Annotated in this window: 50 protein-coding genes, 2 pseudogenes and 1 riboswitch (2 of these 53 cut by a window edge); of the genes and pseudogenes, 30 read left to right on the plus strand and 22 right to left on the minus strand. The window is 55.1% G+C overall.

Annotated elements, in window-relative coordinates; genetic code table 11:
- The 3 genes from ACR0DL_RS17510 to ACR0DL_RS17520 form a co-directional block, all read left to right on the plus strand.
- On the plus strand, positions 1 to 579 hold the 3' portion of the coding sequence (locus ACR0DL_RS17510; RefSeq protein WP_480690492.1) for a hypothetical protein. Its footprint begins 42 nt before the window's first position; the window shows 579 of its 621 coding nt (coding positions 43-621); the start codon falls outside the window, past its left edge; the stop codon is at positions 577 to 579.
- Positions 580 to 943: 364 nt separating this feature from the next.
- On the plus strand, positions 944 to 1864 hold the full coding sequence (locus ACR0DL_RS17515) for a cyclic nucleotide-binding domain-containing protein (RefSeq protein ID WP_480690494.1): 921 nt from the start codon (positions 944 to 946) through the stop codon (positions 1862 to 1864).
- A gap of 359 nt (positions 1865 to 2223) precedes the next feature.
- Complete coding sequence (locus tag ACR0DL_RS17520; RefSeq protein ID WP_480690496.1) at positions 2224 to 3078, plus strand: Rossmann-like and DUF2520 domain-containing protein; 855 nt, start codon at positions 2224 to 2226, stop codon at positions 3076 to 3078.
- Between the two features lie 438 nt (positions 3079 to 3516).
- On the opposite strand, the gene ACR0DL_RS17525 is transcribed toward ACR0DL_RS17520, so the two are convergent.
- From ACR0DL_RS17525 to ACR0DL_RS17535, 3 genes are all read right to left on the minus strand, one after another.
- Positions 3517 to 6579 (minus strand): class I adenylate-forming enzyme family protein, encoded by a 3063-nt coding sequence (locus ACR0DL_RS17525; protein ID WP_480690498.1) that lies wholly within the window; start codon positions 6577 to 6579, stop codon positions 3517 to 3519.
- 876 nt (positions 6580 to 7455) lie between these two features.
- The gene (locus ACR0DL_RS17530; protein ID WP_480690500.1) at positions 7456 to 8541 is read right to left on the minus strand and encodes a polyamine ABC transporter substrate-binding protein; all 1086 of its coding nucleotides are present in this window, start codon (positions 8539 to 8541) and stop codon (positions 7456 to 7458) included.
- 232 nt (positions 8542 to 8773) lie between these two features.
- The gene (locus ACR0DL_RS17535) at positions 8774 to 9178 is read right to left on the minus strand and encodes an RrF2 family transcriptional regulator (protein ID WP_170351190.1); all 405 of its coding nucleotides are present in this window, start codon (positions 9176 to 9178) and stop codon (positions 8774 to 8776) included.
- Positions 9179 to 9282: 104 nt separating this feature from the next.
- On the opposite strand from ACR0DL_RS17535, the gene ACR0DL_RS17540 reads away from it, so the two are divergent.
- From ACR0DL_RS17540 to ACR0DL_RS17585, 10 genes are all read left to right on the plus strand, one after another.
- A complete protein-coding gene (locus tag ACR0DL_RS17540) occupies positions 9283 to 10494 on the plus strand; it encodes a GTP-binding protein (RefSeq protein WP_480690502.1) in 1212 nt (403 codons plus the stop codon).
- Positions 10491 to 11126, plus strand: coding sequence for a DUF1826 domain-containing protein (locus ACR0DL_RS17545; RefSeq protein WP_480690504.1), 636 nt, complete (start codon positions 10491 to 10493; stop codon positions 11124 to 11126). Before ACR0DL_RS17540 ends, ACR0DL_RS17545 begins: the two co-directional genes overlap by 4 nt.
- Positions 11123 to 11395, plus strand: coding sequence for a DUF6525 family protein (locus ACR0DL_RS17550; RefSeq protein WP_170362608.1), 273 nt, complete (start codon positions 11123 to 11125; stop codon positions 11393 to 11395). Before ACR0DL_RS17545 ends, ACR0DL_RS17550 begins: the two co-directional genes overlap by 4 nt.
- A gap of 165 nt (positions 11396 to 11560) precedes the next feature.
- Positions 11561 to 11767, plus strand: a riboswitch (cobalamin riboswitch).
- A 102-nt stretch (positions 11768 to 11869) separates the two neighbouring features.
- Positions 11870 to 12226: a DUF1636 family protein gene (locus tag ACR0DL_RS17555; RefSeq protein ID WP_425082576.1), complete on the plus strand. Its 357-nt coding sequence runs from the start codon at positions 11870 to 11872 to the stop codon at positions 12224 to 12226.
- Positions 12223 to 13008 carry an ABC transporter ATP-binding protein gene (locus ACR0DL_RS17560; protein WP_425082577.1) on the plus strand — a complete coding sequence of 262 codons (786 nt, stop codon included), beginning with the start codon at positions 12223 to 12225 and terminating at the stop codon, positions 13006 to 13008. The genes ACR0DL_RS17555 and ACR0DL_RS17560 overlap by 4 nt, the downstream gene beginning before the upstream one ends.
- Positions 13009 to 13026: 18 nt before the next feature.
- On the plus strand, positions 13027 to 13974 hold the full coding sequence (locus tag ACR0DL_RS17565; RefSeq protein ID WP_170413295.1) for an ABC transporter substrate-binding protein: 948 nt from the start codon (positions 13027 to 13029) through the stop codon (positions 13972 to 13974).
- A gap of 1 nt (position 13975) precedes the next feature.
- Entirely contained in the window at positions 13976 to 14989 is a 1014-nt protein-coding gene (locus tag ACR0DL_RS17570; RefSeq protein ID WP_480690506.1) for a FecCD family ABC transporter permease, read from the plus strand.
- A 279-nt stretch (positions 14990 to 15268) separates the two neighbouring features.
- A complete protein-coding gene (locus ACR0DL_RS17575) occupies positions 15269 to 16777 on the plus strand; it encodes an FMN-binding glutamate synthase family protein (protein ID WP_226689587.1) in 1509 nt (502 codons plus the stop codon).
- A gap of 53 nt (positions 16778 to 16830) precedes the next feature.
- Positions 16831 to 18492 carry an acetolactate synthase large subunit gene (locus tag ACR0DL_RS17580; protein WP_480690508.1) on the plus strand — a complete coding sequence of 554 codons (1662 nt, stop codon included), beginning with the start codon at positions 16831 to 16833 and terminating at the stop codon, positions 18490 to 18492.
- Positions 18489 to 19886, plus strand: coding sequence for an aldehyde dehydrogenase family protein (locus ACR0DL_RS17585; RefSeq protein ID WP_480690510.1), 1398 nt, complete (start codon positions 18489 to 18491; stop codon positions 19884 to 19886). Before ACR0DL_RS17580 ends, ACR0DL_RS17585 begins: the two co-directional genes overlap by 4 nt.
- Before the next feature lie 191 nt (positions 19887 to 20077).
- On the opposite strand, the gene ACR0DL_RS17590 is transcribed toward ACR0DL_RS17585, so the two are convergent.
- Genes ACR0DL_RS17590 through ACR0DL_RS17605 form a run of 4 tightly spaced genes read right to left on the minus strand, consistent with a single transcriptional unit; the run spans position 20078 to position 25143 of the window.
- Complete coding sequence (locus ACR0DL_RS17590) at positions 20078 to 21880, minus strand: metallophosphoesterase family protein (RefSeq protein ID WP_480690512.1); 1803 nt, start codon at positions 21878 to 21880, stop codon at positions 20078 to 20080.
- A gap of 23 nt (positions 21881 to 21903) precedes the next feature.
- On the minus strand, positions 21904 to 23412 hold the full coding sequence (locus tag ACR0DL_RS17595; RefSeq protein WP_170379504.1) for a tripartite tricarboxylate transporter permease: 1509 nt from the start codon (positions 23410 to 23412) through the stop codon (positions 21904 to 21906).
- A 13-nt stretch (positions 23413 to 23425) separates the two neighbouring features.
- Positions 23426 to 23941: a tripartite tricarboxylate transporter TctB family protein gene (locus tag ACR0DL_RS17600; RefSeq protein ID WP_480690514.1), complete on the minus strand. Its 516-nt coding sequence runs from the start codon at positions 23939 to 23941 to the stop codon at positions 23426 to 23428.
- A 2-nt stretch (positions 23942 to 23943) separates the two neighbouring features.
- The gene (locus tag ACR0DL_RS17605) at positions 23944 to 25143 is read right to left on the minus strand and encodes an ROK family transcriptional regulator (protein ID WP_480690516.1); all 1200 of its coding nucleotides are present in this window, start codon (positions 25141 to 25143) and stop codon (positions 23944 to 23946) included.
- Positions 25144 to 25235: 92 nt separating this feature from the next.
- Between ACR0DL_RS17605 and ACR0DL_RS17610 the strand changes: the two genes are divergently transcribed.
- The 4 genes from ACR0DL_RS17610 to ACR0DL_RS17625 all read left to right on the plus strand — a co-directional run bounded on the left by ACR0DL_RS17610 (position 25236) and on the right by ACR0DL_RS17625 (position 29113).
- Positions 25236 to 26219: a Bug family tripartite tricarboxylate transporter substrate binding protein gene (locus ACR0DL_RS17610; RefSeq protein WP_480690518.1), complete on the plus strand. Its 984-nt coding sequence runs from the start codon at positions 25236 to 25238 to the stop codon at positions 26217 to 26219.
- A gap of 76 nt (positions 26220 to 26295) precedes the next feature.
- Positions 26296 to 27831, plus strand: a complete 1536-nt coding sequence (gene betC / locus ACR0DL_RS17615) for a choline-sulfatase (RefSeq protein WP_480690519.1) — start codon at positions 26296 to 26298, stop codon at positions 27829 to 27831.
- A gap of 614 nt (positions 27832 to 28445) precedes the next feature.
- Positions 28446 to 28655: a hypothetical protein gene (locus ACR0DL_RS17620; RefSeq protein ID WP_480690521.1), complete on the plus strand. Its 210-nt coding sequence runs from the start codon at positions 28446 to 28448 to the stop codon at positions 28653 to 28655.
- Between the two features lie 239 nt (positions 28656 to 28894).
- Positions 28895 to 29113 carry a hypothetical protein gene (locus ACR0DL_RS17625; protein WP_480690523.1) on the plus strand — a complete coding sequence of 73 codons (219 nt, stop codon included), beginning with the start codon at positions 28895 to 28897 and terminating at the stop codon, positions 29111 to 29113.
- 65 nt (positions 29114 to 29178) lie between these two features.
- Here ACR0DL_RS17625 and ACR0DL_RS17630 read toward each other — a convergent pair whose 3' ends face one another.
- Together ACR0DL_RS17630 and ACR0DL_RS17635 are read right to left on the minus strand one after the other, a co-directional pair.
- Complete coding sequence (locus ACR0DL_RS17630) at positions 29179 to 30285, minus strand: ParB/RepB/Spo0J family partition protein (protein ID WP_480690525.1); 1107 nt, start codon at positions 30283 to 30285, stop codon at positions 29179 to 29181.
- Positions 30282 to 31589 carry an AAA family ATPase gene (locus ACR0DL_RS17635; protein ID WP_170362595.1) on the minus strand — a complete coding sequence of 436 codons (1308 nt, stop codon included), beginning with the start codon at positions 31587 to 31589 and terminating at the stop codon, positions 30282 to 30284. The genes ACR0DL_RS17630 and ACR0DL_RS17635 overlap by 4 nt, the downstream gene beginning before the upstream one ends.
- Before the next feature lie 466 nt (positions 31590 to 32055).
- Between ACR0DL_RS17635 and ACR0DL_RS17640 the strand changes: the two genes are divergently transcribed.
- The 5 genes and pseudogenes from ACR0DL_RS17640 (at position 32056) to ACR0DL_RS17660 (ending at position 34300) form a co-directional block, all read left to right on the plus strand.
- Positions 32056 to 32739, plus strand: a complete 684-nt coding sequence (locus tag ACR0DL_RS17640) for a DnaA N-terminal domain-containing protein (RefSeq protein ID WP_170362594.1) — start codon at positions 32056 to 32058, stop codon at positions 32737 to 32739.
- A 50-nt stretch (positions 32740 to 32789) separates the two neighbouring features.
- On the plus strand, positions 32790 to 32975 hold the full coding sequence (locus ACR0DL_RS17645; RefSeq protein ID WP_170413316.1) for a hypothetical protein: 186 nt from the start codon (positions 32790 to 32792) through the stop codon (positions 32973 to 32975).
- Between the two features lie 21 nt (positions 32976 to 32996).
- The gene (locus tag ACR0DL_RS17650; protein ID WP_367647951.1) at positions 32997 to 33365 is read left to right on the plus strand and encodes a DUF4178 domain-containing protein; all 369 of its coding nucleotides are present in this window, start codon (positions 32997 to 32999) and stop codon (positions 33363 to 33365) included.
- 32 nt (positions 33366 to 33397) lie between these two features.
- Positions 33398 to 33586 (plus strand): hypothetical protein, encoded by a 189-nt coding sequence (locus ACR0DL_RS17655; protein WP_174818681.1) that lies wholly within the window; start codon positions 33398 to 33400, stop codon positions 33584 to 33586.
- Positions 33587 to 33612: 26 nt separating this feature from the next.
- Positions 33613 to 34300: pseudogene (locus ACR0DL_RS17660) on the plus strand (IS6 family transposase).
- Positions 34301 to 34521: 221 nt separating this feature from the next.
- Here the strand turns inward: ACR0DL_RS17660 and ACR0DL_RS17665 are convergent.
- On the minus strand, positions 34522 to 35523 hold the full coding sequence (locus tag ACR0DL_RS17665) for a LysR family transcriptional regulator (RefSeq protein ID WP_480690528.1): 1002 nt from the start codon (positions 35521 to 35523) through the stop codon (positions 34522 to 34524).
- Between ACR0DL_RS17665 and acdA the strand changes: the two genes are divergently transcribed.
- Positions 35505 to 36710, plus strand: a complete 1206-nt coding sequence (gene acdA, locus ACR0DL_RS17670) for a 3-sulfinopropanoyl-CoA desulfinase (RefSeq protein ID WP_480664025.1) — start codon at positions 35505 to 35507, stop codon at positions 36708 to 36710. The two genes, ACR0DL_RS17665 and acdA, sit on opposite strands and share 19 nt — an antisense overlap.
- Positions 36711 to 36715: 5 nt before the next feature.
- On the opposite strand, the gene ACR0DL_RS17675 is transcribed toward acdA, so the two are convergent.
- The 6 genes from ACR0DL_RS17675 to ugpB form a co-directional block, all read right to left on the minus strand.
- Complete coding sequence (locus tag ACR0DL_RS17675; RefSeq protein WP_480690530.1) at positions 36716 to 37066, minus strand: NUDIX hydrolase; 351 nt, start codon at positions 37064 to 37066, stop codon at positions 36716 to 36718.
- Between the two features lie 207 nt (positions 37067 to 37273).
- Positions 37274 to 38221 carry a glycerophosphodiester phosphodiesterase family protein gene (locus ACR0DL_RS17680; RefSeq protein WP_170413328.1) on the minus strand — a complete coding sequence of 316 codons (948 nt, stop codon included), beginning with the start codon at positions 38219 to 38221 and terminating at the stop codon, positions 37274 to 37276.
- Positions 38221 to 39276: a sn-glycerol-3-phosphate ABC transporter ATP-binding protein UgpC gene (gene ugpC / locus ACR0DL_RS17685; protein WP_480690532.1), complete on the minus strand. Its 1056-nt coding sequence runs from the start codon at positions 39274 to 39276 to the stop codon at positions 38221 to 38223. The genes ACR0DL_RS17680 and ugpC overlap by 1 nt, the downstream gene beginning before the upstream one ends.
- Positions 39277 to 39279: 3 nt before the next feature.
- Positions 39280 to 40116, minus strand: coding sequence for a sn-glycerol-3-phosphate ABC transporter permease UgpE (ugpE, locus tag ACR0DL_RS17690; RefSeq protein ID WP_170395270.1), 837 nt, complete (start codon positions 40114 to 40116; stop codon positions 39280 to 39282).
- Positions 40117 to 40136: 20 nt separating this feature from the next.
- Positions 40137 to 41018 carry a sn-glycerol-3-phosphate ABC transporter permease UgpA gene (ugpA, locus tag ACR0DL_RS17695; RefSeq protein WP_170351215.1) on the minus strand — a complete coding sequence of 294 codons (882 nt, stop codon included), beginning with the start codon at positions 41016 to 41018 and terminating at the stop codon, positions 40137 to 40139.
- Between the two features lie 61 nt (positions 41019 to 41079).
- Entirely contained in the window at positions 41080 to 42390 is a 1311-nt protein-coding gene (ugpB, locus tag ACR0DL_RS17700) for a sn-glycerol-3-phosphate ABC transporter substrate-binding protein UgpB (RefSeq protein WP_170351216.1), read from the minus strand.
- Between the two features lie 180 nt (positions 42391 to 42570).
- Here ugpB and ACR0DL_RS17705 point away from each other — a divergent pair, with 180 nt between their 5' ends.
- Positions 42571 to 43485 (plus strand): LysR substrate-binding domain-containing protein, encoded by a 915-nt coding sequence (locus ACR0DL_RS17705; RefSeq protein ID WP_480690534.1) that lies wholly within the window; start codon positions 42571 to 42573, stop codon positions 43483 to 43485.
- A 410-nt stretch (positions 43486 to 43895) separates the two neighbouring features.
- Here the strand turns inward: ACR0DL_RS17705 and ACR0DL_RS17710 are convergent, their stop codons facing one another.
- Entirely contained in the window at positions 43896 to 44897 is a 1002-nt protein-coding gene (locus tag ACR0DL_RS17710) for a hypothetical protein (protein WP_480690536.1), read from the minus strand.
- 402 nt (positions 44898 to 45299) lie between these two features.
- Entirely contained in the window at positions 45300 to 45536 is a 237-nt protein-coding gene (locus tag ACR0DL_RS17715) for a hypothetical protein (RefSeq protein ID WP_480690538.1), read from the minus strand.
- Between the two features lie 235 nt (positions 45537 to 45771).
- Here ACR0DL_RS17715 and ACR0DL_RS17720 point away from each other — a divergent pair.
- From ACR0DL_RS17720 to ACR0DL_RS17730, 3 genes and pseudogenes are all read left to right on the plus strand, one after another.
- Positions 45772 to 45975, plus strand: a pseudogene (locus tag ACR0DL_RS17720) (DDE-type integrase/transposase/recombinase); the annotation flags it as partial.
- A gap of 72 nt (positions 45976 to 46047) precedes the next feature.
- Positions 46048 to 46245 carry a hypothetical protein gene (locus ACR0DL_RS17725; RefSeq protein WP_480690540.1) on the plus strand — a complete coding sequence of 66 codons (198 nt, stop codon included), beginning with the start codon at positions 46048 to 46050 and terminating at the stop codon, positions 46243 to 46245.
- Positions 46246 to 46404: 159 nt separating this feature from the next.
- Positions 46405 to 49191 (plus strand): bifunctional aconitate hydratase 2/2-methylisocitrate dehydratase, encoded by a 2787-nt coding sequence (locus tag ACR0DL_RS17730; RefSeq protein ID WP_480690542.1) that lies wholly within the window; start codon positions 46405 to 46407, stop codon positions 49189 to 49191.
- 151 nt (positions 49192 to 49342) lie between these two features.
- On the opposite strand, the gene ubiV is transcribed toward ACR0DL_RS17730, so the two are convergent.
- From ubiV to ubiT, 3 genes are read right to left on the minus strand one after another with little or no spacing between them, the layout of a single operon-like run.
- Entirely contained in the window at positions 49343 to 50239 is an 897-nt protein-coding gene (gene ubiV / locus ACR0DL_RS17735; protein ID WP_480690544.1) for a ubiquinone anaerobic biosynthesis protein UbiV, read from the minus strand.
- 4 nt (positions 50240 to 50243) lie between these two features.
- A complete protein-coding gene (gene ubiU / locus ACR0DL_RS17740; protein ID WP_170362716.1) occupies positions 50244 to 51221 on the minus strand; it encodes a ubiquinone anaerobic biosynthesis protein UbiU in 978 nt (325 codons plus the stop codon).
- Positions 51221 to 51763 carry a ubiquinone anaerobic biosynthesis accessory factor UbiT gene (gene ubiT, locus ACR0DL_RS17745; RefSeq protein WP_170351223.1) on the minus strand — a complete coding sequence of 181 codons (543 nt, stop codon included), beginning with the start codon at positions 51761 to 51763 and terminating at the stop codon, positions 51221 to 51223. The genes ubiU and ubiT overlap by 1 nt, the downstream gene beginning before the upstream one ends.
- A 126-nt stretch (positions 51764 to 51889) precedes the next feature.
- On the opposite strand from ubiT, the gene ACR0DL_RS17750 reads away from it, so the two are divergent.
- The 3 genes from ACR0DL_RS17750 (at position 51890) to ACR0DL_RS17760 (ending at position 57421) form a co-directional block, all read left to right on the plus strand.
- Complete coding sequence (locus tag ACR0DL_RS17750) at positions 51890 to 53398, plus strand: UbiD family decarboxylase (RefSeq protein ID WP_170379734.1); 1509 nt, start codon at positions 51890 to 51892, stop codon at positions 53396 to 53398.
- Entirely contained in the window at positions 53395 to 53967 is a 573-nt protein-coding gene (locus ACR0DL_RS17755; RefSeq protein ID WP_170379650.1) for a UbiX family flavin prenyltransferase, read from the plus strand. The genes ACR0DL_RS17750 and ACR0DL_RS17755 overlap by 4 nt, the downstream gene beginning before the upstream one ends.
- Before the next feature lie 91 nt (positions 53968 to 54058).
- Positions 54059 to 57421 carry a DUF3857 domain-containing transglutaminase family protein gene (locus tag ACR0DL_RS17760; protein ID WP_480690547.1) on the plus strand — a complete coding sequence of 1121 codons (3363 nt, stop codon included), beginning with the start codon at positions 54059 to 54061 and terminating at the stop codon, positions 57419 to 57421.
- A gap of 17 nt (positions 57422 to 57438) precedes the next feature.
- Here ACR0DL_RS17760 and ACR0DL_RS17765 read toward each other — a convergent pair whose 3' ends face one another.
- Positions 57439 to 57671: the 3' end of a LysR substrate-binding domain-containing protein gene (locus ACR0DL_RS17765; protein WP_480648347.1), read on the minus strand. It continues 676 nt past the right edge of the window; the window shows 233 of its 909 coding nt (coding positions 677-909); its start codon lies beyond the right edge, outside the window; it ends in the stop codon at positions 57439 to 57441.

A 57671-nucleotide genomic window follows, 5' to 3' on the forward strand; every position in this document is an offset into this window, starting at 1 on the left:
GATCCCAGTGCAGGATCGGCCCTGGCGAATCTCATTGCGCGAGAATTGCTGCCAACAATCGGCAGCATCAGGATTGGTGATCAAAACTTACTGAGCCTGCATCAGGCTGCAATTTCAGGCCGGATCGGGTATTCGGAACCGGATTCTTTCTTGTTCGAAGGAACGTTGGGCGACAACTTGATGCTGCCGTTCAAAAGATACCCCGAGAACTCAAGTGGCCCTGACGGCCAAGGGGAGACGTCCAATCCAACCGATAAACCTCTGGACGCAAACTGGATACGCCCCGAAATCGCCGGATTTGAAACCGAAGAGGAAATTCGCGACTGGTGGTACAAGCTGGTCGAAGCGATGGGCATCGGGGACTTCAGAGTCCGCCGAATTCTTCGATCCACCATATCAGAACGGACGCAATCCGAGCTGATCGGCGCAGTTTTGTCCCTCCGGGCAGAGGTCGAACAGGCCCTGAAGCAGGCCAAGCTGGACACCTTTATTCATCGATTTGATGCCTCGGATTACAACCCGGCCATTCCGCTAGGCATCAACCTGTTTTCCGGTTTGGCGACGGCGTCGACCACATGAAAATCTCTGGCTGCAGATCCTGTTTTCCTTGAGACGATAAAAAATTTTATCTGGTCGATGCGCAGATAGATATTTCGCTAGAGGCCTTGGGCAATTTCCACGCGACCTTTGGCTCGACATCCACGTTCACCCCCTGTTCAAAAAACTTGGGATCACGGATGATACGTATCAACTGCTGTTGGCTGCGTCGTATAATGATTTCTCGGGCAGTGCGAAAGTCCAGCTCTCGCACGAAGATAAGGTAACATTGATATCGCTTCCCTTTGTACTATCAGAGGATCAGATGGGTTTTGCCTTTGTCAGATCGTTCCAGCTGAGGTCGCTTGAAATTCGCGAGAATTCGGGCCCCGAAATTCTGAAAGCGTTGAACACATACTTCATTCCGGTTGGAATAGATCGCTTCCTGCCCACCAGAACGGTGCTGGAAAATACGATTTATGGCGCAATATCGGTCTTTTCCGGTGCAAAAGAAAAAGAGATCGAAGAAATCGTGCTGGCTACGTTGCGATCAAATGGGCTTTGCAGAAAATCAGCCCAGGCGATTTTCGACCTGGATATTGCATCCGGTGGCAGCAACATTCCGACCGACTTCCAAGAGCGCGTCGCGCTCAGCCGTGCGGGGATCAAGAGGCCGGACGTTCTGATCCTAGAAAACGCACTTGCCAGCCAAAGCTCCGAAACTCGGCAGCATACACGCGATGAGCTGGCCAAATTGATGCCGCGGGCAACGCAGATTTATATCGAGCGCTCCTTTGGCAATCCGGATGCATATTCTCAGTTTGTATCAATCGAGAATGGCGTTGTCGGGGACAGCAGGCAAATTACCCCGGAAAGTGAGTCGGATCTTGATATCAAACTGCGAGCCCTAAGGCAGGCAAAGGTCTTTGCGCGTCTCGACCGAAAAAGCCCACGCCTTTTGGCCTTCGGGTCGCGTTGGTTTCACGCAAATGCGGGTCAGGAGGTTTTCTCCAAAGGGGACGAAGCCGACGCGGCTTACCTGTGTGTGAAAGGTCACGCTTCGCTGTTTTGGCAAAAAACGACTGACGAGAAAGACGAGGTGGTTGATGTGCATCTAGGGCGAATGGTTGGGGATCTGTCGATAATTCTGAACGAAAAGCGGCTTTTGAACTTGGAAGCGCTGGAAGAAACCGAACTCTTGCGATTGGGTGCAAAAGAGTTGCGTTCGATAATTGCCAACGATCATCAGGTGTCGAAAAATCTGATAATTACAATTGCCGAACATCTGGCTCGGGCCAGAGCAAAACTGCGCGATAACAAAGTCTAGTGGATCAGCGAATTTGTCGACCGTTGTATAAAGATTGCCCTGCGCGCTTTTTAGCTTGGGGCTAGTCGCATCTAGCCACCGGCGACATTCGCACTGTTCAAGTAGAAGCCAAGTATTTTCATAGCTGTTCCCATATTTCGCAATTGATGGATGTCGATCAGGGTTTTGCAAATTTTTACAATCGCAAAAATCATCTGTGACATGTCTGATCCTTTCTGACGGATGATCGATTGCGGCAACCACCATCTGAAGCTGCAAGCCCTGAATGTAAAACTGCGCGGTCCCAAAATCTTTGAGGCGGACCGGGAAGCCACGTGGCATATTGCACCTATCGAATTTTCGCATTGGACCGAGTGGATATGGACCAGATCAAAGCAAACCTGATCGGCGCGGGCCGGGTCGGCCAGACCTTCCTGAGCCTGTTGAACTCATTACCATATTGCCAAATTCAAGACGTCCTGAGCGCGCGTTTCGCTTCCGCTCAGGAAGCCGTTGAGAGGGCAAACGCCGGTCATGCCGTGCAAAGCATTTCCGATTTACGCCCCGCCGATCTTTGGGTCATCGCTGTCCCTGATACTCAGATAGCAGCGGTTGCCTCTGATCTGGCAACAAAGCTTTCCGCGACAGATGGCACACAAAAACCACCCATCGCCTTTCACTGCAGCGGGTATTTTGCGGCCGATGAAATGGCTCGGCTGCGCGGATTGACCTGGCGTCTGGCAAGTGTCCATCCGGTTCTGTCATTTGCAGATCCCGACAAGGCAAAGGATCAGTTCAAGGGTGCGCTATGTGGGCTGGAAGGAGACGCCGACGCCCTTGAATTCCTTCGGCCCTTGTTGGGCAATCTTGGCGCTGAATGTTTTTCGATCCGTTCCGACGCCAAAAGTCTTTATCACGCCGGGGCTGTGATTTCGAACAATTTTGCCGTGGTATTACAAGCAATTGCGCAAGAAGCATGGACGGTGGCCGGCGTTTCGGAAGATGTTATCGCGCCATTGAACGCCAAACTGATGGAAAGCACTGCTCAGAACGTCATTGCCCTGGGCCCCCGACGCGCGTTGACCGGTCCAGCAGCCAGAGGAGACGATGAAGTTGTCACCTCGCAGGGCGAAGATGTTGCGGACTGGCACCCTGATGCTGGGGAGGTTTACCGAATTTTGAGCGACATGGCCCGGTCACTCAAAACGAGTGGCGTAACCAAATCTGATCGTTGAGTTTCGATAGTCAGTTTTCGAGAGATCGCCTAGTCCCAGCAAGAACCAAAAGAAGATGGTGGAGCAGCGCGTGATCTAAAGGCCTGTTTCAAACTGCACAGGTTTTCAGTGGTTCATCGTCGACCTGGTCAAAATTCAGTGGTGTTTTCTAACTCAGCTATGTCGGAGTGTTCCGATCGGGGAACCGTTCTCTCGGGGCAACTTTACTGTTGACCTCCAGTACCTCTGTCGAGCGGACATTGAAAACTTTGCGGAATGTAGCGGAAAAGGCGCTGGTACTGCCGTATCCAAAATCCTGTGTCACAACACCGACGGGCGTGTTTTTGGCAAACGCCTCCAAAACACTCCTCTGGGCCGGAACCTTCCAACATTCCTGGCAGGCTATTGACGCTCAAATTGTTTCAGGCGCGGCGTCAACAAAGTCCGACCCTAGGAACATCAGCTTTCAGACCGCGAGTTAACACAGGCTTTCGGTCCAAGAGTTTCTGCAAGCTCGCGCCAGGTTGCTGATCCCTGACGATCAAAGACGTTTGCGGGTGGGATATTTCCAAACTTCTCTTCAATGCTCAGCATGAGTATCAGGCTAAGGATGGAATCGAGAAACGGGTGTGTGTTGTCGGGATCAAAACCTGCGCGCGGGACCAACCCCTCGTGATCTGCGAAGTTTCGCAACACCTCAAGCATAGGGGACAGAGGTGACTCAGACACAGTAGCAGCCTTCAGTTGCCGCGTTGGCAAACCAGATGTGTCTGTCCCCCCATTTTCCAATATTGATCGAAGCTTTTTACGATCCAATTTCCCACTGGGAAGACGCGGCAGTTCCTCTGTGTGTACAAATCTCAATGGCGCGGCGGCGGGAAAGAAATTTTCGGTAATGGCCTGCCGCAATTCCTTTTCCAGAATGTCGACATCCTTGCGTTTGGTTTCAATGGCAATGGCAACCGCATCTGCCTCGCGAATTTGCGCGACGGTGACAAAGGCCCGCTCGATCCCTGCTACGTTTTCTGCGATTTCGGTAACGGCATTCAGCGACAGTCTACGCCCCCGGATGTTAACCACATCGTCCACTCTTCCCAATACATCTAAACTCCCGTCAGGCAGAATGGTCACCCAATCATCAAGAAGAATGGGATCCTTGAGTGGATCAAAAACCGGCTCACCTGCCTGCAAATTCTTGAAATTGCCCAGGGTCCGGTCGTAGCCAACGGCCTTGACCCGGCCAATTTCGCCGGGTTGCAAGTCGTGACCGTCTGCATTGACTGCTTTTGCACCAGCCAAGAACATTCCACCCGGAGATCCCTGATACTTGGCAAAACCTTCGGCGGGAAGCTTTCCATGTGAAACTTCAATAAACTCCGAAGCGCCGTAGGTCGCGTTTAGTTCAGCTTTGGGAAAACGCTTCACTATATCCCCGATGAGACGCGCGCGACTCGGTTCCCCCCAGGGGTAAAAGACGAACAATCCGGGCAAAAACTCGGGTGAGAAATCGGGGTTTTGCAACATACCGTGCAATACGCTGCACGGAGCGGACAAAGCTGTGGTGGACGTTGCGACCATAAGATCACAAAGCTGCTTTAGATCGGAGAACCCGGTGATTGGAGGCAGAACAATCGTGTGCCCCCCCACAAAAGCAGGCAGTGTTTCCAGCGCAGTTGCCGTGTCCCAACGCACAACTGTTAGCAAAGTTTGCGGCCGATCATAATCGAACACCCGCATCCGCGAGGCCATGCCCGCTGCCAGGACAACGCCTTTGGGCTCGCCCGAGCTGCCAGACGTGTAAACAACATAGGCGGGACACCGAAGATCAAGGGGTGGTAAAGCCGGGGCTTCGGCAAAACTGTCTAAAAGAAAGTCCAGAGCAGCTGCGTCGCAATCCTCGCCGATGATCACAGCGTTCACATTCTCAAGCTTTGGGTTTGAAGCTATCAAACGACTCCAAAGTGAAAACGTGACAAGAACCAAATCAGGGTCAAACGCTTTCAGGCGATCGACAAGCTGTTCGTTTGAATCCTCTGGCAGACCAACGCAAAGCAGACTTCCGGTTGCCGTCGAGGCCAGTTGCGTCACAATTGCCGCAGGGCTGGCCGGTAGCAGGCACAAAACCCGGTGTTGGCACCCAAATTTACGCTCGGGGTCTGAGTGATTGGGGGCAGTATCCTGAAAATGCAACAACATGCTGGACATGCGCAAACACAGGCTTGCCAAAACCCCATAGGTGATAAACCCAGACGCGGTTCGAATAGCGACATGGTCCGGGGCATGATTGGATAGCCAACACAACTTACTACGGCGCACCGTGTCGCTGCGCGTCCAGGTTTCCAGATCAACCAGTTCGCGCCCTGGCATTGCTCCACCGTAAGCGGCGATCAAATGCCGCTGAACCGGCGTTTTCTGTGTCAAAACAAAGCTTCGGCAAGTGCGCGCCAGTTGCTGGGTAAGCCACAACCGCTGAACCAGATTTGAACCCGAACGAGGCGGCAGTTTGAGCGGAACGAGGTCAATGACCGGCACGCCATCCTCGTCAATCCATGTCGCAGCAAAGCAGACATCCGCACCGCTGGAAATCGCAAGTTGCGCCGGAAATCCGGGCAGTTTGCCGGGGCGTAAAAGCCACGGTACCAACAACCGTTTGCCGGGGGCTCTTTCTCCGTCGAAGTATATTTGAAGCACTCCGCCCGCCCGCAAATGGTCCAAGTATCGGTTTGAGTAGGAATTGCGTTTCGTCACCCGCCGACCCGATAAAGTGATGTCGTAGCCTTCGCGACGCGCGGCGGTCAGAAAGTCCGAGGGTTCAGCAGGGTCGCCAACTTCGGGTGCAACCTCGACAAGTGTTTGTACCGGCTTCCCCATTCCCGCCAATGCGACTTGCAAACGTCTGGAAGCAAAGGTCAGGTTCTGAGAGTGGGGCGAGAACACTACGATACCGTTCGCGTTTTCAGAATTGTTTTCCAGCCAGGATTTCGCCCGATCGGTAAGCGCAGAATCGACACCGTATGCCACCCCTCTCGACGAGGTTGCATATTCCTGATCTGCAGGAAATGCGGCGGGCATTGATTCTGGACCAACCACGCGCACACCCTGAGTTTTCGCCACCTCAATCAATGGATCATTTCCAAACGACGCCCAACCCCTCGCAAGGCGTAACAGTTTGTCGAACAACCGCTTCTTGGCCGCGTTCTTTCTTGGCGGAGATATTCGACCCGACATCGCACGAGTAAGCGAAGCTTCGACATGATAGGTTTTGCCGTCTGAGATTGCCTCATCCAGCGCGTTAACCAGATGCTTTTCATCGACCCAATGCCAGTGTGAAAAAATCACAAAACGCGCCATTGGTGGAAGGGGCGATGCAGAAAAAATCAGCGTGGATTTGTAGCTGGCATCCAAACCATCGTTCAGAAAAACAACTAATGACAGGGCGCGCTGGGGATCATTAGAAATGTCGCAAAGCAACGCATCGATATCTGAAGTGTTCCCTTCTTCGTTGGCCAAAAGGGCACTCACAATTTCCTGGTTGGCTGTTCGCCACTCCGTTTCAAAAGGTTGTTCAGAGCCGGGTTTTCCAACCGAAGCTTCGCCAGGACGGCCCGCCAGCCTGTGACCGCATTCCGAAATTGGATCCCCAGTCTCGTGCCTGATTAAGCGTGTCCTAAGCGGTTCATATTTCTCACGCAGTTCGGTCTTATTTTGCGTCAACAATTTGCGCGCGTTATCGAATGCGCGCAAGCCAATAAGGCTTTGAACTCTTTGCACAATACGATCGGAGTTATCATCCGGCGTGCCGACAATCGCCTTGTTCACCACATTTGGGTATTGGTCGTTCAACGAGCCCGCTGCATCGTCAATTGCCCGTGACAATTTCCAACGGGGGACTTTTGCAAGACCCACATCCCGCATTGATTTCAGAACAAGTCGGCCCAGCCTTCTGCGCGGTGTTGCGCCAAACAAAAAAAGCAACCAACCGACTGCGCAAATCTGGTTTTGTCGTACCTGGTAACCGAAATCTGGGCTGGAGAGGTTTGAATTTGGGTATTCAGGCGAAGTCTCTGCTTGCCGATCCAAACCCACGGCAATTGCGCACAGGATTTTTTCTAACGTACTCGCGCTGCCATCATTCGGCGTCATCTGACTTTTCCTGCCCCAAATTAGCTGTTTGGTCGCGATCCCTTTTCAAACCCTTGGTTTCCGCTTTGAAGCTAAGTCTTATTGCGTCGTCAGCCGGGGTCAAATGTGAAAAAAGCACAGACTGCGACCTACGACACCGGCTGGGGCCTTCTGCAAAGTGCATTGGGGCAAGGTAAGCTTTTCCCAGCCCCAACATTTTGCACGTATCAGTCGTTTTGTGCTTTTTAGACGAATAGGTTAGCGTCAAAAGGCGACCTACACGCCAGATTTAACCCGCGTCCACATTCGCGTCACGAAACGCTGCATCTCAGCGTCCCAAGGCATCTTCATATAGAGGTTCTTCATCCCTTCTTCAGACGGATAGAGGCCCGGGTCATTCAAAATCGCTTCGTTCAGAAACTCTTGCGACGCAAGGTTTCCGTTTGCATACCAAACATAGTTTGAAATTGCGGCCGCGTTTTCTGGCTCCATCAGGAAGTTAATGAACTTATGGGCCAGTTCCGGATGAGGGGCATCCGCAGGGATCGCGATCTGGTCGAACCACATGCCCGAACCTTCTCGGAAAGCGCTATACTCAATTACAATCCCGTTTCCGGATTCGGCGGCCCGGCTTCGGGCTTGCAGGCCATCACCTGACCAGGCCATTGAAACGCACACTTCACCGGTCGCAAGGTCCGAGATATAGCCTGTCGAATTGAATTTCCTGACGTAAGGACGAACCGCGTTAAGAACCGGTTCAGCTTTGGCGATAACATCGAGATCGCGCGTATTCGGATCCTCTCCGATATAGGTCAGGGCAGCGGGGATAAGCTCGGAAGGAGCATCCAGAAAATTCACGCCACAATCGGACAGCTTGGACACGTACTCCGGGTTAAACAGCAGCTCCATCGAATCCAGTGGGATATCGCCACCAAGCGCCTCGCGAACTTTTTCGACATTCACAGCAATGCCCGTTGAACCCCACATATAGTTAACTGAGTAGCTATTCTCCGGATCGAAGGTCGCGGTTCGTTGTTCGATAGCATCCCACAGGTTAACCGAGTTGGGCAGTTGGGCTTTGTCCAGCGGTTGGAAGACACCGGCTTCTATCTGACGTTGCAAAAACGTGCCCGAGGGAAACACAACGTCATAACCAGACTTGCCTGCAAGCATTTTGGTTTCAAGCAAGTCATTGGAATCGAAGTTATCGTAGACGACTTCGACCCCCGTTTCGGTGGTGAATTTCTGCAGCAGAGACTCGTCGATATAGTCAGCCCAATTGTAAACATAGACCTTTTCCTCGGCGTACAGCGCGGTTGTGAAAAGCAAGGTCATCGACGCAGCCGTCAATATTGATTTCATTGTGTACTCCTAGGGCTTTGCAACATGTTCCCGGTGGGCTGTGAGAAACGCGGTCCACCCGTCTTATGGTCATGAGGCAGATCCAACAAGCCCGAAGTTAAAGCTGAGCCTTACCAAGGGACGTATCCCCACCCCAGTTGGTGCGCCCCTTAAACAACAGGAATGTTGCACCCATAGCGTCAAACGATGTGGTGAGAATGAAGAGAAACTTGCCGCGATACTTGATCAGGTATTACTTGCCTCTGACTTCGGAGATGGTTGTCTCGCCGAGACGGTCGACTAGGCTTTGCTCGATCTCCTTCATGATACTCGAAACGCGACGGTGCAACGCATGTTCCACTGAACATTTGGGGGCATGGTCTTCTCTGCCAGAGGCGATCAGACTTTCGTCCAACGCAAGATACACATCCGCCAGGGTTATGCTGTCTGGTTCGCGTGCCAGACTCCACCCTCCTGCGTGGCCTTTTTCCGAAGTTAACAGACCCGCGTCACGAAGCCGTCCCAAGACGCGGCGTACCACCACCGGGTTCGTCCCTGAATGCTCGGCGATATCCGCAGATGTACGCTTACGATTCGGATCTCCGGCCATGTGGCCGAGCGTGTGCAGGGCGAGGGATAGGCGGCTATTGCGCTTCATTTGTCGTTCTTCTCCAAGCAGATATCACACGTAACAATAACTGTTGCATTCGTCTAGTAACTGCGTAAGTTACGTGATTCTCAAGGCACCATTCGGAGCAACCCATGTCAGATACCCGACTTCCTGTCACCGTCCTTTCCGGCTTCTTAGGGGCGGGCAAGACCACCCTTTTGAACCGAGTCCTGAACAACCGCGAAGGGCGTCGGGTCGCGGTCATCGTCAACGATATGTCCGAGGTGAATATCGACGCCGATCTGGTACGGGCCGATACCGAACTCAGCCGGACGGATGAAACTCTGGTAGAAATGTCGAATGGCTGCATCTGTTGTACCCTTCGGGACGATCTTTTGGAGGAAGTCCGGCGCCTCGCTGCGGAAGGACGTTTTGACTACCTGCTTATTGAATCCACAGGCATTTCCGAACCATTGCCTGTGGCAGCAACTTTCGATTTCCGGGATGAAGCGGGCGACAGCTTGTCGGACGTGGCGCGGCTCGACACCATGGTAACGGTTGTCGATGCGGTGAACTTGCTGAACGATTTCTCGTCCCACGATTTCCTACGAGACCGAGGCGAAACGATGGGAGAAGAAGACGAGCGAACTCTGGTCCACTTGCTTACGGATCAAATAGAATTCTCTGATGTGGTGATCCTGAACAAGGTTGATGATGCGGGGTCAGAAAAAGTTGATGCGGCCCGCAAGATCATCCGCAGTCTGAATGCAGATGCCGAGATCATCGAGACCAACCATTCGGAAGTTGCCGCAGAAAAGATCCTGGACACCGGCTTGTTTGACTTCGTGCAAGCCTATGAACACCCGATGTGGGCAAAGGAACTGTACGGCTTTGCCGACCACGTGCCTGAGACTGAGGAATACGGGGTTGCGTCATACGTTTACCGGGCGCGACTTCCGTTCGTTCCCGAACGCATTTTGGACGTTCTCAACGGTGATCTGCCAGGGGTGATCCGGGCCAAAGGCCACTTTTGGGTTTCGACACGCCCCGACTGGGTGGCTGAATTTTCACTCGCCGGCGCATTGTCCAGCGTCAAACCACTCGGCACCTGGTGGGCATCAGTTCCCGAAGAGCGACGCCCCGCACATGACAGCGCCCGCGCCTATATGCAGGCCCACTGGCAAGAGCCGTGGGGCGACCGCCGTCAAGAGATCGTTTTCATCGGTGCCGGGATCGACTGGCAAAGTTTGAAGGCACGATTGGACAATTGCCTTATTCCAGCAGTTTCGGCGGCAGGGCCCGACAATTTGCCGGAACTGCCGGACCCCTTCCCGATTTGGCGCCGGGCAGAGGATGCAGCATGAACTTCGTTAGAAAGCCCGTGAAAGACAACGTCACCGGTGTGAGCTTCGCAGATGATCCGGCGGCACTCCGCACTTTTGCACAGCCAAACTGTGCCGCTTTGATTTGGCGCCGGCGAACCCCGCCGGATATGCAAAGCTGGCTTGACCAACTTGATCCCAAGTCTTTGCCAAGTGGGCGAGTCATTCTTCCACCAAGCGCCGTTAAGACGACCGTGGGGCAACTCTGCGATATCTCCGGTATGCCTAACGGGACTGAAAGAGCGTGGCTTCAGGATGATATCACTTCTCTGGCCGACATGTTCTGCGAGCTGATGAACGCCAACTTCCTGCGGCTGCGGCTGGATGTTGTCACCACCAATGCTTGCCGTAAATTTCATACCGATGCTGTCACCGCCCGGTTGGTCTGCACCTATCGTGGCACTGGAACACAATACGGCACCTCGACTGATGGAAACGATCCCGCGCTTGTGTTTACCGTTCAGACCGGCGCTCCGATCCTGCTACGGGGAACACTCTGGCCCGAGCGACCATCGTCAGGGATGGTGCATCGCTCGCCTCCAATCGAAGGTACCAGTGAATCCCGTCTCGTCTTGGTTTTGGACCCAGTGGAAAATCCGGAAACCGAAGCATGAGACGTAACCTCGGGCAATGCAGCTTGCGCCGCAAGCATCGATCAACCGATCCGATGGATGTGTTTGACGGCCTTCCAGCCCCGTTGCGACAGTGGTTGTCAGAAGCGGCATTGCCATGGTCACCGGTATCCGCGCGCCGCATCTGGTCAAAATCGCGGGCCAAGGGGCTTTCATCAGAAGAAACGCTCGTGTCACTCAGCCAGGCCGAAGCCCGAACGCTCGCGCGTGACCGGCAATCGACTGTTTTCAAATTAAATTCTCAAACATGAAGGAAAAAATGCCACCTCTAACACAGTATGCTGTCGCGACCCATGCGGCACTGGGTGTCGCACTTACAGCGAAAACGCATGCGGCAGACTTCGAAACCCTGAGCGTTTGAGTTCCGATCGAAAAGTTGTTGTTTCAAATCGTGATTGACATGGCCCCCAGTCTAAGACAAGCAAGGGCCAGATGGTTCCCGATGGTACGCCCAAGGGATGAAAAGGGAATACGGTGCGGTTCGCCACTTTGGCGCCAAATCCGTGACTGCCCCCGCAACTGTAAGCGGTGAGCGACGCCAAAATCCACTGGTCATTGGGCCGGGAAGGATGGCCAAGCATCGACCCGCAAGTCAGGAGACCTGCCATCACATGTTCAACCAACCCGGGGCGGGGCGTCCTGGAAGGAGGCTTTGATGGCACGTCTGAAACGTGTGTACATGATCGGCACCTTCTGTCCGCGCTTGGCTTTAAGCGGAGCGGACTATGCCGGAAACACCTGACCATTTCCTTCTGATCTGCTCGACCTGTACCGGCGCATTGCCTGTTGATGTCATGCGCAATGCGTTGACCGGCAGGTTGCCAACCGGGTTCGCAGTGCGCACCGTTACCTGCATGGCGGGCTGCGCGCGACCAACAGCCGTCGGATTTCAGGCTGTCGGCAAAGCACACTACCTGTTCGGCGATATTGAAACTGCCGAAGATTTCGACGCGCTGGCGGAATTCGCACATCAGTACCGCAACGTCGCAGACGGTTGGACCAACGCGACGGACCGGCCGCAACCACTATTTACAAAAACCCTTTCTCGTTTGCCTCGGATTCAATTGGGGGAGCCATCATGACGACCTCATCTTTTCTGGTTGCGCGTGATCTCGAATACTATGCGCTCAATGGTGACGTTCTTCTGCAAGGTGTCTCGTTTGAATTGGCCGAGGGCGCGATACTGGCAATTGCCGGTCCAAATGGGGCGGGAAAAACCACGCTTTTGAACCTTCTGTGCGGGGCGGCTGAGATTGTATTGGGCAATGTATTGGTCAAGGAACGCAGCCTGAAAAATATGCCCGCAATGGAACGCGCCCGCATGATCGCTGTTGTGGGCCAGCAAGAACAACCGGATGGCAGGCTGTTGTTGCGGGACTATGTTGCCATGGGCCAGATTCCGATCTGGGCCGACCGTTCGGCGGATGAACATGCCAGAGAACTTAACAGAATCCTTGAGCTGACCGACCTTGGCGCGCTGGCAGACAAGCGCATGGCGGTACTGTCCGGGGGCGAACGTCAACGCGCGCATATCGCCCGGGCACTGGCACAGAACCCATCGTTGTTGTTCCTGGATGAGCCAACCAACCATCTCGATCCAGATGCCAAGGGTCGGATGCTGTCTCTGATCGCCGAACTCGGCATCACGGTTGTGATGATTGTCCATGATCTTGTCATGATCCCGGAATTCGCCACCCACGTGGCCCTGATGAAATCAACGCGGCTGACGGGATTTGGCCCCGTGGCCGAAGTGCTGACCCCCCAGCGGGTCCGCGATACTTTTGGCGTTGAATACCTGTGTTTTCACCACGAAGGCCGCGTGATTCCAGCGCTGGATATCCGAAAATCCACAATCTCAACCTAAACCAAGGAACATTCCCCAATGAAACACATCTGGTCCGTGGCGCTGGTCACAGCCATGGCAGGCGGCGCGTCCGCCCACGAGGTCACCGTCGACAACTGCGGAGCGCCGCTGGTGTTCGAAGCCCAGCCCGAGCGTCTGGTTGTGCATGACATGAACATGACCGATATGGCCTTCGCGTTGGGCCTGCAGAACAAGATCGTCGGTCTGACCGGCATCACCGGCTGGTACAAAACCAGCCCGGAATTCGACACCCTGCGCGGCGACATCCCCGAACTGGCACCGAAATACCCAACGGTCGAAAACCTTGTTGCCGTGGAACCCGACCTGTTCTTTGCTGGCTGGTATTACGGCATGAAGCCGGGCGGAGATGTGACCCCGGATACGCTGGAGCCCTTTGGTATCAAGACCATGATCCTGACCGAAAGCTGTGTGCATCTGGACAAGGATCGCCCCGAAGCCAGCATGGACCTGCTGTTCAATGACGTCCTGCGCCTGGGTCAGGTCATGCACGTTGAAGACAAGGCCGAGGCGCTGGTCACGGGCTGGAAAGACGAACTCTCAGTGATCGAAGCGCAGACTGCCGACCTGGCGAAACCCCGCGTTTTCTTGCTGGACGGCCCGGCGGACGCGCCATTCACCGCAGGTAAGTTCGCCATCCCCGATGCTATGATTGCTGCCGCGGGTGGTGAAAACGTGACCCACGACATGGAAACAAGCTGGGGTCGAACCTCGTGGGAGGCGGTCGCCGCCGCAAACCCGGAATTCCTTGTGCTGCTTGATTATCAGACAGGCAATGGCGCTGCGGACACGTTCAAGTTTCTACAGGAACATCCAGTGATGTCACAGACCGAAGCCGTGAAAAACGAGCGCTGGATCGGTCTGCGGTACGAGGAATTGACCCCCGGACCGGCAAATATCGAAGCGATTTCGAAAATGGCCCAGGCCATGCATCCAGGCCTCAACTGATATGGGCCGACTGGGCCTGACACTTGTGCTGGGGGCGGCCGTATTGGCCGCCCTCTTACTGATGTCCACCATCTATGGCACCACATCCATCCCTGTCGCGGACACGGTCACGGCGATCTTGCTGGGAACGGGCCTGAGCGAAGGAGAGATGTCACCGCTGCACCGGATCGTCTTTGATCTGCGCCTGCCGCGCGCCTTGTTCGCGGCCGTGATCGGGGCTGGTTTGGGCATTGTCGGTGTGGTTTTGCAAACCACGACGCGCAACGACTTGGCCGACCCGTTTTTGTTTGGCCTGTCCTCGGGCGCGGCGGCAGGTGCCGTGTTCGTCATCACAGTGACCGGGGATATTCTGGGCTTTTGGACCTTACCTCTGGCCGCGTTCTGCGGAGGACTTGTAGCGTCGGGTATCGTGCTGGCGCTGGTTCACGGGTTGCGCACCAGCGCACCCGAGAAACTGATATTGGCCGGTTTGGCCGTGTCCTTCTTGTTCTCTGCCATCACCAACTATTTGATCTTCGCCGGCGACAGCCGCGCCGCGCATTCGGTGATCTTCTGGATGCTGGGCGGTCTGGGCCTAGCCCGGTGGGAGACGTTCCCGCTGGTCTGCGCCGGATTGTTGCTTATTCTGGCCTACGCGCTCTATCGCGCCCGCTGGCTAGACGCATTGCTGACCGGAGACCTGACAGCTGCAACGCTGGGCGTGCCGGTGCAGGGGCTGCGGTTCAGCATGTTCTTTGTCGCGGCCCTTGCAACAGCTGTGTTCGTCTCGGTGGCAGGCGTGATCGGTTTCGTCGGCCTGATGGTCCCTCATATCGCCCGTGGGATCGCAGGGCCGTTGCACCGGCATCTATTACCCACCGCAGCGATTGTCGGGGCGGCCTTGCTGACAGGTTCAGATATTCTCAGCCGCCTTTTGCTGGCTCCGCAAGAACTGCCCGTTGGGATCGTTACCACCTCGATTGGTTCCGTTTTCGTGTTCCTGCTTCTGTTCAGAACATCGAGAAGCCAGAGATAGCTTTTTAAGGCCGCCGACCAACCGACCCGGGCAAGATTAAAGCTTTTGCCCGGCCTGCTGAGGGATGCGCATTTTTCCACCAACAATCCAATTTGTTTCAATGACCTCACAGATACGGAAAATTCTGTCTCGCGCTTGTCAGCGGGTGTGATCCAAATCGCGCGCAGGCTTACTAGTTCACTCGGATCGGCGCCTTTAAGTGTTGTGAACGCTGCATGAGGTTACCTCATGGCAAAGCAGGTCAGTGAAACAACTACGGGAGCCGGCTTCGACATGAATATGGCAGAGTTTTCCGGAGCAGCATTTCAATTGCTCGAAATACTTACGTACTCTTTTGTCCTTTGCGTCGGTCTGGCAGCGCTTTGGGTTGTGGTTTTATATGTTCGCGACCGGACGCAAACCGAAAGCACGCTGCGCCGCAACTACCCGGTCATTGCGCGGTTCCGTTACGGGTTCGAACATGTCGGTGAGTTTCTGCGGCAGTATTTCTTTGCACTGGACAGAGAGGAGATGCCGTTCAACCGGGCGGAACGATCCTGGGTTTACCGGGCGGCCAAGGATGTGGATTCCACTGTCGCCTTCGGATCAAGCCGGGATTTGAAGCCGTCGGGAACCGTGTTCTTCGCCAACTGTCCATTTCCAACGCTGGAGAAAGACGCCGAGGAACCCGCCGAGGTCGAAATCGGACCTTTTGCGCGTCATCCCTATAAGACCAGTTCGATTTTCAACATCTCGGGCATGAGTTATGGAGCCATCTCAATCCCGGCGGTGCGTGCCCTGTCTTTGGGTGCAAAAAAAGCGGGGATCTGGATGAACACGGGCGAAGGCGGGCTGTCGCCATATCATCTGGAAGGCGGCGCCGACATCGTCTTTCAGATCGGAACCGGCAAATTCGGCGTTCGTAAACCCGAAGGCGGGTTTGACGAGGACAAGCTGCGCGAGGTTGCGGCGCATGATGCCGTCAAGATGTTCGAGATCAAACTAAGTCAGGGGGCAAAACCCGGCAAAGGCGGTATTCTGCCCGGCGTCAAAGTCACCGAAGAGATTGCCGAAATCCGGGGGATCGAACCCGGGCAGGACGCGATCAGCCCGAACCGGCATCCTGATATCGACAGCGTTAACGATCTGCTGGACATGATCGCCTTTGTGCGGGAAGTTACTGGCAAGCCGGTGGGCTTCAAGGCGGTGATCGGCGCGCAAGGATTCTTTGAAGACCTCTGTGCTGCAATTCTGCGGCGCGGTGTTGAAAGCGCCCCGGATTTCGTGACCATCGACAGCGCCGATGGTGGAACAGGCGCAGCCCCCATGAGCCTGATCGACAATATGGGGATGCCGATACGCGAAAGCTTGCCTCTGGTCATTGATGTGCTGAAGGCGCATGGTCTGCGCGACCGGGTCAAGGTCTGCGCCAGCGGCAAGATGATCAACCCGTCCGAAGTGGCCTGGGCCTATTGCGCAGGGGCCGATTTTGTCAACTCGGCCCGCGGGTTCATGTTTGCCCTAGGCTGCATTCAGGCATTGCAGTGCAACAAAAACACCTGCCCAACGGGGATCACCACCCACAATCCCAAGCTGCAATTTGGGTTGGACCCGGCCAATAAATCGGAACGCGTGGCCAGCTATGCAATGAACATGAAGAAAGAGATCGGCATTATCGCCCATAGCTGCGGCGTGGCTGAACCCCGACTTCTCAGGCGACACCACGCGCGGTTGGTATTGGAAAACGGCCGCTCTTTACCGATGAGCGAGCTTTATCCCGAACCGCAACATGTGGCGGCGGCTGAATAACTCGCAATTGCTGTCTATAGTTCCCTTCAAACCCCATTTAGGTGAGTGTTTCCATGTCTGCCAAATCTACTCCGACCAAAGCCTCTGACCTGCTTGTTGCCGCCCTCGAAGCCGAAGGGGTCACCCGAGTTTTTGCTGTGCCTGGCGAAGAAAACCTTGATGTTCTTGAATCCTTGCGCACGTCATCCATCGAATTGGTGTTGACGCGCCACGAACAGGGCGCGGCCTTTATGGCGGCCACCTATGGCCGTTTGACCGGCAAGGCAGGTGTCTGCATGGCAACGCTGGGACCGGGGGCGACAAACTTCGCAACTCCGGCTGCATATGCCCATTTGGGGGGGATGCCCCTGATTATGATCACCGGGCAAAAGCCGATCAAGAAGTCCAAACAGGGGCAATTTCAAATCATCGATGTGGTCGGTCTGTTTGATCCGATCTGCAAGATGTCCAAGCAGATCGTGCATGGCAACACGATCCCTGCCCTGATCCGCGAGGCGTTCCGCGTGGCCGAGGAAGAGCGCCCCGGCGCGGTATTGCTGGAACTGCCAGAAGATATTGCGGCTGAAGCCACCGACGCACCAGTTCTGCAGCCTCATCCGCGCCACTATGCTGTGGCGGATCATACGGTTTTGCAGGAAGCCGCTGAACTGATCCGATCGGCAAAGATGCCCCTGCTTTTGCTGGGGGCCGGGGCCAATCGCAAGGACGCGCGCAAAGCGCTCAGCCGGTTTGTGGCAGACACTCAGATCCCATTCTTTGACACACAAATGGGCAAAGGTGTCATTGATGAACGGTCTGAGCTGTTCATGGGAACGGCTGCGTTAAGCGACGGCGACTATCTGCACTGCGCCATCGACCGGGCCGACCTTATCATCAATGTCGGCCATGATGTCGTGGAAAAACCGCCTTTCTTCATGGAAGAGGGCGGCACCAAGGTGATCCATGTGAACTACAAGGCCGCGCAGGTCGATCAGGTCTATTTCCCGCAGATCGAGGTTGTCGGCGATCTGGCCAAATCAATCACGCGCCTGGCCGAAATCCTCGACGGTCCGCTGGAGTTTGATGACAGCTATTTCCGGCTTGTGCGCGAGGAGAGGGAAAAACACACATCCGAAGGGGCCGATGATCCGCGCTTTCCGATCATCCCGCAGCGTATCGTTGCCGACACCCGCAAGGTGATGGGTGACAGCGATATAATCGCGCTGGACAACGGCATCTACAAGATCTGGTATGCCCGAAACTATAAAGCGTATGAGCCCAACACCGTGCTGCTGGACAACGCGCTGGCGACGATGGGGGCGGGGTTGCCCTCGGCGATGATGGCGGCGATGCAGTATCCTGACCGCCGGGTCATGGCGATCTGTGGCGATGGTGGATTCATGATGAACAGCCAGGAACTGGAAACCGCCGTGCGGCTGGGGTTGAACCTGGTGGTGACCGTGCTGAATGACAGCTCTTACGGAATGATCCGCTGGAAACAGGCTCATGCAGGGTTTGACGATTGGGGGTTGGAATTCAACAATCCCGATTTTGTGCAATACGCCAACAGCTATGGCGCAACCGGCCACCGCGTCGAACGCACCGAAGACTTGGTTCCGACATTCGAGGCCGCCTTTGCATCGGGTGGCGTGCATCTGATCGACGTACCTGTCGATTACAGCGAAAACCAGCGCGTCCTGATCGAAGAACTGGAAGCCAAGGTATGCCTGATATGAGTACCAGCCTGGATGTCGTGAACCCATTCAGCCTTGAGAAAATAGGCGCGATTGACCTGCGAACATGGGACGAGGTCGAGCCGATGCTGGATCGTGCTCACTCTCTGTTCCGGGACAGGTCCGCGTGGTTGCCCGCTTATAATCGGATTGAAATTCTGGAAAAAACCGCTGCTCTGATGCGGGCCCGGTTCGACGAATTGGCGCATCTGATCGCCGATGAAGGTGGCAAACCCTTGATTGATGCGCGGGTCGAAGTGACGCGCGCCATAGATGGGGTGGGTTTGTGCATCCACGAGATCGGGCAGATGTCGGGGCGCGAAATCCCGATGGACCTGACCGCCGCCGGAGCCGGGCGCTTGGCATTTACGACCCGCGAACCCATCGGGGTGGTTGTGGCCGCCAGCGCGTTCAATCACCCGCTGAACCTGATTGTGCATCAGGTCGCCCCTGCTGTGGCAACCGGGTGCCCGGTGCTGGTGAAGCCAGCCCTCGACACGCCTCTGTCCTGCAAGGTCTTTGTCGACATGCTGCACGAGGCTGGCCTGCCGCAGGAATTCTGTCATTTTGTAGCCTGCGACAATGCAGTGGCGGAACAGTTGATCACCGACCCGCGCACGGCTTTCTTTACCTTCATCGGATCAGCCCGTGTGGGGTGGATGCTGCGATCCAAACTGGCACCGGGTACACGCTGCGCATTGGAACATGGCGGTGCCGCACCGGTGATTGTGGACACCGATGCCGATCTGGACGCAATGATCCCGGTTTTGTCGAAGGGCGGGTTTTACCATTCCGGGCAGGTCTGCGTTTCGACACAGCGGGTCTTTGCGCCAATGGATATGGCCGAAGAGGTCGCCACGCGACTGGCCGAGGCTGCATCTCAGCTAAAGGTTGGAAACGCCGCTGATGAAACGGTTGATTGCGGTCCACTGATCCGTCCGGGCGAAGTTGACAGGGTTGCAGAATGGGTACACGAGGCAATCGCTGGCGGCGCGCGCGTTCTGACCGGCGGTAAACGGTTGGGGCCGACAACCTACGCGCCCACCGTATTGCTGAACCCTCCGGCGGATGCCAAAGTCTCGACGTTGGAAATTTTCGGACCCGTTGTCTGTGTTTATGGCTATGACACTTTCGATGGCGCAGTTGAGGCCGCGAACGCATTGCCTTTCGCCTTCCAGTCTGCGGTTTTCACCCAGTCACTGGATCGCGCGCTGACGGCGGTACGCACGCTGGATGCCACGGCGGTCATGGTCAATGATCATACGGCCTTTCGGGTTGACTGGATGCCCTTCGCAGGCCGCCGCCAATCCGGTTACAACACCGGCGGGATCAGATACACGATGCACGACATGACACAGGATAAAATGGCAATTATCCGGCTGCCTCAGGATAAGTGATGGCCCTGTAGATCCCGGTTCTGGCTCCATTCACTGCAAGATATCTCCCTTTCAGGTCAGAGGGCGTTGGTTGAATTGAAAATGCACGCTCGAATTGGTTCAGTGCCAGTCCAACTGACGCGCCCTATTGTTTGACCCGTAGGGCAGTTAGGTTTGAATAAGTGCAGCTGCTTTGCCAGCCGTATACGCGTTCATTTATTGCCGACATGACGCACGCGGACAGTTTCCAAAAGGAGGCGCGGGTTATTGTATCGATCAATCGCACCGTTGCGCACAAAGTAACCACGATCGACATCGGCAAGGGTATCGCAAAACACCCGCGTGTTTTTAAGCATTGCGCTGGTTTCCATTGCCTCAAGGACCCGGGCGTTGGTCGCGTCATCATCCCTATGGGGAATGGCAGGGTTGTCTCCGGCGACGCGCAGATGCACCGATGCTTTCAAGCCGTAGCGCGTAACCACCCGATCTGCGGCTTCTAATCTATCCGCAACCGGCTCGGTGTTGCCCAGCCGGAACACAGCACCCGCAAGTCCGCAGGAATTCGGAAGGGTCGCTAGAATTTCTATCTGGTGCCTGTCCTGTGTATCGAACCCGTGATTTATCACATGAAAATACGTACCATCAGCTTTGATATCCTCTTTCGTGCGCATCCGGGAAATGTAGATCGGCAAGCCGGTTTTTTCGTATGCCTTAGACAGCGCATCAACAGATCCCTCCACGTCGCGCCAATTCAACGTGATCTCCCAATCAAACAAGTTGTCAGCGACGGACGCGATCAAATTCAGGTGGTTTTCAGGAATACTGTAACCAAACAGCGTGATGCGAAATCCAAGATGTTTCAGAAGGCCGATCCGGGCGCGGCGCACAGGGTCCAGAAGATCATGCAGAGGGAGACGCACGTCCCGGATGCCCATCTCTTGCAGCGCCAGAAGATGATAGTCATTGCGAACCGGTTTGCGATCGAATTCGTCCAAGCCACCGCTGGGAGGCACCTCTGATATCTCCGCCCAATTCTTACGAAGGTCAAAGCCTATCAGTGGCCGGGTGTTTTCCCTCGGGTCAGGGGCCAAAGGCTGCAGATCGCCGGTTGGTTTTTCACCGGGTGCCAGCTCTGCTCCGTTGGTACGCACAAACTTCGTGACGTGGCCGTTTTCATAAACACTTACCAAAAAATAGCCCAGTTTCGCAGCGTCATTGCGACCGAATTCACTGCCTTCCGGTGGAATTGCCCTCAGCATTTCTGAATAGTCCTGCCGGACAAAGCTGGTCGCTGGCGCCAGGTAAAAATCCGTCTTGCTATAACGATCGTACCAGAAGTTGTGAGCGTGACCTGAAAACATGGCCTCGATCTCATGTTTTTCGAGCAGCCCCAACAGCCATCCCCTACCCGGCTGATCAGTATTGTCATAGTGATCAAGTTCGTCGGGATAACACAGATAGGTCGGATGGTGCAGCATGAGAATGACCCGCTGCCCTTGCGCCGCGGCAAGCTCGTTTTCAACCCAACGTCTTTGATCCGCTTCATCCTGCAGCCCGGAATTGATCAATTGCGCGTTCAGCAGAAGAAAACGCACCCCACCCTTTTCGAAGCTGTGGTATTGGGCGCCAAACTCCTTTTCCCACGCTTCGATCATTTTGGGCGTAGTGGGGCTTGCTGGCCCGCCACTGATTGGCGTGTCGCCGATATCGTGGTTTCCCGGCAGCACATGGATTGGCATCGTCAGGTCCGACACAATTGCGCGGTAAGCTTCGGCGGCCTGCGCAAACAGCTCTCCAGTCTCAGGCACGGGGTGAAGCAGATCACCGAGGTGGACAACAAAGTCCACCTCTCTGCGGTTGATATCTGCGACTACAAAGCGAAACCGGCGATTGGCGCGGGCGTTCACGGGAAAGGGCGAGTTGCAGCGATCTTCGTCTGGATTGACATGGGTGTCCGAGATCACCGCAAAGCTGTAGACAAAGCGGCCCAGACCGGCCTTTCCCGTATTAACCATGATGTCTTCCTTGTATCTCGGGATTATCCGCCAGTGGTCAGAACCGATGCCTGCCCTGTGCGTGAGGCACGAATGCGGGATCGGATCAGTACAAAGATCGACAACGCTGTCAGCAGCCAGAACAGCCAGCAAATCGCGTTTCTGACAAAAATTGAAAGACTCCCATCAGACAACAACAGTGATTGACGGAAGTTGTCCTCAAGAAGCGGTCCTAGAACGAAAGCGATCAAAAACGGCGCGACCGGGATATCAAGCCGCATCATGGCGAATCCGACAAGACCCATGCACAGCATTACCAAGATATCGAACAGGTTGTTGTTCACCGCATAGGCACCATAAACACACAGTGTAAACACGATCGGGTACAGAATGCGGTTCGGGATCAGCGCGACGCGGCTGAAGGTCTTGATCGCGACCTTGCCTACGATGAACAAATAGGCCGAGCTAAGCAGGATACCCATGAACAGCGCATAGATCATTGGCAGGTTTTCCGCGAAAAGAATGGGGCCCGGACGCAACCCATGGATCATGAATGCGCCCAGAATTACCGCCGTGATCACGTCACCTGGTACGCCCAAAGCCAGCAGCGGGATCATTGTCGCCCCGGCTACACCATTGTTCCCAGCCTCGGCCGCAGCGACGCCTTCAGGCTCACCCTTGCCGAAGTTTTCGGGGTTTTTCGAGTTTCTGCGTGCTTCGCTATAGCTCAGAAAGGCGGCCGGGGCACCGCCGATGCCAGGAATTGCCCCCAATATCACACCGATGAAACTCCCACGGACCACCGATTTCAGCGTCTTGCGGAAATCGGCAAAGCTTGCACCACTCCCCAATTCCTGACGCTGTGCCCCGGGTGGCCTTGCGCGCCGCGTCGCGCGATCCAAGATTTCGGGGATGGCGAACAGGCCGATCAGAACAGGAATAAAGTTCAGACCGGACATCAGCTCGTAGTTTCCAAAGATGAACCGGTTCGTGCCGTAGATCAGATCAAGCCCGACAGTGGCCAACATCAAACCCAGGCACGCAGACAAGATACCTTTGGTCAAGCTGGGTCCTGCAACACCTGCGATGATTGTCAAAGAAAAAACGATCAGCGTGAAAAACTCCGGTGGACCAAAACGCAATGCGAATGTCGCCAGAAAACCGGCGAACATGATCAGCGCTATGTTCGAGATCAGATCAGCCACACAAGATGCATAAAGCGCTATGTCCAACGCCTTTCGTGCTTGCCCCTTCTGCGCCAGCGGATAACCATCCAAAATGGTACAGGACGCCGCCGGGGTTCCGGGTGTCTTGATGAGGATCGCCGTCAAAGACCCGCCATATAGGCCGCCCTTATACACACCAAGCAGTAGCAGGATGCCGGTCACTGGCTGCATGGTGAACGTAAACGGCAGCGCCAGAGCTACGCCCATTGGCGTCGTCATCCCCGGTATCGCACCGATGATGGTTCCAATCAGAACGCCGATGCCGATCACCAGAATGTTTTCGAAGCTCAGGAAAAGCTGAAAGGCAGTGGAAATATTCTCGATCATGCTCAGCTCCTACTCAGCTAAACGTTTCGAATATGCCAAGGGGCATTGGCACACCCGCGACGTGCAAAAAGAACAGATAAAGAAGAATAGGAAGAAGGATGCTGATTGGAACGATGTAGTACCATTTTCGCTCACCAAAAAAGAGCATCATGGCAAGCATCAAAACAATCGAGCTGGCAACCACGCCCAGCGTCGTAAGCGCAAAGTAAAACAGGAAAAGTGCAAAGATCAGAATTACCGTTCGTAGCGTTCCCGGCAGCGTCTCCAACTTGTAGATTGCATCTGCTTCCGCGTCCTCATCCGTATCCACCTCGGGTGTTTTGAGGAAGTATGATTCCGCCACTAAACTCAGCGCGACAAACACAACCGCGAAAGCAATGACGCGAGGCCAGAACTCGGGTGACAACGCCGAGATCTCGACATTGCCCGGAGAATCCACCCCTGACGGTATGAGTATTAGGATTGTCAGAATCCCAAGGACCAGGAACAGTGCCCCCGCGAAAAAATCTCTCCGTTTTGATGGCTCCACGGTCAGTTTCCTCCCTTCAGCAAATTCAAATCCAACTCAGCGTTTGCGATGTTTTCGCTGAGCGATAACAGCCGAGCCGCGCCCATATGCGTCATCTCGCTGGATTTGATCTTGATTGGTTGCTGCAGATCCGACTTGAGGGTGTCGATCTGCTTTCGAAACGCTTCAAGGTAGATAGGCGATTGGGCCAGCGGCCCTGCAAGCAACACCAGTTCTGGCTGCAAAACCGTCAAACTTAGCGAAAAGCAGTTCGCTGTCCGTGCGCCAAATTCTTCCAAAACCGATTTGTAGTCACCATCCGTTTCATCCGCGCCCGAGACGACCTCCCAGATTTTTCGCGCCCGGTCCCGATCGGAAAGCGCATTGAAAACGTCCGAAGAAAGCAATTTCTGCAACAGCGCTTTCCCGCCGCACAAATCTGACAACGTCACGGGCAGATTGGACCCCAACCCGTCGGTGGTCTTAGCTTCGGTCAGAACACCACCAACCCGACTGATCCCACTATAGGGCTGCCCATTGATCTGAAGTCCGATACCAAAGCCAAGCGCGCAGTAGATCACTACCACGTTTTCAATGTTACGTGCGGCCCCAAATGCAGCCTCGGATTGACAGATTGCAGCGCTCGGCGTTTCCAGCGCAACCGGAACTCCAAGCTCTTTCTGGACCAGATCCCGAACACCCACTTCGTCATCCCACCCAAGTGTCGGGGCCGAAATGACGGTGCCACGCGCCTTGTCCAGATTTCCTGCAATCGTAAGCCCAACACCAAACAACCTGTCTCTGTCAGGAACATGTTGTTCAATGAGCTTTCGGGCCTGATCACAGCATGTTTTCAGAAAGCCTTCGCCTTCGGACAGGCCTTCACCACCAGCATCCCAGGACGCAATTCTGTTGTTTGAAAGATCGGCCAGTGTAACGACCTGCTGATAGGCGTTGATACCTATTCCGATAACGTATCCACCAGTGCGGTCGACAGACAGCCTCTTGGTGCGCGGGCCCCGCCGCCCCTCTGATTTGGCGTCGCCGACTTCCTGCACCAAGCGCGCCTCGATAAGTTCGCGCGTGATCCGGGACACGCTTGCCGCGTTCAATTCCAGCTTGTCGGCAATTTGCGACCGGGAAATTGTACCAGACCCCAATATCTCACTCAGAACCCTTTGCCGGTTTCCGCGCCCGATTTCTTCCAGTGATGAACCTGCCATTTTGAGCCTCCCATTTCATATTGACTTAATTATTTACTTACTGCAAGTAATTTATTAAGGTGAACTCATTCGATTCAGGGAGACGCTATAAAATGAAACTGAAAAGTACAGTAGTCGCTACGCTGAGCTGCCTTGCCCTGCTCGCAATCCCAACTGTGGCATCTGCGCAGGAATATCCAAGCAAGCCAGTAACTTTGGTCGTTCCGTACGGCCCCGGCGGTGCCGCTGATCTGGCCGCCCGTACTATGAGTACAGAAGCCCCCGAGTATCTGGGTGAGAACATTCTGGTCGTCAACAAAACCGGCGCTGGCGGAGTCGTTGGCTCGACTCAGGTCGCAAAATCACGCCCGGACGGCTACACTTTGCTTATGGCGCGCGTGGGCTCTCAGGCCACGGTTCCTGCGATCAACCGCACAATACCGTACAAGTGGGACGACTTTACCTTTCTCGGCCTGATTGAAAAGAACCCGTTTGTCTTGGGCGTAAGTGCAGAATCGCCGTACCAAAACTTTGAAGAACTGAAAGCAGCAATCGAGGGGGGCGAGCGCCTTTCTTATGCGTCTGCCGGAGTTGGCACTTTGTTGCATATGGCAATGCTGATCATGCTGGATGATCTTGGGGTAGATTCCGAAGCCCTGATCCATGTGCCATTCAAAGGGGGCGGAAAGGCGACCGCTGCCGTTGTTGGCGGGCACGCCGATTTGATCTTTCACAACCTTTCAGGTCTGTCCGGCGCAATTGAGAGCGATCAAATTCGCCCATTGCTGACCACCACGCCTGAACGGTTCTCAGCCATACCGGACACCCCGACCGCGCAGGAGCTTGGTCATCCAAATCTGGAAAATGTCGTCGGTTGGACAGGCGTATGGGGCCCAAAGGATCTGCCGGAGGACGTTGTCGCAAAATGGGTCAAAGTGCTGGGAGCGATTTCCGCCGATGCAAGCTGGGTTGATACGACTGAAAAGCTGGGCTCGGTCCCTATTGTTCTGTCGCCAGACGAAACAAAATCGTTTGTCGAGGGTCAGGTCAAAACCTTCAGTGACACCGCCGAAAAGCTGGGAATTGTAATTCAATAAGCAGCTCGGCGTCCCGGGCGGCCGCTCCTCCCCTTGGCCGCCCGGGACAATTTTCTTTCACATTTGGGAACCCACAATGGCACGTCCGAACATTCTTTTTATTCAGGCCGACCAGCTTGCAGCAAATGCGTTGAAAACATACGGAAACAAGACGGTGAAAGCGCCAAACATCGACCGCCTTGCGCAGGCAGGTGTCGTGTTTGAAAACTGTTATTGTAACTTGCCCATGTGTGGTCCGTCCCGCGCGTCGATGCATGCCGGAAAGCTGCCCTTCTCCATTGGCATGTATGACAATGCCAGCGAATTCCACGCCGATATTCCAACATTTGCCCATTACTTGCGCAGTATGGATTACCGGGTTGAAATGTCCGGCAAGATGCACTTTGTCGGCCCCGATCAGCTGCATGGATATCACAAACGCCATACAACAGAAATCTATCCGGCGAACTTTGCCTGGACCGTGGATTGGTCCAAAGGGCGTGAATACAAGCCCACCAATCTGACCATGGCACCCATTCTGGAAAGCGGCCCGGCGGTGCGCACCATGCAGATGGATTACGATGACGAGGTCGAATATCACGGCATTCAGGCGCTGTATGACCTGGCGCGCACGGTCGATGACCGGCCCTTTATGTTGACCGTTTCCTTTACCTCACCCCACTCTCCGTTCGTGATCGGACAGGAATACTGGGATCTCTACGACCATGATGAGATCGAGTATCCAGCAGTGCCACCACTTGAGCTAAACGAGATGGATCACCTCAGCCGCAACTTACATTATTGCCAGTCGCGCCACGAATTTACCGTCAGCCCCGAAGATCGTCGAATGGCACGCCATGGGTATTACGGCATGATCTCGTATATCGATGATAAAGTCGGCCACCTTGTGGAAGTTCTGGAAAAGACGGGTCAGATGGAAAACACCATCATTATCCTGACCGCCGATCATGGTGAGATGATGGGCGAGCGTGGCATGTGGTTCAAACAACACTTTTTTGAATGGGCCGCCAGTGTACCTTTCATCGTCTACGCGCCAAATCGGTTCAAACCAGCGCGGGTGAAAAAAAACATCTCACTGATCGATCTTCTACCAACGCTTACAGACCTTGCCGCTGACGGCGCGTTCCAGGATTTTGCGTCACCCATAGATGGCCAATCCCTGGTACCTGCCCTGAACGGAGACACATCTACACTGTCGGATGTCGCGATCTCGGAGTTTGCGGCCGATGGTTCAACCGGGCCCAGCCGAATGGTTAAAAAAGGGCCGTGGAAGCTCATGTGGCTCGAAGGTGAAGACACATTGCTCTATAATATCGACGAAGATCCCACCGAGGTGAGAAACCGCGCGAACGATCGTGACTGCACCGAGATCCGGGCCGAGCTTGAGACTATCTTGTTCGACGGTTGGAATCCGGAAGAATTAAAAACAACCATTCGCGCCAGCCAGGTTCGCAGGCTTGCAATTCACAACGTGACAGGTGGGGATCCAACATATGTTCATACAGTTCGCCACGATGATGATGAACGCTACATCCGCAACGCAGGGGCGGCAGACACCAAGGCGCGGGCACGTCTACCTTACGTGGCTCCGGCAAAGCCAGATCGGGCGTAAATGCACCGCATGACTATACCCTTGTTAGCGCAGGCATTGCGGGGTTCTTTTGGGTCGCATCTGCCTTCGGACCAAAATACCGACCGAGCCAATTGAAATGGAACGCGCTGGCCACCGTAAATATCGAAGAAAATCCGTTGATCCTTTAAAAGGACATCAGGGCTAGCCGTCACAGATCAGCCCAAATTGCACTTTGCTTTCCGGTGGCCGAAACCGGACGTTGCCACGCCTCATTATTATTGGCGTCAGCGTCGTGGTTAGATGGGCAGAACATAAATGCGTCGTCCCGGATTCCTGGCCCGCAAGAATGTTGGAGCGAAAGTCATCCCTGTTGGTTAGGGAAGCACTGGCTAACAAAATGGCACGGATCGTCTGGGCGTTGATCGCGAAAAATTTGCAACAGAGCCCCCACCAAAACCTTGGGTTTCCTTTCATCGTAGGTTCAGCAGTATCACTATTCTTATAGCCTAGATTACCTCACGGTCGTTTTATACGCAAAATTTAATGTTTTTGCTCATTACTTTTACTTTCCCATAATCCGACCTCCAAACTCGATGAGTACCGCTTTTCGGGATTGATATTTTTTTGTCCGGAAAGGAGATCTGAATACACCCATGACAGACCCCGCGTCCTATCTCCCTGCCTCCTCCCCTGCTCTGTCACCTGCAGATCAGGAGACGCTGAACGCTCTCTATGTTCGCGGAACTCTATCCAAAATGTTGCGGGTTTATGAGCGGGACTTACTCTACATCACCGCCTGGAAAGCGGCCCGCTTCGGCACTGTGCTGGACTGGTCAGAAAGCAACGCCACGGCGCTAGCCTAAATACTCGATCATACCCAGATGAATCAGGAGCGCGCCAAAGCGCGCCGCGCCGCTGCCCGGCCCCCTGCCCCACAATCCGACCGTCAGATAACACGCGACATTCCCAAACAGCCGTCGGCCATTTGTTACGGCCCGACTCTTAGGCTGACCGGGTTTTGAAACGCCGGCTCTCCCCGGATGCGATCGCGTAAGTCGTCAAACACCGACTGGCGTTGGCCGGGCTGTCTGGGGGGTGCGCCTTGCCCCACCGGCTGCGCTCGGGCTTTCTGACCCAGGTCGCGCTGGACGGCGCGCCGATCCAGGCCGCCATGCGGCAGTCCTTACGCCGGTCCGTGGCTCAGGCTCAGGCTCAGGCTCAGGCTCAGGCTCAGGCTCAGGCTCAGGCTCAGGCTCAGGCTCAGAAATACTATGATGATGTAGACACTGCGGAAAACCTGGCAACAGATCTGTTGGCGTGATACGTCAAAAAGAAACGCCGGGTTTCGACCCGGCGTTTACGTGCCCAAGAATTCAGGTGTGAACCTTACCCGTGGGTAAGATCATCTTCTTCCTGCAAATCGTCGATCAAGGTTGCAATCGCTTGTTCCAGCTTGGCCCGATCAACCCGCGTAAAGTCCAGATCATAGCGCAGTTCGATCCGCCCGCTCGAGGCCGAGCATTTCGCGACCCCTGCCCGCCCCGACACCTGAAATGTGGTTTTGGCCCGGCGCGTTTTACCAGCACCTGACGGTTCCGGAATTTTCGTCGCGGTGCTATCTGCTTCTATAAAAGTCCGCAAAATGGCAATTTCGCGCGGGCCGTCGCGATCCGGTTCGCTCATGATTGCGGTGCTGACCTGTCGAACCAATCCGGGGTTGGCGTCAAATTTTCGCTTTAATTCGACCCCCAAATTACGCGGAATTTCATTGGGGTGCATCAGCACCTTGTCCAGCATCATCAGCAAACTGGCGAACGCGCGAATATAGCTGCGCTTGGTATAGCTGGCGGATTTGAACAGGACCGCAACGGCCTTGTCTACGTCAGCACAATCGTTTGACGGGTCTTCGGCATACGCTCTGGCCAATGCACCCATCTCAGCAAACGAGATATCTTTGCGGATCAAGTTTTCATCTACCATGCGACGGTAGCTGTCGTTCAGGTCTGCCGCTTCAGAGATACCCGCTGGAATACGCGCATAAAGCTCATCCCCCGTTTCCTCATGCAACGCGCGATAGGCCGACAGGCGGCGCATGCCCTGTATAAGGTCGAACCGGCCATCCGCACGGCGTTCCAACCGGATGGGATTCGACAATCCGATATCCCGGATCGAGGCCTTCAATTCCTCCAACTCCGGATCGGGGCCGGGCTTGCGGTCACGGGTCAGTTTTTCGGTGACCACATCTGACAAGACTACATGTTCGGTCACCAAGCCATCCGACCGCAACCGGACCAGTTCATGCGCCAGACGATCATTTTCGGCACGAATGGTTTCTTCGGTCGATTGCTGGTCGCGCAACGCGTCCGCGTTTTCCGATATTGCGGTGGCCATCGGTCCGCGTCGCTTTTCCAGCACCTTGTCCGGAACCTTTCCGACCGGAATGTCATCCATGGCCGGCATGTCGATGTCAAACATTCTGCGTTTGCGGCTCATGCGTCATCCTCCAGCTTTTCCCAGGCCGATAGCATCACGTCCCGGAATTCTTCATATACATTGTCAAAGGTCGAGCGCGCGCGGCGCCAGGTTTCGCGCGTCATCTCTCGGTAATCCATCTCATAGACAGAACTTAGGAAGCGGCCGGATTGTTCGACTGCGCGGGTCATCTCAACCGGGTGTTCGGCCACGTGGTCACCAAATACTTTCCTAAACGCATCGAACATCGCCAGGTGCAGGGCATTACCCGGCTCATAACGTGTCAGCAAAAAGCGCAGCTCACAAAAGGTTTTGGGCAAGCCGATCTTACCCGTGGGTAAGGTCTTGTCGAAACCATAAGCGAGGTCTTCCAACGCCTCGGCCAGCTGACCGATGAACGACGTGGTCGAGTCATATTCCCAGTAGCCGGGACCAGAGGGGACATAGAGCATGTCAGCTGCAAAAACGGCGTTCATGGATTGGTACCCAATCGCCGGGGGGCAATCGAATAGAATCAGGTCGTATGCATCATCCGGGATCTGATCCAGATAGCGCGATACGGCGGCAAAGAAAGACCACTCGGGGTTCAGGTGCCGATACTGCGCGGAAGCAAATTCAACGAAGGCGGCGTTGGCACAGGACGGGATGACGTCAATAGTCGACCAAGAGCTTTGCTTGATGAAATCCGCAATGCGCAAATCGCCCAGCCCCATATCGGTAATCGAGGGTGGCAATTCACGGCGGGGCAGGGTGGTGCCGGATTCGGCGGCAGCAGGGCGGTTGTTCATCCGCTCGGTCTCACGGATCAAATCTCGGGCCATGATGCCCCAGACGGTGAAATCTTCGGTCACGTCTGTCAAACCCATCGAGTGGCTCAGCGTTGCCTGCGGGTCGAAATCCACCACCAGCACCCGGTACCCATCCAGCGCCGCGGCATGGGCCAGATGCAAAGCAACGGTCGACTTGCCCGCGCCGCCTTTGAAATTGGCCACCGCCGCCCGGATGGCGCGCTTGCCCACGGGGCGGGGTGGCATCAGGGATTTGCGGTTCACCTTAAGGCGGCGGCGCAGCTCGTTCACCTCTTCCAGGCTGAACCAACGCTGGCGGCCATCCGGCTCAACCTCACCACTGGGCAGGGACAGGTCCGCCGCCAGCTTTCCGCGAAAGGTCGACTGGTTGACGCGAAAGATCAGTTCGGACACCTCCCAGCTTGAAAAGCGGCGGAGGGTCTTTTCCATCTCAGGGCTGAAGGTCTGTTGGCGGATCCAGCCCTGCAATTTGAGGGACTGATTGCGCAATGCGTTCAGGTCTTCGTGCGTGTACATGCCTCAAGTCTCATTATTTTGGACGCTATTTTATACGTTTTTACTATTTACGCTTGATTTGCGCTTTACGCAAAAGAAAATATGATAAGAGTGTAATCTTACCCACGGGTAAGAAAACAAGGCGCTACACCGAATGATCCGATTCGGCTGGCATCCGATTCGACCCCTAAGGTTTCCAGGGCAGCGATCCAAGATTTAGGGGGGCGCTAAGCCCTGAAATGCCCCATATAGGGGGTCAAAAGTAGATATTAAGGGGACACCTAAGATGTCCCCCATCACCAATACTTCACCTATATTCATTTTTAATTTGAATTGGATTGGGGGCCGCAGCGATCCAAAATCAGACTCCGCTTGACAGAATCGTCGGTTTGGACGCTAATCAGGCCATCAAGACGAAAAGCGTTGGCAAACAGCGTATCGTTGGCGGTATAACCCGTCTGAGGCAGACAGAGCGGTGAGAATAGGAATGCAGGTTGCAAAACCGGTTGGGCGAAATGCGCCTGCCATAAAATACGACATTCTATCAGCGTTGACAGTTCACGCCCTGTCTGGCGACAAACATCGACAGCGCAGCATTTTACGCATCATTGCCTTGATCACCACCCGGTACAACTGGCGCAACAATGAGTTGTCGATTGGGCGGGAAGAGATCGCGCGTCTGTGGTCAGTAAACGAACGCACGGTGAAACGTGAAATGGCAAAGCTGCGTTCGATGGGCTGGATTGCGGTCAAGCGAGCCGCTGCGCGCGGGCGAGTTGCGGTGTATGAGCTGGACCTGAAACAGGTGATGCTTGATACTTCGGACATCTGGCCCGCCATCGGGTCCGATTTTCAGGCCCGAATGTCGGATGATCCCGAACCAGACACAAATATCGTCCCTTTCAAAGTCAAACCTGCACCATTTGAACCGTCGGACGAGGAGGTCTGGACGCAGGTGCAAGCCATATTGCACGGGCGCGATCCTGAACTATGGGCGAGTTGGTTCCAACATCTGACAGAGGCTGAGAGGGCAGGGGGGGTCGTCACCCTGATGGCACCGTCGCGGTTCATGGCGGATTACATCGCCCAAAAATGGTCCGCGCGGTTGTTGGCCGCCTACGGCCGGGTTGACCCCTCGGTGCGCCGTCTGCGCTTTGAAACCGCTGAATAGACAGGGTTACTGACGCTTGAATTTTCGACTGCTTTGAAAGACCTGAATGTATGAAAGATTTCAATTGTCCCAATTGCGGGTCTTTGTGCCCGATCTTATTGGACGCGGCCAAGGTCGTGACCTGCTCATCCTGTGGCTCGACACTGTTTTTCAAAGGGGACCATATTGCGCTTGCGGGCTATCAGGGTGTCATGCATGACGCGCCGCTGCTGTTCGGGATCGGGGACACGGTCTAGCTGGGGCGAAAAGCGATCCAGATTTTTGGACACGCGCGCTATTCCTATGGTCGCAGGTTCTGGGACGAGTTCTGCGGGACGTCTCAGAAAGGCGCGATCTCCTGGGTTTCGGTGGATGAGGGTGACGTGGTCGAACAGATCCGCATTTCCGACGGACGGATGCCAAAGTTCCGACCGCCTTTCAAACCGGGCGAGACGCTGGAGTATGAAAACAACTCCTACACGGTTACCGAAGTGGAACAAGCCGAATGTATTGCCCTGCGAGGGCGGTTCGACGAGGAACTGCAAGTGGGTGAGACTTATGACTTCGTCAATGCCACGGGCGAAGACAACAGATTGCTGTCGGGCGAATTTTGGGGGGCAGGGTCGATGTGGTTTCAGGGGCGCTAGTTCGATCCGTTTGGCATAAAGATACAGCAGACATGACAAGGTTGCCCGAGCTTACCTCGATCAATTGCACCTCATGCGGTGCCGGGCTGGACGTTTTTGGCGGTGGTCGGGTAATGGTCCAAATCTGCGAATTTTGCGGATCAGAGCTGGACGCGCAGGACAGTTATAAGGTGTTGCGCAAGTTGGTTTTGTCGCAAACTTTGTTCCACCTGTCAGACTGAGTGTCGTTTTGGTGGCGCATGCTCAGATAAGACAGGAGCAGACCGCGACCATCTCATTCAAAGGTGCGCACTTTCCGAAAGACGTGATCTTGTACGCTGTTTTCTTCTATCTCCGATGCGGCGTGCCAAATCGGGATCTGGCGGAAAGAGGCGTTGAACTGGATCACGCGACGCTGAACCGTTGGGTGAGCCGATATGCCGGCTTGTAGCTGATGCTTCGCAGCACAAGAAGCGTCCTACCGACCGTTCGTGGCGCATGGATGAGACCTATGTTAAAGTGAAGGGTGAGTGGGTTTACCTCTATGGCGCCATCGACAAACACGGCAAAACCTTGGACTTCATGCTATCCGAACGCCGGAATAAAGCTGCTGCAACGAAGTTCTTCGTTTGTGCGCTTGAGATGAACGGTTTGCACGGAAGATTGTCATCGACAAAAGCGGCGCCAACACTGCTGGCATCAAAGCTATAAACAAGATTCTGAAAGGCTTTGGTGATCCGATACCGATTGAGATGGTGAGGCAGAAGTATCTCAACAACATCATTGAACAAGAACATCGATTCATCAAACGTCGGATCAGGCCCATGTTGGGATTCAGGTCTTTCGATTCAGCTGCATCTGCCCTGGCTGGCATCGAGCTGGTCAACATGATCCGCAAAGGTCAATTCACACCCGGACTCTCCCCGTTTCAGCAGTTTGTTCAACTGGTAGGATAATCAACCCGCCTGCGTTGCCTTCTCGTCCTTCAAAGGAATTTGCGACAGAACCGTTTCGGGGAACGGCGGTTTGTGCTGGCCTCACCCGCGCCACTGTCGGGGCGAGGTTTGGATGTGCCGAATGGGCTGAGTTATCTGACACCCGAAGTCTGGCGGCCGTACAGGTGTTTGGTGCCGATATGGACCGCGTTGCGGGCGATCCACCAAATGATTTAAGCAACTTAGATTTCCGCGTTTTCCATACCGGTTATGCTGGCCTCAAGCAATGTCTTCAGCTTTGAGCGCCATATTTCAGTCAGGGTGTCTTCGCGTGTCACCAGTGAGATGTTGCGAAACAACGGCTGCGGCTTACACGGCAGGACAAGAACCTGTTCAGCGCCATACCGCAATACGTCTGTTTTTGGTAAAAGCGCGTATCCGATGCCGTTTTTAACGCAGTTTACGATGGCTTCGATACTATCAAGGATAATCACTTCCTTCGACTTCAATTGCATCTGATCACGGTATTGGGCGATCAGCTTGCCAATGCCCGACGACGGAATGAAATGCAAAAAAGGGTGTGATCCGGAAAGTCCGCTTAGTCCTTTTACCTTGCTGTCCAGCGGTGCCGCGATCACCATTTCCTCACGGATCACGGTTTCGCAGCAAAGATCAAATGTCGCGTCTGCGATTTCAGTTACGATTGCGGCATCCAGTTGACCGTTCCGGACCTGTTCGCACAAAGTCTCTGACAATCCGGTACTGGTTCTCAGCATTGCTTTTGGAGCCAACTGTTCTGCCGTTCCAAGAAACAGGGGCAGAATGCGAGCAGCAGCAGAAGGGACAAACCCGACCCGGTACGTTCCGGTCAGTTGATCGGTAGGCACACATCTTGATTTCAGAACTGAGTAGGCATCAACTATTGTCTTGGCGTCCTGAGCAACCCTCACTCCGAGTGGCGTCAGTTTGGGCGGCCGATACCGGCGGTCGAACAACGCTGTGCCAAGCTCTTCTTCCAGCGATTTCATCTGCATGCTGACAGCAGACAGTGTCATGTTGCGCACTTCTGCGGTTCGAGAAAATGAGCTGTGCTGCGCAATCGCAACCAGTGTTTCAAAAGCTGAAATCTGCATAAATTCAATAAAACTTAATTTAAAGGCAAAGTAAATTCGATTGAAAATAACATGCGAGCTCTCACATAATTGTGAATAGAGAGGATGACCCAATGCTTGACCAAGGAACAAAGACGTATCAGGAAATCGCCCGCGAACTTGCTCCAGGATTTGCGGACCGGGCCGGTCACTGGGACGAAACTCGCACCTATTGTTGGGAAAATGTACGTGAACTGACTGACGCAGGGCTTATGGGCATGACAATCCCGCCCAGGTTCGGAGGGCTCGGCGCCTCATACCTTGACGTGGTTTTGGCCGTCGAAGAAATCGCCAAAGCCTGCGCGTTGAGTGCCAGGATCGTCGTCGAGGCCAATATGGGCGGCATCAGCGCGATCATGGCCTATGGCACAGATGAGCAACGGGATTTTGTGGCCCCGCTTGTCCTGTCCGGGGACAAGCCCGCGATCTGTATAACTGAACCCAACGCCGGCAGCGCGGCGACCGAGATGCAGACAACGGCCCGGCGTGTTGGCGGGAAATATCTGATCAACGGCAGCAAACACTGGATCACGGGCGGCGGCGTTTCGAAGCTTTACCTAATTTTTGCGCGTGTTCTGGATGAGGACGGAACCGATCTGGGGATCACCGGTTTTCTGGTTCACTACGATCCTGAAAACGGTATCGCCCCCAAAGGGTTCGATGTGGTCGGTCGCGAACGGACCATGGGGCTGTGCGGAATGCCCGAAACTGAGCTTCGTTTTACCGATCTGGAAGTTGATGAGCGTTTCGCGCTGGTCACCCCATCGGGAATAAAACGTGGCTTTGCCGATCTGATGACCGCTTATAACAGCCAGCGTGTCGGGGCGGGAACGGTAGCCATGGGAATTGCAGCCGGTGCGCTGGAGCACTCAAAAAGATACCTGCGTGAGCGTCATCAATTCGGCCGCCCGTTGCAGGAGTTTCAGGGTCTTCAATGGATGTTTGCAGACATGGACACGGCGGTCCATGCGTCCCGTCTGATGTTGCATGAAGCCGCTGGATCCCTTGGTTCGACTGGGTTTCCCGACATGGCAATGGCAGCCAGGGCAAAAGCCTTTGCGTCTGAACAGGCGATCAAAGTCGTCAACGACTCCTTGCAGATATTTGGTGCGCGCGGATACGGCGCGCAGGAGCCAATCGAGCGCATGTATCGCGACGTGCGCATGTTTACCATCGGTGGTGGAACTGCGCAGATTCTGAAAACACAGCTCGCAGGTAGTTTGTTGGGCATAAAAACGCCACAGACCAGAGACGGGTACGCGAAGCTGGCCAGGGGTTGATAGCCTCAAGCCGCTGCGATTGCGCGTATTGATCTGTTCTTTCTTGGATTGTTTTTTAGGTCTAAGAGCAAGTCTTCCAAACCTGGCTGTTTGAGTGCTTTCGCAGTTCCTTTCGGTGAAAACCAGCGCCTTTTTCTTTCGTGCCTTTCCTTCCACCGGCGCTTCACCTTATCGATGTAGAGCGGGTAGACCGTGGCTTTCACTTGGACACTGGTACCGTCGTTAAAAGTCTTAGCGTTCTCAAACTCACCAATCGGCTTGCGAGAAACTGTATCTTCCACACCAGCCTCCGCCAGCGCTTCAATTTCTACCGTGCGACAGTCTTGCTCACCGTCCATCGGCCAGCCCTTGGGCATGATCCAGCGTCCTGTGTAACGCGACGTGATAAGGAGTACTTTGGGGCGACCGCCGAACAATTGCAGAGGCAATGCTGCAGCTTGTTTAGTACGCTGAGCCGTTATGCTTCTCGCCCTACACAGGAGGTTGAAGTGAAGATGTGACCAACCCTTTCCGATTGCGACTGGAAGAAACATAAAAAACGTCACGAATTAGCAATGCAGAATTCACTGGTTGTCGATATGCCAACCCATGCCTAAATCCGACAGATGCCTTTGAACCCGCCCAGGGTAATCAGATACGATTGCATCCACGCGCAGGTCGATCATCCTGTCTATTTCTTCGTGCTCATTCACCGTCCAAACGGCAACACATAGGCCCAGATCTTTTGCGCGCGCCACATTTTCAGCCGTTACATCCGCGTAGTACGGGCACCAAAGCGAACCGCCAGCTTGCTTGACCAAATTGGGAATTTCATCACAACGACCACGAAAGTCAGGGCAAACCGCTTTCGAGGAATCCTCCCCAACATCATCCGCGTTATCTGGAAGCTGTGTAAGGTAAGAAGACGGCATATCAGGAGCTTTTCGCTGACATTCCTCCAGAAGGTTCCAGTCAAAACTGTGCAGTACCACGCGCGACGAAAGACCTTTGCCGCGAACTTCCTGTAGAACTCGACCGACAAAGTTCTCCCTATGAAGCGGATCATGGGCCACGTCAGGATCCGACTTCAGTTCGAGCATCAGATAGGCATCGCCGTATTTTGGTTCACTCACCAATTCTAGCAAGTCCATCAGCCTTGGGACTCGAACGCCTTCCAATTGGGCCTGGTCTGGAAAGCGTTGGCCATAGGCAGAATGCCCGTCTAACCGTCCAATATCGAATTGCTGAATCTTTTCGAAAGTCAGTGACGAAACCTTCGGTTCCTCCCCGGTCAGAAACAGGCCATCTGCGCCGCGAAAGCTCGGGGCGTGCAGACGATGATTATGGGTTATGACCGGCACGTCATCCGCCGTCAGGACAACATCAAACTCAAGAAGCGGGACACCGATAGACAGCGAGAAATCAAAACCAATCATGCTGTTTTCGGGCAAAACGCCTCTTGCCCCTCGATGGCCCACGATCCGGATCAGGTTTTCGCCACCACGGAAGGCTTCGACTTGAGGAAACGTCATTAACCGCCCAGCCTTTCACCGGTTGATTGGTCAAACAGATGCATGTGCTCTGGGGCGACCGAGAACCGCATGTTCGGATGCCGGCCCTCGATCGGATGGACTCCCGGAAGGCTTATCGTGATCGCTCCGCCGACTCTCGCTAGTTGACCGTGCAACAAAGTATTGGCCCCCAACGGTTCTGCCATCTGAATCGCCGATTCCAGCGGACCATTATCATCCAACAGCAGATGCTCTGGGCGTATCCCCAGCTTCAACGCGGTATCAGGACCTGCAGATCGGCCGACCGCAATTTCACCGATCTTGATCGTCCCGTTTTCACGCTGGGCGTCAAACACATTCATCGCAGGGCTGCCAATGAACTGTGCCGCGAACAGAGTTCTCGGTGTTTCGTAGACCTCTAACGGCGTTCCAATCTGCTCGGCGATGCCACCATTCATCACGATCATCCTGTCGGCCATCGTCATGGCCTCGACCTGATCGTGGGTCACATAGAGCGCCGTGATCCCCAGCTTTTCCTGGAGTTCGCGAATTTCCAGACGCATCTGAACCCGCAGCTTGGCATCTAGGTTCGAAAGCGGCTCATCAAACAGGAAAACTGCTGGCTCGCGGACAATGGCCCGACCCATCGCCACCCTTTGACGCTGACCGCCTGATAGTTGTCTGGGTTTGCGATCCAGCAAGGGTTCCAGCTGCAATAGTCTGGCGGCCTCGATCACTTTCTGGTCAATCTGGGCCTTCGGCAACCCGGCGATTTTCAGGCCATATCCCATGTTCTGGCGCACAGACATATGTGGGTAGAGCGCATAGTTCTGGAACACCATAGCGATATCGCGATCCATCGGCTCTTTGTCGTTGGCCCGTTCCTCTCCAATCCGGATTTCGCCGGATGTCACGGTTTCCAGGCCCGCAACCATCCGCAACAGCGTGGACTTCCCGCAGCCCGAGGGGCCAACGATTACGATGAACTCACCATCCGCAATGTCGATATCTATGCCATGGATGACGTCCGTCGGGCCAAAGCTCTTTTTGACGTTCTCAAGGGTTACTGTTGCCATTTCTTACTTCTCGCTATCGACAAGGCCGCGGACAAAGAGCTTTTGCATCGACACCACCACGATGACTGGCGGGATCATCGCCAGAATGGATGTGGCCATGATGACTGGCCATTCGGCCACATCATCGCCAGAAGGGAACATCTGTTTGATACCCATCACAATGGTGTTCATTTCAGGGTCGGTGGTTATCAAAAGCGGCCAGAGATATTGGTTCCACCCATAGATGAACAGGATCACGAACAATGCTGCGATATTGGTCCGGCTCATCGGCACGACGATATCGATGAAGAACCGCATCGGCCGGGCCCCGTCCACGCGGGCAGCTTCGGCTAGTTCATCCGGGATCGTCAGAAAGAACTGCCGGAAAAGAAATGTTGCCGTGGCCGAAGCGATAAGAGGGAAGATCAAACCGTAATAGCTGTTGAGCATACCGAACCCGGCAACAACTTCGAACGTTGGAACGATACGCACCTCGACCGGTAGCATAAGCGTCAGGAAGATCAGCCAAAAGAATGTTGTCCGCCCGGGAAAACGGAAATAGACAATCGCAAAGGCTGACAGCAGCGAGATGACTATTTTGCCAACGGCAATCCCGATGGCCATCACCAAACTGTTGAACAGCATCGTTGCAACCGGGACATTCACGCCGGAAAACAGCGCGGCCTTGTAGTTTTCCCAGAACTGATCACCCGGCACCAACGGCATGGGCGGTGTCACGATTTCCGGTTGGGTTACGGTCGACGCGACAAAGGCCAGCCAGATCGGGAAAAAGATGATCAACACCCCGAGGATCATCATGGCATGGGTCAGCCAGATTCCCATCCCGCGTTTTTCGACCATTCCGTGTTGTTGGGCTGCCATTAGTAGTGCACCCTTTTTTCCACGTATTTGAATTGGATGACCGTCAGCAGGCCGACGACGATCAGCAGGATGACCGATTGCGCCGAAGACGAACCCAGATCCTGTCCCACGAACCCATCCGAGAAGACCTTGTAGACCAGAATGGTTGTTGCCTGTTGTGGCCCGCCACCGGTAATCGTGTGGATAACGCCGAAGGTTTCAAAGAAGGCGTAGACAACATTAACCACCAGCAGGAAGAACGCGGTGGGTGACAAGAGCGGCAGCACTATGGTGAAGAACCGGCGCCAGAAACGCGCGCCGTCGATCGCAGCGGCCTCAATCACGGACCTTGGAACTGACTGCAATGCCGCGAAGAAAAACAGGAAGTTATAGCTGATGCGCCCCCAGGCCGAGGCGACAACAACCAGCCCCATGGCCTCGGTTCCGTTCAGGACATGGTTCCAGTCATAGCCGAGTTGCCCGAGGTACCACGAGACGACGCCGACGCGTGTGTTGAACATGAACAGCCACAGCACGCCTGCAACAGCAGGGGCAACTGCGTAGGGCCAGATCAGTAGCGTTCGGTAAACGCCCGATCCTTTGATCAGGCGGTCCGCGATGACCGCCAGAAACAACGCCGGGATCATCGAGCAGAGAGTGACAAGCGTTGAAAACACCGCTGTCGTCACGAAAGAGGCTCGGTAGAATTTATCGCTCAGCAGGAATTCAAAGTTACCGAGACCCACGAATTGGGACGACAGCCCAAACGGGTCAGGTATGAATAGAGATTGCCAAACAGCCTGCCCCGCCGGATAGAAAAAAAATACAGCGGAAATGACGACCTGCGGGGCGATTAGCGCCAATGGCAACAGCCAGCCGCGAAAGGTGACGCGTTTTTCCATCCCGATAAACCACCGAATATAGAAAATGCGGGCCCGAAACAGGCCCGCATCGAGTTACGACTTATTGATTGGCGGATTCGAACCGGCGCAGCAGAGCGTCACCTCGCTCTTTCGCGCTGTCCATCGCTTCCTGAGCGGTTTTCTCGCCGGACCAGACGGCCTCGAGCTCTTCGTCGATGATGCCGCGAATCTGATCAAACGATCCCAAACGCAGACCTTTCGAATTTGCGGTGGGCTCTTTCGCCGTCATCTGGATCACAGCGATATCGGTTCCCGGGTTTTCGTCGTAAAAGCCTGCGGCACGCGTGGCTTCACCAGCTTCGGCCGTGATCGGAAGATAACCGGTGTTCTGGTGCCACGCCGCCTGAACGTCCGAAGACGACAGGAAGCTGAGGAATTCGCCGACGCCTTTGTATTCCTCGGCGTCATGACCTTCCATCACCCAAAGGGACGCACCGCCGATAATGGTGTTCTGCGGCTCGCTTGTGACGCCTTCCCAATAGGGCAGCGGGCGAACATCGAATTCGAACTCGGCTTCGGAGCTGATGCCAGCGTAACCGGCCGAACTTTCGGTAAACAATGCGCATTCGCCAGCCCGGAAGTTTGCACCACCTTCATTTCTGCGTCCGGTATAGATGAACTTGCCATCCTTGGCCCAGTCACCCATTGCTGTCAGGTGTGCGACCTGCGCCGGACCGTTCAGCATCAGCTCGGTATCCAGACCGGCAAAACCGTTGTCCTGCGATGCGAACGGAACGTCGTGATAGGCCGACAGGTTCTCGAGGTGAATCCAGCTTTGCCATGCAGTCACCAGCGGGCAGTCCTCGCCGCCAGCCTTAAGCTGCTCAAGTACGTCGCCAACCTTTTCCCAGGTCGATAGATCTGTGTCCGGATCAACACCCGCTGCTTCGAAGGCATCGCGATTGACCCACAGAACCGGTGTGGACGAGTTGAAAGGCAGTGAGAGCATTTCTCCGTCCGTTGTAGTATAGTACCCTTTGACAGCGCCAATGTACGCGTCAGGATCAAACGACGCACCGCTTTCAGCCATCACTTCATAGACGGGTTTGATCGCACCTTCGGCCGACATCATCGTTGCCGTGCCCACTTCGAAAACCATTAGAATGTGGGGCTGCTCACCGGCGCGGAAAGCCGCAATACCCGCGTTCAGAGTTTCCGAATAATTACCTTTGTGGCTTTCGACCACGACGAACTCATCCTGGCCGGCGTTGAACTCTTCAACCTGCGCTTTAACAAGCTCACCCAGTCGGCCGGTGAAGGCGTGCCAGAACTGAACTTCAGTTTGGGCCATCGCCGCCACGGGGGACAACGCAGTAGTTACGGCGAGAGCGCCGAGAAATTGCTTATTCATGATTCCTCCCATGCATCAGTGTTGATGCTTCGTTGAATACCGACCGCAACGCGTAATCAGCACACATGACGATTTCACGACGTTAACGTTACAAATTTATAATTCAAGCATTTAATTTTTGAGAAAAACATAACATTACATTATAAAACAACCAAGCGAACAACGAACCAGGATCAAAGTATGAGTCAAACTTTGAGGATCCGCCAATTGGAGGCGCTCATGGCAGTTTCCACAAACGGATCGGTCACTGCTGCAGCTACGGATCTTGGGATAAGCCAGCCTGCGGTCAGCCGACTGCTTTCCGATCTGGAAAAATCGCTTGGCTTTCAACTTTTTGATCGCCGTGAAGGTCGCTTGGTGCCTTCGCAGGAGGTGCGTTATCTGCAACCCAGCGTAGAGCGCGTTTTGGAATTGATGAAGCAGATCTCGGACGTTAGTCAAGACATAACCCAACGCAAAGCGGGACACATCCGCATCGCATGTTTGCCCGGGTTCGCCACCAGTCACCTTCCCAACGTCATCGCCACGTTTTTACAAGATCGGCCAGGTGTAACCATGACGATCGAACCTGACAGACCGGAACGCATTCTCGAGTGGATGATCGGTGAGCAATATGATTTCGGAATCACAGATAACTTTAACGGGCATCCGGCCGTCGAAAGCAGAGACATCGATGTCCGTACAGTTTGCGTGTTTCCTACCGGACATGAATTGGAACCCCTCTCCGAGGTGACACCTACGGATCTTGCAACCGCCAAGATTATTCACACACGGCGCGACAGCAATTTTTTTGCACAGCTTTCAAAAGCCTTTCAAAGCGCCAACGTCAAACTGAATTCCCACATCGAAGTCAGGCAGTTCACGGCGGCATGTGAATTGGCTGTAAAAGGTGTTGGGATTTCCGTGGTCAGCGAGTTGGACGCCGTCCAATATGCAGACAAGGGATTGAGCTACCGACCGTTCAAACCGCTCTTGTCACATACGCTTTCCCTTGTGCGTCCTATTTTGAAGCAACCGTCACTGGTGACGCTAGAGTTCATCGAGCAGTTCCAAGAGAGCCTAGCCCCGTTCAAGGCAGGTAAACTCCATCACTGATTGTAGGGCGGTAAACGCTAACGTTCGCTGCCTACAGGCCGAACATTTTCTATCTTCATAGCTTGAAACCAATTCTTGAGCATTTGGAATAGCCCTAAGATCAACCTCGCCTTATTAGTCAAAGTGGCGAAAGACCGAGTTGTTTTGCTGTTGAGCTTGGATAATTTAGCTCCTAATCCTAGGACACTCTAGCGCCCGCTTCGTCCCGCATTTGGTGAGTTCATAACACTCTGTATATTGCCCGTGCAGCGAACGGCAGTAATGTGGGCTGCAAACGCAGCATTCGAACATAGCGCTCAAGGTCGGCAATGGGCCGACTATACCGGTCCGCTCATAGGCGATTGCGGAAGACACAGCAATGAAGCGGATATCAGATCGATCCCCCCAAGAAGAGGTCGGATAGTAAGATGCTAACCCAATTGAGGCGTGTTCTTTCTAGGCGCGCGAGAGAGCTTTAACCCTAGCAGTGCAATCAAGACGTATGGCCAGATGAAGAGAGCGATCTGTCCTATTGTGGAAGCCGATCGCTCTTTCTCCTTCTCAATTTCGTCGGTAATTTCTCGGCTTTTGGACCGAACATCGTCGATTTTTTGATTGAGGACGGTTTGTGCCTCTTCAAGGGCAGTGATGTGCTCTGCCATAGAAAACTCGCCGCTAAAGACCGCAGACGCTGTTCCTATTGTCACGCTGTACCCGCCGAGCCGTACCAAACGTTGGGATATTCCTCTCTCTTTCAGCACGGTTTGCTCGATATCGCCGATCCTTGTCGCCAGCGGATAGTTTTCGAAATAAATAGCCTGCTCTTGTTCGATTCTCGTTCTGGCTGCGGAGCACATTTGTTGAGCAAATACGCGCTCCATTTCTTTTTGATGGTCATCAATGATTGCATCAACACCAGATGGCTCATCTAGGCCGAAGTCGGTAGCCCCAAGGTCAAAGCCGCTTCCAATTAAGTATGCGTCCAGTTCTGCTGCGTTCATCTTGATTTGAAGCGAACGGAAATCGGCAATTTCACGACTAATCTCGCGAATTGAATGCTCTTCGTTCTCTCGGATGAATCGGGCCGCGCCCGTTCCATTTTCGACATCGATCTCAAGCCTATCCACGGTCGACTGAGAGTCCTCTAGCTGAGATCTTAGTTCGGCTAGGTCTCGATACCCGAGAAACTCTGTGCGCTCCACTGACTGCGCATAGAAATAGAGACAAGCTCCCAACATAGCCGATGTGTAGTAAGTTCGGTCGACGGCTTCTCCGTTCAGAGGGTTGGTTTTCGAGATCGCGAGAGAAGCCACAAAAACTGAAACGGCAACAATCACTAACGCAGTTGGGCTTCCCCCAAATAACGCGGTAAGTAGCGCGCCCATACCAAGAATTACTGCTACAAAAGCAATGCAATTTCGATAGTGAATCACGAAATTTCCTTGCTTAAAGCTTTTTCTCAAAACGAATTCGTGTGGTCTTTACCTGCGTGGTATTCGCGATGTTATTTTGACGGGAATGTGCGACTGTGTCATCGTCTGAAACTGGCGATAGCCTCGCGAAAACGACTGCAAAGTCCGCTGTGAGCCCGCAGTCTAGAGTTTCGCGACCACCAATTTCGAGCATATAGAGCGAAGGTCGGCAATGTGGGTTGCTGGCGCAGCATTGAGCAACACCACTAAGCGGTAGCTAAGGACCGCCTTGTTGGTGCGGATGGTTTTCCACGAGTCAGATAGTGCGGTGCATCCGAGGTCTGGAAAGAGCACAATCTACCGGATGCTGCGCCTCGAACGAATGTCCGCTCAAAAGCTATGAACGATACCAACGCTCATGATCTACCTAATGAAAGTTAAGGTCGATAAACTCGTAGATTTGGCGTGCTCAGCTGCCGTATCGGCGAAGACTCCAGCGAAGTCCGTTGCTTCGTGTTCCGTCTGACCGCCACTTTTCAGGAAGGCCTTGATAATCATTTGAGTCTTTTCTTCAGCCACCCGCTCAAGGAAATAGCGCAACTCGATTGAGGCACCCGCTGCTTCGTCACGGATCGACGCATTCACAATGTCCTTGTACATGGCCAAATCGTGCAGGTCTCTGGCTCGAAGAGTATTCAGGATGCCTTCAAGATACAGTTCTGTCGCAAACTTTGTTCCACCTGTCAGACTGAGTGTCGTTTTGGTAGCACATGCTCAGATAAGACAGGAGCAGACCGTGACCATCTCATTCAAAGGTGCGCACTTTCCGAAAGACGTGATCTTGTACGCTGTTTTCTTCTATCTCCGATACGGCGTGTATCCGATACCGATCGAGATGGTGAGGCAGAAGTATTTCAACAACATCATTGAACAAGAACATCGATTCATCAAACGTCGGATCAGGCCCATGTTGGGTTTCAAGTCTTTCGATTCAGCTGCATCTGCCCTGGCTGGCATTGAGCTGGTCAACATGATCCGCAAAGGTCAATTCACACCCGGACTCTCTCTGTTTCAGCAATTTGCTCAACTGTTAGGATAAACAACCCGCCTGCGTTGCCTCCTCGTCCTTCAAAGGAATTTGCGACAGAACCGTTTCGGGGAACGGGGGTTTGTGCTGGCCTCACCCGCGCCACTGTCGGGGCGAGGTTTGGATGTGCCGGATGGGCTGAGTTATCTGACACCCGATGTCTGGCAGGCCGTACAGGTGTTTGGTGCCGATATGGACCGCGTTGCGGCCAAGCCCAACACGCTGCAGACCCATGTGCTGGCGGGGTACTACTTAGACGGGTGGGACTATTGGTTCCGCTGAACTGCGGCTCATACCGGACTTTGTGATCGCATTTTTCAGATGGTCACTTGAAGTCTTAGAAAAATTAGTATACCGCCGCATACAATTCGATACCGGCAGTGGTCAGCTTGCTGAAAACCCGGTAGGCACCCACACGAAACGCTAACAGCCGGAACAGCCATGAGCCTTTATACAGATTACCTCAGCGAGATCGAAACCCGCAAAGGACAAGGGCTGCACCCCAAGCCCATCGACGACGGCGCATTGGTGAAAGAGATCGTCGCCCACATCAAGGATGTGGCAAGCGAACACCGGGACGGGGCGCTGAACTTTTTCATCTATAACACGCTGCCTGGTACAACCAGCGCTGCCGGTGAAAAGGCCAAATTCCTGAAAGAGATTATTCTGGGCGAAGCTGAGGTCGAAGAGATCTCGGTTCCTTTCGCGTTTGAGCTGCTGTCGCACATGAAAGGTGGTCCTTCTGTTGAGGTTCTGCTGGACCTGGCACTGGGTACGGATGCCTCGATTGCGGATCAGGCCGCCGAGGTGCTGAAATCGCAGGTCTTCTTGTACGACGCCGATACCGACCGTCTCAAGGCGGCCTATGAAGCTGGAAATATTATCGCGAAGGACGTTCTGGAGAGCTATGCCAAAGCAGAATTCTTTACCAAGTTGCCCGAGATCGACGAAGAAATCGAAGTCGTAACTTATGTCGCGGCCGAAGGTGACATCTCGACCGACTTGTTGTCGCCGGGCAATCAGGCGCACTCGCGGGCTGACCGGGAATTGCACGGCAAGTGCTTTATTTCAGACAAGGCGCAGCAAGAAGTTGAAGCGCTGAAGCTGCAGCATCCCGGCAAGCGGGTCATGCTCATCGCCGAAAAAGGCACCATGGGTGTGGGTTCGTCGCGTATGTCCGGTGTGAACAACGTCGCGCTGTGGACCGGTAAGCAGGCCAGCCCCTATGTGCCATTCGTCAATTTCGCGCCGATCGTTGCGGGTACCAATGGCATTTCACCGATCTTTCTGACCACCGTGGGCGTGACCGGCGGCATCGGTCTGGACCTGAAAAACTGGGTCAAGAAGGTGGATGAAGATGGCAACGCGATCCTGAACAATGACGGCAACCCGATCCTTGAAGAGAAGTATTCGGTCGCAACCGGCACGGTTCTGAAGATCAACACCAAAACGCACAAGCTTCTAAGTGAAGATGGCGAAGAACTGGTTGACGTGCCTTCGTCCTTCACCCCTCAAAAAGTAGAGTTCATGAAGGCCGGCGGATCCTACGCCATCGTCTTCGGCAAGAAACTGCAGGCACTTGCTGCCGAGACGCTGGGTATTGAGGCACCTTCGGTGTTTGCTCCGTCGAAAGAAGTCAGCCACGAGGGTCAGGGTCTGACTGCGGTTGAGAAGATCTTTAACAAGAATGCCGTGGGCACAACGCCGGGCAAAACTTTGCACGCCGGTTCAGACGTGCGTGTGAAGGTCAACATCGTCGGTTCACAGGACACCACCGGCCTGATGACCATGCAAGAGCTTGAGGCGATGGCCGCCACCGTCGTGGCACCCAGCGTTGATGGTGCCTATCAGTCGGGTTGTCATACCGCGTCGGTCTGGGATGCCAAGGCGCAAGCAAACACGCCCCGTCTGATGAAGTTCATGAATGACTTTGGTCTTGTCACCGGTCGTGACCCGAAAGGGGTCTATCATTCGATGACGGACGTGATCCACAAGGTGTTGAACGATATCACCGTGGATGACTGGTCGGTGATCATTGGCGGCGACAGCCATACCCGGATGTCCAAAGGCGTGGCCTTTGGTGCCGACTCGGGCACCGTGGCGCTGGCGCTGGCCACCGGCGAAGCCTCGATGCCGGTTCCGGAATCGGTCAAGGTGACCTTCAGGGGTAAGATGGCTGAGCATATGGATTTCCGCGACGTGGTGCATGCCACCCAGGCGCAGATGCTGGAACAGCATGGCGACAACGTATTCCAGGGCCGCGTGATCGAAGTGCATATCGGTACGCTGTTGGCAGACCAGGCCTTCACCTTCACTGACTGGACGGCCGAGATGAAGGCCAAGGCCTCGGTCTGTATCTCGAATGACGAGACCTTGATCGGTTCGCTGGAACTGGCCAAGTCGCGCATCCAGATCATGATCGACAAAGGTATGGAGCATGAAAACGGGATGCTGCAAAAGCTGATCGACATCGCTGATGCACGCATTGCCGAGATCAAGTCGGGTGAAAAGCCTGCTCTGACACCCGATGACAACGCGAAATACTTCGCTGAGGTTGTTGTCGATCTGGATCAGATCGTTGAGCCGATGATCGCCGACCCGGACGTCAACAATGCCGATGTGTCAAAGCGTTACACGCACGATACGATCCGTCCGATCTCGTATTACAATGCCGAAAAACATGTTGATCTGGGCTTTGTCGGATCGTGCATGGTGCATAAGGGTGACATCAAGATTGTCGCCCAGATGTTGAAAAACCTGGAAAAGGAAACCGGTAAGGTCGAATTCAAGGCTCCGCTGGTGGTTGCGGCACCGACTTACAACATCATCGACGAGTTAAAGGAAGAAGGCGACTGGGAAGTGCTCGAGAAATACTCGGGCTTCGAATTCGACGACCTGTTCCCGAAACAGAAGGCGCGCACCGAGTACGAAAATATTCTCTATCTTGAGCGCCCCGGCTGTAACCTGTGCATGGGCAACCAAGAAAAAGCCGCTAAGGGTGATACCGTTCTTGCCACGTCGACCCGCCTGTTCCAGGGCCGCGTCGTGGCAGATGCACCGGACAAAAAAGGCGAAAGCTTGCTGGCATCGACCCCGGTTGTTGTCCTCTCAGCGATTTTGGGCCGGACGCCGAAGATCGAAGAGTACAAATCCGCCGTGGAAGGCATCGACCTGACAAAGTTCGCACCGCCCGTCGCGCCAGAAGGGACCAAGTCGGCCCATTTCTAAGTTCTGCACGGCCGGTTCACCTGTCGCAGGTTGGGCCGGCCCGCTTCTTTACCAGATATGACGTCTGGGATGCTCGGCTAGCTCAGTGCGGCCGTGCGCTCAGGAACAATGTCGTGCAATCCGGGCCAGGCAATAGAAGTGTTGCACAGAATCAGGAAGCGCCTGACCAGTCCGCTCCGCAAGCTCCGGTCAGGAACCCATCGCTTAGGCGCAGGGCGGGGTCATCGGCCGTGATCGCTTTCGCAACACCGCCTTGGGGCAAGGTCTGATCCAGACGCTGATGGTACAGTATACAAAGTTTCGCAAACCCCTTGGATTGTGGCGACAGACGCAAGGCTGACACTCCGACCCAGCGCAATTGGTCAATTTGATGGTCGGTGCAGGCATAGCTGTCGGATAAGGTCTGTACCCCGTTCATTGCCATGAAGGGCCTGCCGTCGCCGGTCAGAACCTCGAGCCCGTCGGGGTCGTCTTCGCAAGCGAATTGGCAGTTGTCCTTGGTGCGCCCATGTAGGCGAGCGTGATAGCAGCGGCCAGAGATGGCAAGCGGTAACCGGCCGTGACCCCAGACCTCGATCGCGATATCCAGGTCATTGGCAACCCGCGTCAATGCCTCAACTGATGCCAGGGGCAATTCCGGCGGCAGACAGACTCGATTTGCGCCGCGGGCCGCCAGCCAGTTCAGCGTGCCTTCATTGTAGACATTCACCAGCGGTCCTACCGTGAACGCGCAGCCCTTGGGCAGATGGGCCAGGGCGGTCAAATCATTGACCTCGACCGTCACACCCATTTCGGCCAGTTCGGCGGTCAGTTTGCGTTCGCGTTTCAGCGTGATCAGCGCGAGACTGGTGAGGGAAACCTGTTTCCCGGCCTCGATCAACGCGGCAATCGCATCGGGGATGCGGTCCTGGTAGAAGGGCAGGCGTTTGGAACAGACCAACTCGCCGATCACCACACGATCGACCGGAGACTGGGTCAGGCCCTGATAAAACCCGGTCCAGAAATCGGCGGGCCAGAAGAACTGGCTGGGCCCGACTGTCAGTTCCATCGCGTTATCTCCATGTTTTCTTGTAGGCGCCGGTTGTCATGGCCTGCCCCTCGGACAGGCGGGCCAGCATGCCCTCGGGCATCGGGCGCCCGGCCTCTAGCGCATCCACCGCCGCGCGGAAATTGCGCACCACCTGCGCGACATAGGATTTCGACCGTTGCCTCCCTTCGATCTTCAGCGCCGTAACGCCCGCTTTTTGCAATTGCGGGATCAACTGCTCGGCGTTCAGGCTGACCGGATCTTCGAACAGATGTCCGGTTTGGGATCCTGCGGTGAAACACCCCTTGCACAGGGTGGGGTAGGGGGCCGGTTCCCCCTTGTCGACCCGGTGGATTAGATAACCGCCCAGACGCGCATCCAGAACGCCCTGATCTTCTGAGTAATCCACATGGCTGGCGGGTGAGCAGACCCCGTTCATGTTTGGTGACAACCCGGTGGCATAGGAAGAGAGCGAACAGCGCCCTTCGGCCATCACGCACAGGCCGCCGAAGACGAACACCTCAGTCTCAACCTCGGTTTCGGCATTGATGGCGGCAATCTCGGGCACGGACAGAACGCGTGGCAGGACCACACGTTTGACGCCAAACGTGTCTGCATAGAAATTGATTACATCGGCATTGGCAGCGGCGGCCTGCACAGACAGGTGCCGTCGCAATCCAGGGTGGGTGCGGGCGGTGTGGTCCAGCAGTCCAAGATCGGCCAGGATCACCGCGTCTGCGCCGCAAGTTTTGGCATCTGCTACGGCGCTGTGCCAGATCGCCTCATCCCCTGCGCGCGGGAAAGTATTGATGGCAACCAGCACTTTTGAGCCGTGTTGATGGGCGAAACTTACAGCATCGCGCATTTCGCTGCGATTGAAGTTGAGGCCCGGAAAGTTTCGGGCGTTGGTTTCATCGTTGAAACCGCAATAGACCGTATGTGCCCCCGCCTTAACGGCGGCCCGCAAGGCGGCGGGCGTTCCTGCCGGGCAGACGATTTCCATCACCATATTACTGCGTCCTCGGGTCGGGTCAGGCAGAGGCCGGTTTGACGCTCGGCCAGGGCAATCAGCTGCTGTATCGGACGCGCGAATGGCCCGGAAAGTCTGGCCGCTTCCTGCGCCAGGTCCAGTTCGGCATCGTCCACGGCATTGCGCAGGGCGAGGGCGGCGCCGGTATCGCCCTCAACCACCAGATCGCGCGAGAAAAACAGCGCATCGCCATCAAAGGCCCCGTGTACCAGACCAAGCAAGGCCGCAAGCGGACCCGAGATCCGGGCCACTCCTTTCCCCCGACCGCGAGTCAGGGTCACCTTTGGTCGACCATCGTTGGGATTGAGACACAGAACAATCGGCAGGTCGACCGGGTCGAGTACAAAATCGGTCTGCCTGTATTCGCCCAGGCGCTGAAACAGGCCGGGTGAGGTGCGGGCGATCTTGCGCGCAAAAACCGTCAGCGACAGGGACAGGGGTGCAAGCGGTACCAGCCGCAGCGCCGCCGCCAGAGGGGCGGGGCAGTGCGGTATTGTTATGTGAGGATCGGACAAACTGACCTCCGGCGGTTTAGCAGGTCCTGCTGTCGTAGGCGGGTGCAGGTGCCCGTTAATTGACTGTTGTCAATTCTGCGCGACAAAATCGTTGTTAGGGGAAGGGCAGATTACCGGAGCTGTCCCATTCGCACCTTACCGAAATTTCCCACCCTTCGTGATTTTCTTGGTTGGAGCGAAAGCACCGGCCAATTCCAGGCGGTGTCCGAACCCATCTCTTTGCGCCACCAGATGACGGCCGTGCATCGCGCTGTTTTGGAAGCACAAGGGCCGGTTCTGCGGTTTGATCACCCGGTAACGGCGCAGGGCGACCGATTGGATTTTCCCGTCGTAGTCAACCTGTTCGGCACAGCCCGGCGTGTCGCCGCCGGGCTGGGCGTTACGCCAGATGGCCTGGATGAATTGGGGTCCTTTCTGGCGGCGCTGCGCAGCCCCGCGCCGCCGGATGGGTTGCGCGATGCCCTGTCACGCTGGCCGATGCTGAAGGCGGCGTTGGCAGCGCGCCCAAAAACCGTTCGGTCGGCGGCGGTTCAGGATGTTGTCCACACCGGGACAGATGTCGACCTGTCTGCATTGCCGGTACAGACCCATTGGCCGGGCGATGCCGGGCCACTGATCACATGGCCCGTGGTGGTGACCCGCCCGTATGACAGCGATGCCGGGGATGTCAGCCGCTACAATGCTGGCATCTACCGTGTGCAGGTTCTGGACCGGAGCCGATTGATCATGCGCTGGCTGCCTCATCGCGGCGGGGCGGGGCATCATCGCAGCTGGGTTCAGCGTGGTGAAAAAATGCCTGTGGCCATCGTTTTGGGTGCTGATCCGGCAACGCTGTTGTCAGCGGCGTTGCCGCTGCCAGAAACCGTGTCAGAGTTGAGTTTTGCAGGTGCCCTGAACGGCACACGACCCCGGATGATACCTGCCAAATCTGTGCCACTGTTGGTGCCGGCCGACGCCGAGATTGTGTTGGAAGGCTGGGTTTCCCCAACCGAAACCGCCCCCGAAGGACCGTTTGGCGACCACACTGGATACTACAACCCGGCCGAGCCGTTTCCTGTTATGCATGTCACCGCCGTGACCCATCGTGAAGCACCAGTCTACCTGTCCACCTATACCGGTCGCCCCCCGGATGAACCTGCCATCATCGGCGAAGTGTTCACCCGACTGTCTTTGCCGACCATCCGCGCGCAGATACCCGAAGTGCGTGACCTCTGGCTGCCACCTGCCGCTTGTTCGTATCGCATGGCGATTGTCAGTATCGACAAACGCTATCCCGGACAGGCGCGGCGGGTGATGATGGCGCTTTGGGGGATGTTGCCGCAATTCAGCTATACCAAGATGATCGTGGCCGTGGATGACGATATCGATCCGTCTAGCTGGGACGACATCGCCTGGGCGCTGGCCACCCGCATGGACCCTGTGCGCGATGTGATGTTGCTGGAAAATACTGCCATGGATTACCTCGACTTTGCCTCGCCCCAACCCGGATTGGCGGGCAAGATGGGCATCGATGCCACAACCAAGATCGGCTCGGAAACCTCGCGCGAATGGGGTGAGGTCATGCGAACTTCGGATGCCGATGCGGCCTTTGCTGCTGATCTGTTGGGCCGGATCATGCCGGGGCTGAGCCAATGAGCGCTGCCCGTGTCATATTGGGGGTGTCCGGTGCATCGGGCGCAGCGCTAAGCCTTGCTGTGGCGGGCAACTTGTCGGGGTTGGGGGTTGAGATTGATCTGGTCGTCAGCCCTGCGGCCAATCTTACGTTGGCGCAGGAATGCGGCGCGGATGCGTTGGACGATCTGTGCAATCTGGCGACACGGCACCATGCCACCGGCGATGTGGGGGCAAGTATCGCTTCCGGCTCGGTCCCGGTTGCGGGCATGATTGTAGCGCCTTGTTCGATGCGCACGCTTGCAGCGATTTCGTTGGGTCTGGACGACAACCTGCTGACCCGAGCAGCCAGCGTGCAGCTTAAGGAACGCCGCCCTTTGATCCTGCTCACCCGCGAAGCGCCGTTGACGTTAGCGCATCTGCGCAACATGACCTCTGCAACGGAAATGGGGGCCGTGATCATGCCGCCTGTGCCCGCCTTTTACCTCAAGCCGCAAAAACTGAATGACGTGATCGATCAGATTGCTGCGAGGGCTGTTGATTCCCTGCGTTTGAGTGCCCCCACCGCCGCGCGCTGGAATGCGGGTGCCTGAACAGGGCGCGATTTGGACGTTACGGAATCCATAATTCTGCCACTATGGTGCAATCTATTGGCGAGTATTGGATTTTTGGGATTCTCTTATTGTGAACGCTCTTTTTCCTGACATTTCGGCAGCACCAGTCAAAACACCCATTTTTAACGTTGAAACCGAATTGAATGGCGCCGTTCGGTCCGAGCTGCGCCAATTGGAGGCGCGCAAGCAGTTTGCGCTGAACCTGCTTTTTGCCCTGGCCTTGAGTGTCTGGGCCGCCAGTTTCCTTGCTGAATCCGTGGGCACTTTCTTTATTTCATGGCATTCGAATTTGGGCCTTTCGGCGGCTGGTGAACAACCTTGGACCGCGTTGTTCGTCGGGCTGCTATGCTTGTTCTTTGCGCGGTCGAGCGCGTTGAAAGCAGGCAGTTTCTGGGCGATCTGGACGGGCCGCGCGCCTGTTATTCTTACTCCAACTGAGCGTGTGCCCGAGGCGGTGACTTATTCGATTGAGCAAGATCACGTTACCGCACAAGAGAAGGATTTCACTGAATCTTGGCATTTTGCGCATATCTCTAGACTTGAACGCAATGGGCGGTTCGTGATGTGGCGCAGCCCCGATATGCGGTTGCTTTTTATCCCCTTGCCGACCGAGCAAGATGCCCAACACCTGCTGCGCAAACTCAAACAGGAAAGCCGATCGGGCACAGGCAGTTTTGCGCTGCAAGACGCACCGGATGCGGCGTTGGTGCAGAATATCTCGGCCCGGGACGCGTTTGAGGCGCTTGAAGGAGTCGCAAGGAAAACAGGAACCAAATGCCCCAATAGGTTGGATTCTGTTTTCAACTATTTGACCGTCCTGATCCTCACCGGGTTTGCTGCGCTCGGCCTGTGGTCCCTTGTTTCGGGTAATACCGTGCAGGCAGGTTTTCCGCTGCTCAATCAGCTGTGCATCGTGCTGTTGGTCACCGCACTGATGGCGCATGCGTCGTTTTTTCGAAAGCATCTGCCCCGTCTGCGGCATCTGCACTTTGCTCGGTACGGGCTTGTGCGCGGCATCGCCTGGGGACCGACCGCCGTGACCTGCGACACGTCAGGATTAGAGATCTGGCGGGAAGGCAGGGTTTTGCGCATCGGCTGGAACATGGTGCGCGCGGTACACTGCGAAAATTATCTGACTGTTGTTGAGCTGACCGACGATCAGGTTTTTGTCATCCCTGAAATCCCCTCGGCGACAAATCTATTGGCTGCCCACCGTACATCGCGAGGATTGGGCCCATGGGATGGCGCCAGACATGCCACGGTACCGAAACAGGGAAAAAAGAAACGGTGGTGGTCGTTCCTGATCAGCGGCGTGGTCTGGTTGATTGTTTTCGTGACGATCTTGGGATTCATCGGCTGGCTTCAATCCAAACCCGCCGCAGCCGAGATGCTGCGAAATCCAACCCTGCCTGCATGGTACGAAGAGGTTTCGCCACAGGATCGACAGGCCGCTTTGGCAGCAGACAGATCCGTGAGCCAACCCCTGTTTGATGAGAAAATGCGGGTCGAAGAGGCCGGGTATGAAATCGTGAGACAGGGGTTTTTTGTTGTTCACGACCGGTCCAGTCTTGAGGATTTCGGTGAGGTTCGCCTGACGGTGGATCCGATTTTCGAACGCGCCACATTGCATCGGCTGCGGATACATCGGGACGGAAAGACATTTGACCAACTCCTCTTGCCGTTCCGAGAATTGAGTCTGGAGCGTGAACTCAAATCCGGCGTGATGCAGGGCGATATTGAATATTTCGGCCAGATCGCCGATCTGCGCGTGGGGGATGGCCTTGAGATCATCTGGTCGAAAAAAGCGACAACACCGGTTTTTCCTGATCAGTTCCACTATTGGGCAGACAAGCCCAGAGTCAGCAGTTGGGCGGAGAGGCGGATAAGCATCGACCTGCCAGCGTCGACCCGTTTTGGTCTAAATCATACCGAAGACTTCTCGATCAACCGTTACGAAGCCAATGGGCGCACGGTCTTGTCGTGGGCTTTTGGCGAGATTGAGGAGGAAGACGGAAACCTGCATGCGGCAGAGGCCTGGGATGTCTCGAATGACGGGATGCAGCTGTCCACGTTTCTCGATTGGGGACAGATCGCACAGCGCTTTGCGACAGATTACCGACCTCGTCCTGATCTTTTGCCCGATGACTTGATCGCGATACTTGAAGAGATCGCGGCGCAATCGGACGACCCCGAATGGCGCGCGACCCAGGCCCTGCGACTGGTTCAGGACCGTGTGCGGTATTTCAGTGTTTCCATCGGGGAAGGCGGTTGGATACCCCGTACGCCGAATACGGTCTGGTCCACAGCTTACGGGGATTGCAAGGATAAGGCGCTGTTGCTGATTTCGATGCTGGCGCATCTGGGTATTCAAGCCGATGCGGTCATCGTGGATCATGAAATCGGACCTGCCTTGCCACGCATGTTGCCGTCGCCCTTTGTTTTTGATCATGCGATTGTTCGCATTCGAGATGTACAGGGCGATTGGTTTGTTGACCCCACCGACTTGTTGCAGGGCGGAGTCGGCCGGGCCATTTCGCTGACCGATTTCACCTGGGGGCTGCCGCTGTCACCGGACAGCACCGAACTGGTCGAGATTGTGCGGCATCTTCCAACTGAGCCCACGTCCGAAGTTCTACAAGAGTACACTTTGTTGGATGAAGGTCCGGTGGCTGCCATTCTGGATGTGACCGAAACCTGGCGCGGTGTGAACGCAGATTACAGGCGGTGGCTTTTTGATCGTCAGGATGAGGAAGAGCGGCACAAGAATTACGAAGATTGGTATGCGGATCGCTTTCCCGGTGCCACGCATCCCGATGCGATGGTTGTTGAGGATGATCTTGACGCCAACGTCATTCGGCTGGTGCAGCGATATTCCCTGCCGCGCGACGGGTTCGAAGAAGATGGCCTTTGGACGGACCTGAGCCATTTTGGCTATGTAGTTTCGGATCAGCTTTACGAGCTTGATGATGACGCGGCGTTGGCAGGGCAATCGCAGGTTAATAATCCGATCCACGCTGTACACACAGTGGTCATGCGCAATGTGCCGGCATCCTTGAACCAACCGGTCGGTCACAGCTTTGAAAACCGCTTTGTCGATTTTGAAACAAAGGGCGAGTGGAACGAAGCTGAGGCGTCCTTGCGCTATGAGTGGGTCCTGAAAACCAAGAAAACCACACTAAAACCCGGAGATGAAGACGCCTGGCGCGAGGCGGCTGATTACGTTGAAGATCATGACATTTACAACGTCAACCTGCATCAAAACCTGTTCGGCCTGGAATTGGATAAGCCGGTCTATCTGGGGATGAACGGAACCCAGCTGATGGTTCTTCCCCTGCTTGTGTTGGTGGCCATGATGATGTTTTTGATGTTCCGCAGCGGTGTCAGAGCTGAAGTGGCAGCCAGCCGCGCAATGATGGACGCGGACCGGCGCTGACGCCCGCCCCGCCCTTGTTATCCCTCTTGCCGGGAAGACAGGATCCAATCCCGCACAATCTCGGCCTTTGGTGTCAGGGGGCGAGTTTTGGACCACACCAGATAAAACCCCTTGCCCGTTTTCCAGGCCCATTCAGGACGCGCCGCCAGCATGCCCTGCCGCACCAGCGGAGCTACGACATGATGCCAGCCAAAGGCAAAGCCCTCGCCCGCCATCGCGGCCTGCAAAACCAAGGCATAATCGTTCAGCC

It is taken from the genome of Ruegeria sp. BB5 (genome assembly GCF_056539405.1).

Excerpts from the sequence above, each read along its gene's own strand:
- ACR0DL_RS17705 (WP_480690534.1), top strand. The coding sequence starts at position 42,571 with ATGAGTCAAACTTTGAGGATCCGCCAATTGGAGGCGCTCATGGCAGTT.
- ACR0DL_RS17635 (WP_170362595.1), bottom strand. The coding sequence starts at position 31,589 with ATGTACACGCACGAAGACCTGAACGCATTGCGCAATCAGTCCCTCAAA.
- ACR0DL_RS17585 (WP_480690510.1), top strand. The coding sequence starts at position 18,489 with ATGAGTACCAGCCTGGATGTCGTGAACCCATTCAGCCTTGAGAAAATA.
- ACR0DL_RS17605 (WP_480690516.1), bottom strand. The coding sequence starts at position 25,143 with ATGGCAGGTTCATCACTGGAAGAAATCGGGCGCGGAAACCGGCAAAGG.
- ACR0DL_RS17675 (WP_480690530.1), bottom strand. The coding sequence starts at position 37,066 with ATGCCCAAGGGCTGGCCGATGGACGGTGAGCAAGACTGTCGCACGGTA.
- ACR0DL_RS17610 (WP_480690518.1), top strand. The coding sequence starts at position 25,236 with ATGAAACTGAAAAGTACAGTAGTCGCTACGCTGAGCTGCCTTGCCCTG.
- ACR0DL_RS17595 (WP_170379504.1), bottom strand. The coding sequence starts at position 23,412 with ATGATCGAGAATATTTCCACTGCCTTTCAGCTTTTCCTGAGCTTCGAA.
- betC (WP_480690519.1), top strand. The coding sequence starts at position 26,296 with ATGGCACGTCCGAACATTCTTTTTATTCAGGCCGACCAGCTTGCAGCA.
- ACR0DL_RS17630 (WP_480690525.1), bottom strand. The coding sequence starts at position 30,285 with ATGAGCCGCAAACGCAGAATGTTTGACATCGACATGCCGGCCATGGAT.
- ACR0DL_RS17580 (WP_480690508.1), top strand. The coding sequence starts at position 16,831 with ATGTCTGCCAAATCTACTCCGACCAAAGCCTCTGACCTGCTTGTTGCC.
- ACR0DL_RS17715 (WP_480690538.1), bottom strand. The coding sequence starts at position 45,536 with ATGTACAAGGACATTGTGAATGCGTCGATCCGTGACGAAGCAGCGGGT.
- ACR0DL_RS17575 (WP_226689587.1), top strand. The coding sequence starts at position 15,269 with ATGGCAGAGTTTTCCGGAGCAGCATTTCAATTGCTCGAAATACTTACG.
- ACR0DL_RS17620 (WP_480690521.1), top strand. The coding sequence starts at position 28,446 with ATGACAGACCCCGCGTCCTATCTCCCTGCCTCCTCCCCTGCTCTGTCA.
- ACR0DL_RS17570 (WP_480690506.1), top strand. The coding sequence starts at position 13,976 with ATGGGCCGACTGGGCCTGACACTTGTGCTGGGGGCGGCCGTATTGGCC.
- ACR0DL_RS17730 (WP_480690542.1), top strand. The coding sequence starts at position 46,405 with ATGAGCCTTTATACAGATTACCTCAGCGAGATCGAAACCCGCAAAGGA.
- ACR0DL_RS17560 (WP_425082577.1), top strand. The coding sequence starts at position 12,223 with ATGACGACCTCATCTTTTCTGGTTGCGCGTGATCTCGAATACTATGCG.
- ugpA (WP_170351215.1), bottom strand. The coding sequence starts at position 41,018 with ATGGAAAAACGCGTCACCTTTCGCGGCTGGCTGTTGCCATTGGCGCTA.
- ugpC (WP_480690532.1), bottom strand. The coding sequence starts at position 39,276 with ATGGCAACAGTAACCCTTGAGAACGTCAAAAAGAGCTTTGGCCCGACG.
- ACR0DL_RS17680 (WP_170413328.1), bottom strand. The coding sequence starts at position 38,221 with ATGACGTTTCCTCAAGTCGAAGCCTTCCGTGGTGGCGAAAACCTGATC.
- ACR0DL_RS17590 (WP_480690512.1), bottom strand. The coding sequence starts at position 21,880 with ATGGTTAATACGGGAAAGGCCGGTCTGGGCCGCTTTGTCTACAGCTTT.
- ugpE (WP_170395270.1), bottom strand. The coding sequence starts at position 40,116 with ATGGTCGAAAAACGCGGGATGGGAATCTGGCTGACCCATGCCATGATG.
- ACR0DL_RS17520 (WP_480690496.1), top strand. The coding sequence starts at position 2,224 with ATGGACCAGATCAAAGCAAACCTGATCGGCGCGGGCCGGGTCGGCCAG.
- ACR0DL_RS17535 (WP_170351190.1), bottom strand. The coding sequence starts at position 9,178 with ATGAAGCGCAATAGCCGCCTATCCCTCGCCCTGCACACGCTCGGCCAC.
- ACR0DL_RS17550 (WP_170362608.1), top strand. The coding sequence starts at position 11,123 with ATGAGACGTAACCTCGGGCAATGCAGCTTGCGCCGCAAGCATCGATCA.
- ubiU (WP_170362716.1), bottom strand. The coding sequence starts at position 51,221 with ATGGAAATCGTCTGCCCGGCAGGAACGCCCGCCGCCTTGCGGGCCGCC.
- ACR0DL_RS17655 (WP_174818681.1), top strand. The coding sequence starts at position 33,398 with ATGACAAGGTTGCCCGAGCTTACCTCGATCAATTGCACCTCATGCGGT.
- ugpB (WP_170351216.1), bottom strand. The coding sequence starts at position 42,390 with ATGAATAAGCAATTTCTCGGCGCTCTCGCCGTAACTACTGCGTTGTCC.
- ACR0DL_RS17645 (WP_170413316.1), top strand. The coding sequence starts at position 32,790 with ATGAAAGATTTCAATTGTCCCAATTGCGGGTCTTTGTGCCCGATCTTA.
- acdA (WP_480664025.1), top strand. The coding sequence starts at position 35,505 with ATGCTTGACCAAGGAACAAAGACGTATCAGGAAATCGCCCGCGAACTT.
- ACR0DL_RS17545 (WP_480690504.1), top strand. The coding sequence starts at position 10,491 with ATGAACTTCGTTAGAAAGCCCGTGAAAGACAACGTCACCGGTGTGAGC.
- ACR0DL_RS17555 (WP_425082576.1), top strand. The coding sequence starts at position 11,870 with ATGCCGGAAACACCTGACCATTTCCTTCTGATCTGCTCGACCTGTACC.
- ACR0DL_RS17530 (WP_480690500.1), bottom strand. The coding sequence starts at position 8,541 with ATGAAATCAATATTGACGGCTGCGTCGATGACCTTGCTTTTCACAACC.
- ubiV (WP_480690544.1), bottom strand. The coding sequence starts at position 50,239 with ATGGAACTGACAGTCGGGCCCAGCCAGTTCTTCTGGCCCGCCGATTTC.
- ACR0DL_RS17565 (WP_170413295.1), top strand. The coding sequence starts at position 13,027 with ATGAAACACATCTGGTCCGTGGCGCTGGTCACAGCCATGGCAGGCGGC.
- ACR0DL_RS17755 (WP_170379650.1), top strand. The coding sequence starts at position 53,395 with ATGAGCGCTGCCCGTGTCATATTGGGGGTGTCCGGTGCATCGGGCGCA.
- ACR0DL_RS17640 (WP_170362594.1), top strand. The coding sequence starts at position 32,056 with ATGCAGGTTGCAAAACCGGTTGGGCGAAATGCGCCTGCCATAAAATAC.
- ACR0DL_RS17540 (WP_480690502.1), top strand. The coding sequence starts at position 9,283 with ATGTCAGATACCCGACTTCCTGTCACCGTCCTTTCCGGCTTCTTAGGG.